The organism is Lactiplantibacillus plantarum, assembly GCF_014131735.1.
GTDB classification, from domain to species: Bacteria; Bacillota; Bacilli; order Lactobacillales; family Lactobacillaceae; genus Lactiplantibacillus; species Lactiplantibacillus plantarum.
Genome location: NZ_CP039121.1, coordinates 1,730,145 through 1,787,815, shown reverse-complemented (window position 1 = coordinate 1,787,815; position 57,671 = coordinate 1,730,145). Strand labels below are relative to the sequence as shown.

Annotated in this window: 53 protein-coding genes and 2 riboswitches (2 of these 55 cut by a window edge); of the genes, 48 read left to right on the top strand and 5 right to left on the bottom strand. The window is 45.9% G+C overall.

Annotated elements, in window-relative coordinates; genetic code table 11:
* On the top strand, positions 1-188 hold the 3' end of the coding sequence (locus E5260_RS08245; protein ID WP_003640627.1) for an ArgE/DapE family deacylase. 958 nt of this gene lie to the left of the window's left edge; only the last 188 of its 1,146 coding nucleotides appear in the window; its start codon lies beyond the left edge, outside the window; the stop codon is at positions 186-188.
* Positions 189-257: 69 nt separating this feature from the next.
* On the opposite strand, the gene E5260_RS08240 is transcribed toward E5260_RS08245, so the two are convergent.
* Positions 258-707: a MarR family winged helix-turn-helix transcriptional regulator gene (locus E5260_RS08240; protein WP_003640626.1), complete on the bottom strand. Its 450-nt coding sequence runs from the start codon at positions 705-707 to the stop codon at positions 258-260.
* Positions 708-872: 165 nt separating this feature from the next.
* Here E5260_RS08240 and E5260_RS08235 point away from each other — a divergent pair, with 165 nt between their 5' ends.
* From E5260_RS08235 to E5260_RS08215, 5 genes are all read left to right on the top strand, one after another.
* Positions 873-2,267 carry a DHA2 family efflux MFS transporter permease subunit gene (locus E5260_RS08235; RefSeq protein WP_003640625.1) on the top strand — a complete coding sequence of 465 codons (1,395 nt, stop codon included), beginning with the start codon at positions 873-875 and terminating at the stop codon, positions 2,265-2,267.
* A 56-nt stretch (positions 2,268-2,323) separates the two neighbouring features.
* Positions 2,324-2,389: riboswitch (Fluoride riboswitch) on the top strand.
* Between the two features lie 51 nt (positions 2,390-2,440).
* Entirely contained in the window at positions 2,441-3,730 is a 1,290-nt protein-coding gene (gene eno / locus E5260_RS08230) for a phosphopyruvate hydratase (protein WP_003640624.1), read from the top strand.
* Positions 3,731-3,797: 67 nt separating this feature from the next.
* A complete protein-coding gene (locus E5260_RS08225) occupies positions 3,798-6,074 on the top strand; it encodes an HAD-IC family P-type ATPase (protein ID WP_003640623.1) in 2,277 nt (758 codons plus the stop codon).
* Positions 6,075-6,184: 110 nt separating this feature from the next.
* Entirely contained in the window at positions 6,185-7,159 is a 975-nt protein-coding gene (locus E5260_RS08220) for a zinc-binding alcohol dehydrogenase family protein (protein ID WP_003640622.1), read from the top strand.
* Between the two features lie 336 nt (positions 7,160-7,495).
* Positions 7,496-8,596 carry an acyltransferase family protein gene (locus tag E5260_RS08215; RefSeq protein WP_024971783.1) on the top strand — a complete coding sequence of 367 codons (1,101 nt, stop codon included), beginning with the start codon at positions 7,496-7,498 and terminating at the stop codon, positions 8,594-8,596.
* A 325-nt stretch (positions 8,597-8,921) separates the two neighbouring features.
* Here E5260_RS08215 and E5260_RS08210 read toward each other — a convergent pair whose 3' ends face one another.
* Positions 8,922-10,067: a hypothetical protein gene (locus E5260_RS08210; RefSeq protein WP_003640619.1), complete on the bottom strand. Its 1,146-nt coding sequence runs from the start codon at positions 10,065-10,067 to the stop codon at positions 8,922-8,924.
* A 342-nt stretch (positions 10,068-10,409) separates the two neighbouring features.
* Between E5260_RS08210 and E5260_RS08205 the strand changes: the two genes are divergently transcribed.
* From E5260_RS08205 to ppsA, 3 genes are all read left to right on the top strand, one after another.
* Positions 10,410-10,943: a MarR family winged helix-turn-helix transcriptional regulator gene (locus E5260_RS08205; protein WP_003640618.1), complete on the top strand. Its 534-nt coding sequence runs from the start codon at positions 10,410-10,412 to the stop codon at positions 10,941-10,943.
* Positions 10,936-11,304, top strand: a complete 369-nt coding sequence (locus E5260_RS08200; RefSeq protein ID WP_003640617.1) for a rhodanese-like domain-containing protein — start codon at positions 10,936-10,938, stop codon at positions 11,302-11,304. Before E5260_RS08205 ends, E5260_RS08200 begins: the two co-directional genes overlap by 8 nt.
* A 429-nt stretch (positions 11,305-11,733) precedes the next feature.
* Complete coding sequence (ppsA, locus tag E5260_RS08195) at positions 11,734-14,130, top strand: phosphoenolpyruvate synthase (RefSeq protein WP_003640616.1); 2,397 nt, start codon at positions 11,734-11,736, stop codon at positions 14,128-14,130.
* Positions 14,131-14,284: 154 nt separating this feature from the next.
* On the opposite strand, the gene E5260_RS08190 is transcribed toward ppsA, so the two are convergent.
* Entirely contained in the window at positions 14,285-14,791 is a 507-nt protein-coding gene (locus E5260_RS08190; protein ID WP_003640615.1) for a MarR family winged helix-turn-helix transcriptional regulator, read from the bottom strand.
* Positions 14,792-14,965: 174 nt separating this feature from the next.
* Between E5260_RS08190 and E5260_RS08185 the strand changes: the two genes are divergently transcribed.
* Both E5260_RS08185 and E5260_RS08180 read left to right on the top strand, forming a co-directional pair.
* Positions 14,966-15,907: a daunorubicin resistance protein DrrA family ABC transporter ATP-binding protein gene (locus tag E5260_RS08185; RefSeq protein WP_003640614.1), complete on the top strand. Its 942-nt coding sequence runs from the start codon at positions 14,966-14,968 to the stop codon at positions 15,905-15,907.
* Between the two features lie 14 nt (positions 15,908-15,921).
* Complete coding sequence (locus E5260_RS08180; RefSeq protein ID WP_003640613.1) at positions 15,922-16,692, top strand: ABC transporter permease; 771 nt, start codon at positions 15,922-15,924, stop codon at positions 16,690-16,692.
* A gap of 105 nt (positions 16,693-16,797) precedes the next feature.
* Here the strand turns inward: E5260_RS08180 and E5260_RS08175 are convergent, their stop codons facing one another.
* Complete coding sequence (locus E5260_RS08175; RefSeq protein ID WP_003640612.1) at positions 16,798-18,003, bottom strand: O-antigen ligase family protein; 1,206 nt, start codon at positions 18,001-18,003, stop codon at positions 16,798-16,800.
* A 553-nt stretch (positions 18,004-18,556) separates the two neighbouring features.
* Between E5260_RS08175 and E5260_RS08170 the strand changes: the two genes are divergently transcribed.
* From E5260_RS08170 to E5260_RS08150, 5 genes are all read left to right on the top strand, one after another.
* Positions 18,557-19,264, top strand: a complete 708-nt coding sequence (locus E5260_RS08170) for a tRNA (adenine(22)-N(1))-methyltransferase (RefSeq protein ID WP_003644445.1) — start codon at positions 18,557-18,559, stop codon at positions 19,262-19,264.
* Positions 19,251-20,273 (top strand): Nif3-like dinuclear metal center hexameric protein, encoded by a 1,023-nt coding sequence (locus E5260_RS08165; protein ID WP_003640610.1) that lies wholly within the window; start codon positions 19,251-19,253, stop codon positions 20,271-20,273. The genes E5260_RS08170 and E5260_RS08165 overlap by 14 nt, the downstream gene beginning before the upstream one ends.
* 38 nt (positions 20,274-20,311) lie before the next feature.
* Positions 20,312-21,550 carry a peptidase T gene (gene pepT, locus E5260_RS08160; protein ID WP_003640609.1) on the top strand — a complete coding sequence of 413 codons (1,239 nt, stop codon included), beginning with the start codon at positions 20,312-20,314 and terminating at the stop codon, positions 21,548-21,550.
* A gap of 116 nt (positions 21,551-21,666) precedes the next feature.
* Complete coding sequence (clpB, locus tag E5260_RS08155) at positions 21,667-24,270, top strand: ATP-dependent chaperone ClpB (RefSeq protein ID WP_003644442.1); 2,604 nt, start codon at positions 21,667-21,669, stop codon at positions 24,268-24,270.
* Between the two features lie 355 nt (positions 24,271-24,625).
* Positions 24,626-24,766 carry a hypothetical protein gene (locus tag E5260_RS08150; protein WP_003640607.1) on the top strand — a complete coding sequence of 47 codons (141 nt, stop codon included), beginning with the start codon at positions 24,626-24,628 and terminating at the stop codon, positions 24,764-24,766.
* A 159-nt stretch (positions 24,767-24,925) separates the two neighbouring features.
* On the opposite strand, the gene E5260_RS08145 is transcribed toward E5260_RS08150, so the two are convergent.
* Positions 24,926-25,126, bottom strand: coding sequence for a YjzD family protein (locus tag E5260_RS08145; RefSeq protein ID WP_003640606.1), 201 nt, complete (start codon positions 25,124-25,126; stop codon positions 24,926-24,928).
* 360 nt (positions 25,127-25,486) lie between these two features.
* On the opposite strand from E5260_RS08145, the gene dnaE reads away from it, so the two are divergent.
* From dnaE to E5260_RS07990, 32 genes are all read left to right on the top strand, one after another.
* On the top strand, positions 25,487-28,837 hold the full coding sequence (gene dnaE, locus E5260_RS08140) for a DNA polymerase III subunit alpha (RefSeq protein ID WP_003640605.1): 3,351 nt from the start codon (positions 25,487-25,489) through the stop codon (positions 28,835-28,837).
* Positions 28,838-28,950: 113 nt separating this feature from the next.
* Positions 28,951-29,913 (top strand): 6-phosphofructokinase, encoded by a 963-nt coding sequence (gene pfkA, locus E5260_RS08135; RefSeq protein ID WP_003640604.1) that lies wholly within the window; start codon positions 28,951-28,953, stop codon positions 29,911-29,913.
* Between the two features lie 85 nt (positions 29,914-29,998).
* On the top strand, positions 29,999-31,759 hold the full coding sequence (gene pyk, locus E5260_RS08130; protein WP_003640603.1) for a pyruvate kinase: 1,761 nt from the start codon (positions 29,999-30,001) through the stop codon (positions 31,757-31,759).
* A 983-nt stretch (positions 31,760-32,742) separates the two neighbouring features.
* Positions 32,743-33,201: a DUF441 domain-containing protein gene (locus tag E5260_RS08125; protein WP_003640601.1), complete on the top strand. Its 459-nt coding sequence runs from the start codon at positions 32,743-32,745 to the stop codon at positions 33,199-33,201.
* A gap of 55 nt (positions 33,202-33,256) precedes the next feature.
* Complete coding sequence (locus E5260_RS08120; protein ID WP_003640600.1) at positions 33,257-34,144, top strand: CvfB family protein; 888 nt, start codon at positions 33,257-33,259, stop codon at positions 34,142-34,144.
* Between the two features lie 7 nt (positions 34,145-34,151).
* Positions 34,152-35,042, top strand: a complete 891-nt coding sequence (gene xerD / locus E5260_RS08115) for a site-specific tyrosine recombinase XerD (RefSeq protein WP_003644441.1) — start codon at positions 34,152-34,154, stop codon at positions 35,040-35,042.
* A gap of 38 nt (positions 35,043-35,080) precedes the next feature.
* On the top strand, positions 35,081-35,464 hold the full coding sequence (locus tag E5260_RS08110) for a hypothetical protein (protein ID WP_003644440.1): 384 nt from the start codon (positions 35,081-35,083) through the stop codon (positions 35,462-35,464).
* Positions 35,430-36,197: a segregation and condensation protein A gene (locus tag E5260_RS08105; RefSeq protein WP_003640597.1), complete on the top strand. Its 768-nt coding sequence runs from the start codon at positions 35,430-35,432 to the stop codon at positions 36,195-36,197. The genes E5260_RS08110 and E5260_RS08105 overlap by 35 nt, the downstream gene beginning before the upstream one ends.
* Entirely contained in the window at positions 36,184-36,783 is a 600-nt protein-coding gene (scpB, locus tag E5260_RS08100; RefSeq protein ID WP_003640596.1) for an SMC-Scp complex subunit ScpB, read from the top strand. Before E5260_RS08105 ends, scpB begins: the two co-directional genes overlap by 14 nt.
* Positions 36,783-37,499, top strand: a complete 717-nt coding sequence (locus E5260_RS08095; RefSeq protein ID WP_003640595.1) for a pseudouridine synthase — start codon at positions 36,783-36,785, stop codon at positions 37,497-37,499. Before scpB ends, E5260_RS08095 begins: the two co-directional genes overlap by 1 nt.
* A gap of 54 nt (positions 37,500-37,553) precedes the next feature.
* Positions 37,554-37,675, top strand: a riboswitch (FMN riboswitch).
* A 123-nt stretch (positions 37,676-37,798) separates the two neighbouring features.
* Positions 37,799-38,353, top strand: a complete 555-nt coding sequence (locus E5260_RS08090; RefSeq protein WP_003640594.1) for an ECF transporter S component — start codon at positions 37,799-37,801, stop codon at positions 38,351-38,353.
* A 335-nt stretch (positions 38,354-38,688) separates the two neighbouring features.
* On the top strand, positions 38,689-39,732 hold the full coding sequence (locus E5260_RS08085; RefSeq protein ID WP_003640593.1) for a YpbB family protein: 1,044 nt from the start codon (positions 38,689-38,691) through the stop codon (positions 39,730-39,732).
* Positions 39,719-41,158 carry a RecQ family ATP-dependent DNA helicase gene (locus tag E5260_RS08080; protein ID WP_003640592.1) on the top strand — a complete coding sequence of 480 codons (1,440 nt, stop codon included), beginning with the start codon at positions 39,719-39,721 and terminating at the stop codon, positions 41,156-41,158. The genes E5260_RS08085 and E5260_RS08080 overlap by 14 nt, the downstream gene beginning before the upstream one ends.
* A gap of 61 nt (positions 41,159-41,219) precedes the next feature.
* Positions 41,220-41,852, top strand: a complete 633-nt coding sequence (locus E5260_RS08075; RefSeq protein ID WP_003640591.1) for a LysM peptidoglycan-binding domain-containing protein — start codon at positions 41,220-41,222, stop codon at positions 41,850-41,852.
* Between the two features lie 34 nt (positions 41,853-41,886).
* Positions 41,887-42,573, top strand: coding sequence for a (d)CMP kinase (cmk, locus tag E5260_RS08070; protein ID WP_003640590.1), 687 nt, complete (start codon positions 41,887-41,889; stop codon positions 42,571-42,573).
* A gap of 89 nt (positions 42,574-42,662) precedes the next feature.
* Positions 42,663-43,952: a 30S ribosomal protein S1 gene (rpsA, locus tag E5260_RS08065; RefSeq protein WP_003640589.1), complete on the top strand. Its 1,290-nt coding sequence runs from the start codon at positions 42,663-42,665 to the stop codon at positions 43,950-43,952.
* A 134-nt stretch (positions 43,953-44,086) separates the two neighbouring features.
* A complete protein-coding gene (gene der / locus E5260_RS08060) occupies positions 44,087-45,397 on the top strand; it encodes a ribosome biogenesis GTPase Der (protein WP_003640588.1) in 1,311 nt (436 codons plus the stop codon).
* A 250-nt stretch (positions 45,398-45,647) separates the two neighbouring features.
* Positions 45,648-45,923, top strand: coding sequence for an HU family DNA-binding protein (locus E5260_RS08055; protein ID WP_003640587.1), 276 nt, complete (start codon positions 45,648-45,650; stop codon positions 45,921-45,923).
* 211 nt (positions 45,924-46,134) lie between these two features.
* A complete protein-coding gene (locus E5260_RS08050; protein WP_013355566.1) occupies positions 46,135-47,403 on the top strand; it encodes a tetratricopeptide repeat protein in 1,269 nt (422 codons plus the stop codon).
* Between the two features lie 111 nt (positions 47,404-47,514).
* Positions 47,515-48,312: a Cof-type HAD-IIB family hydrolase gene (locus E5260_RS08045; protein WP_003640585.1), complete on the top strand. Its 798-nt coding sequence runs from the start codon at positions 47,515-47,517 to the stop codon at positions 48,310-48,312.
* A 67-nt stretch (positions 48,313-48,379) separates the two neighbouring features.
* On the top strand, positions 48,380-48,514 hold the full coding sequence (locus E5260_RS15505; RefSeq protein ID WP_003640584.1) for a hypothetical protein: 135 nt from the start codon (positions 48,380-48,382) through the stop codon (positions 48,512-48,514).
* Positions 48,515-48,597: 83 nt separating this feature from the next.
* On the top strand, positions 48,598-49,383 hold the full coding sequence (gene dapB, locus E5260_RS08040; RefSeq protein WP_003640583.1) for a 4-hydroxy-tetrahydrodipicolinate reductase: 786 nt from the start codon (positions 48,598-48,600) through the stop codon (positions 49,381-49,383).
* Positions 49,380-50,603, top strand: coding sequence for a CCA tRNA nucleotidyltransferase (locus tag E5260_RS08035; protein ID WP_003640582.1), 1,224 nt, complete (start codon positions 49,380-49,382; stop codon positions 50,601-50,603). Before dapB ends, E5260_RS08035 begins: the two co-directional genes overlap by 4 nt.
* A 56-nt stretch (positions 50,604-50,659) precedes the next feature.
* Positions 50,660-51,112 (top strand): hypothetical protein, encoded by a 453-nt coding sequence (locus tag E5260_RS08030; RefSeq protein WP_003640581.1) that lies wholly within the window; start codon positions 50,660-50,662, stop codon positions 51,110-51,112.
* A 184-nt stretch (positions 51,113-51,296) separates the two neighbouring features.
* Complete coding sequence (locus tag E5260_RS08025; protein ID WP_025015629.1) at positions 51,297-53,207, top strand: ABC-F family ATP-binding cassette domain-containing protein; 1,911 nt, start codon at positions 51,297-51,299, stop codon at positions 53,205-53,207.
* 12 nt (positions 53,208-53,219) lie between these two features.
* The gene (locus E5260_RS08020; RefSeq protein WP_003640579.1) at positions 53,220-54,170 is read left to right on the top strand and encodes a thymidylate synthase; all 951 of its coding nucleotides are present in this window, start codon (positions 53,220-53,222) and stop codon (positions 54,168-54,170) included.
* 9 nt (positions 54,171-54,179) lie between these two features.
* Positions 54,180-54,671 carry a dihydrofolate reductase gene (locus E5260_RS08015; protein WP_003640578.1) on the top strand — a complete coding sequence of 164 codons (492 nt, stop codon included), beginning with the start codon at positions 54,180-54,182 and terminating at the stop codon, positions 54,669-54,671.
* A 106-nt stretch (positions 54,672-54,777) separates the two neighbouring features.
* Positions 54,778-55,629 (top strand): DegV family protein, encoded by an 852-nt coding sequence (locus tag E5260_RS08010; protein WP_003640577.1) that lies wholly within the window; start codon positions 54,778-54,780, stop codon positions 55,627-55,629.
* A gap of 149 nt (positions 55,630-55,778) precedes the next feature.
* Positions 55,779-56,723, top strand: coding sequence for an SGNH/GDSL hydrolase family protein (locus E5260_RS08005; protein ID WP_003644430.1), 945 nt, complete (start codon positions 55,779-55,781; stop codon positions 56,721-56,723).
* Between the two features lie 12 nt (positions 56,724-56,735).
* Complete coding sequence (locus E5260_RS08000) at positions 56,736-57,380, top strand: YpmS family protein (RefSeq protein ID WP_003640575.1); 645 nt, start codon at positions 56,736-56,738, stop codon at positions 57,378-57,380.
* A gap of 11 nt (positions 57,381-57,391) precedes the next feature.
* Complete coding sequence (locus E5260_RS07995; protein ID WP_003640574.1) at positions 57,392-57,613, top strand: YozE family protein; 222 nt, start codon at positions 57,392-57,394, stop codon at positions 57,611-57,613.
* 29 nt (positions 57,614-57,642) lie between these two features.
* Positions 57,643-57,671: the beginning of a S41 family peptidase gene (locus E5260_RS07990; protein ID WP_003640573.1), read on the top strand. It continues 1,450 nt past the right edge of the window; the window shows 29 of its 1,479 coding nt (coding positions 1-29); its start codon is at positions 57,643-57,645; the stop codon falls past the right edge of the window.

Here is a 57,671-nt window from a genome sequence, read left to right as displayed (position 1 = left end):
TTGCCTCAAGTCCGGGAATTACCGATGCTTCTAATTTGGCTAAGCGTCAACCAGCCGCTTTTCCCTTTGCGGTTTATGGACCGGGTAATATGACCCAACATCAGGTCAATGAAAGTTTACCAAAACAGATGTTTTATGACTTTATTGCAATTTATCAACAGCTGTTTACACGTTTTTTGGCCGAGTAATCGGTGTTGATCGATCGTAAAATCAAAGACCCGCTGGCAGTCAGTGACTGTCAGCGGGTCTTTGAACGGTTAGTACCAATTTTCAGGTGCATGGGTCGGTGTTGAAAAAGCAACGGCAATTTGTCGCAGGGCTTCGTAAGTTTCGGCGGTATTTACCCCTAAAATTGTCGCCATTCGTTGTTCACTGGTTTCAAAGAAACGTTCGATCTTGGTGGCTAATTGGCGGGCCTTGGGTGTTAGGAGTAGTCGTTTGTAGCGACCATCGTCCTTTGCTGGCACGCGAATGAGTAAATCAGCGGCTTCCATTTTGGAAACGAGGCTGGAACAGGTTGCTTTACGAATATTGAACTCTAATTCTAAGTCCCGTTGGAAGAGGTCGTGATGCTGTTCATTGTTGGCAATAAAGTTGATCGTACTGATTTGCATGCCAGTTAGTCCCAGTGATTTTGCATAATGGTCTGAGTCCCTGGCTAATGCATTGTTCGCTTTCTTAATCATGATTCCTAATGAATCTTGCATGGGAGGACTCCTTAATGATATTATGGTACGTATTCTAACTAAAGTGAATTATAAGAACTAATTGTTAAAAAGTCAATTAAAATAGGACTTAAAATTTTGAAATAGTGTGCTAAAATAGTTAATTAGTTCGTATTCGAACTATAGGTTAAGGAGCTGATTTTAAGTATGGAAAAACGTGTTGACCTCAAATTGATTCTTGCAATCGTGGCTGCCGGATTACTTTCATTTTGCGGAGTGATCGTGGAGACTGCGATGAATATCACTTTCCCTAAGTTGATGCGAGAATTTGCACTCAATACGGCGACGGTCCAGTGGATGACCACGGCTTACTTGTTAGTAGTTGCAATTATTGTACCAATTTCGGCGTTTCTGAAACGCCGTTTTCGCACTAAAACGCTGTTTGTGACAGCCAATTTATTGTTTATACTGGGATTGGTCGTTGACGCGACCGCGACCAGTTTTCCCGTTTTAGTCACTGGACGAATCATTCAAGGACTGGGAACTGGGATTGCTTTACCGTTGATGTTTAATATTATTATTGATTGGGCACCGGCACGGCAGAAAGGGACCTTGATGGGAATTGGCACGCTGATTACCGCAATCGCCCCAGCACTGGGGCCGACTTTTGGGGGCTTGATCGTTAGTTGGATGGATTGGCATTGGATTTTCGTGCTGCTGATCCCGGTACTCGTGATTTCACTTGTGTTAGGGCTATATGCGATTCGGCAAGCCCAGCCGACAGTTAAAGTTGGATTTGATGTGGTCGGTTGGCTGATGATCGTCCTCTTATTCGTTGGCTTTACAATTGGATTTAGCAAATTAGCCACGATTACCACGCAACCACTGATTTTTGTGGCTTGGCTAGTAGTCGGTCTGATTGGTCTTGTGGGGTTCGTTATCCGCACACGTCGAGCGGCACAACAGCTAATCAATCTGGCGATTTTTACCACAAAATCTTATGATTTGCACTTAATGGCGTACTTTTTGGTTCAAATCTGTGCCCTCGGGTTGGCCTTCATATTGCCCAACTACATCCAGTTAGTGAACGGCAAGAGTGCTTTGTTAGCTGGCTTGTTTGTACTACCTGGCGCGGCAATCGGGGCTGTTTTTGCCCCACTAGGTGGACGTATTCTAGACAGTCTGGGTGCAGCCAAACCAGTCCTAACGGGTTCAACAATTTTGGTTATTGCCATGGCACTGTTTACGGTGTTGGGGATGCACCTGTCAGGCGGTTTGATTTTAGCCATTTACATTTTATTAATGATTGGTATTGGCTTAACCATGGGTAATACGATGACGAGTGGCTTACAGCAGTTGTCAGCTGAGCATCAAGCTGATGGCAATGCCGTGTTCAATACCATGCAGCAGTTTGCAGGGGCCATTGGGACTTCAGTCGTGTCCGCCGTTATCACGTTAGTTCAAGTACAGACGACTGGAACTAGTGCGCATCGGACAGCGTTAGGGTCAACCATGGCGTTGGGGTTATTGCTGATTTTAGTGCTGATTGAATTGGGGACCATGATATTGGCAATGAAGACGCGTCAAGCTGGTCAACGATAAAAATGTTATAAAAAGATTGACATTGTTTTGAGAAGGTGTAATCTTTAGTTGTTCAAAAGTTAATCGGCGATGACGTTCGCCACATAATAATTGATAATCAATTTGATGACGTCTACTGTTTGTTTTTCAGACAGTAGGCGTCTTTTCTTTTTGGTTAAGAAGGAGAGATTGATATGGAAAAACAAGTTATTGAAACGGTAAAGGCTCGCGAAATTTTTGATTCACGGGGTAATCCAACAGTTGAGGCTGACGTTATTTTGTCAGATGGGACGCTAGGACGCGCGGAAGTACCATCGGGAGCTTCGACTGGAGAAAAAGAGGCAGTTGAATTACGCGATGGTGGTGATCGTTTAGCCGGCAAAGGTGTTCTTAAGGCTGTTAATAATGTTAATACGGTCATTAATCATGCTTTACATGGTGCTGACCCGTTTAACCAAGCCCATATTGATCAAATCATGATTGACCTAGATGGTACGCCTAACAAAGCGCGTCTGGGTGCGAATGCTATTTTGGGTGTTTCAATGGCAACGGCACGAGCGGCGGCAAACGCATTACAGCAGCCGCTTTATCGTTACTTAGGTGGCACTGATTTAGAGCTACCCCAAACATTTCATAACGTGATCAATGGTGGGGAGCATGCAGATAATGGCATTGATATTCAAGAATTCATGATTACACCGGTCGAACGAACCAGTTTTCGGGACGGTTTTGAAAAGATCGTGAATACTTATCATACTTTGAAAAAAGTTATCGAAGATGCCGGGTACACGACTGGTTTAGGTGATGAGGGTGGCTTTGCGCCTGATCTTAAAAACTCAGAAGAAGCCTTGCAAATATTACATGATGCGATTATTAAAGCTGGTTATACACCTGGTAAAGAAATTGCGATTGCTTTTGACGCGGCGGCCTCGTATTTTTATAATCGAACGACCCACAATTATGACTTTGAAGGCAAAACGTACACGCCGGCAGCTCTTGGCGATTATTATCTGCAGTTATTAGCGAAATTTCCAGAAATCGTTTCAATTGAGGACCCATACGGGGAAGAGGACTGGGATAACTTTGCAAGCTTTACAGCTGCTCATGGTGACCAGCTTCAGATTGTGGCTGACGATCCGGTTTGCACTAATCCGCAATTAATTCGGCAAGCAATTCAGCGGGGGATGGCTAACAATATTTTAATTAAATTAAATCAAATCGGGACCGTTACCGAAACTTTGGCCGCGATTCGGCTAGCTCGCAAAAATGGTTATGCCACGATGATGTCACACCGATCTGGCGAAACTGGTGATACTTTCGTCGCTGATTTCACAGTGGCCACCAATGCGGCTCAGCTAAAAGCTGGTGCGCCAGCCCGCTCTGAACGCGTTGAAAAATATAATCAATTATTGCGGATTGAGGAAGAATTAGGTGCTGACGGTGCTCGGTTGGCACACTTCCCAAATAACGTGATGTTTGACTAATTATTTGTGATAAACCTGATTCGACAGTTAGGTTGCCAGTGGTGCTTGTCAAATTCGAGGTGCAGACATGATTGAAGATTTAACGGAGCAACAAGCAGCCGCTAAACTAGCGGCAGATGGATTTAATGATGTCCCAGAACCAACGTTTAACTTTTTTAAGGCCGTAGTCAGTCGTCTATGGGAACCATCGGCATGGATTTTGGAGGGAGCCTTAGTTATTGAAGTTGTTTTGGGTAAAGAAATTCAGGCTGGCTTTATTGCGTTAATGCTGGTCTTTGCAGCCGTCAATGGTGCAATTCAATCGCGACGTGCGGCCTTGGTTTTACAGGAGCTGGCGCATCAATTGACGCCAACCAGTTCGGTACGTCGTGCTGGTCATTGGCAGTTGATTGATGCGAAGGCTTTAGTTGTGGGTGATCTGATTAGTTTACAGGTAGGGAGTGTAATCCCGGCTGATATTCGTGTGTTGACGAATCCAATTTATACGGATGAAAGCTCAATAACCGGTGAATCCGTTGCAGTTATCCATACGTCGGGTGAAACGGCCTTTGCAGGCACAATGGTGGTAGCCGGGGAAACTTTAGCACGCGTACTGGCGACTGGAAGTCATAGTCGGGCTGGAAAAACAGTCAGTTTGATTAATCAAAACAATGCGCCTGGTCATTTACAACGATTATTGGGTAAAATTATTGGTTATTTGGCATTGTTAGATAGTGCTCTAGCACTCATCATTGTTGGGATAGCGTTAATTCGCCATGCAGATATGATTCAGATGTTACCGTTTCTAGCGATGCTGTTCATTGCGACGATTCCGATTGCAATGCCGTCAAGTTTTGCAGTTGCAAATTCGGTAGAAGCCCGTGAACTTAGCCGGCAGCGGATTCTGGTCAGTGAATTAACGGGTATTCAGGAAGCTGCCAATTTGAATTTATTACTTGTTGACAAAACGGGAACGATAACGACAAATCAGCCGCAAGTCGTGCAGTTTAAAAATTTGTCGGCCAGATCAGATCAGCAATTGTTGCGGTTAGCAGCTAGCGCGACCGATTCGCGACATCCTAGCGTGGTGGATCAAGCAATTGTGAACTTTGCTCATCGCTATCAGTTGAAACGGCTGCCACAGCAGGAATTTAAGCCATTTGATGCAAGTGTTGGTTATGCCGAAGCGCTAGTTGGTGAAGCGCCAACAGTTGTGCGGGTACGTATTGGTGCACTTAGTCGTTTGTACGAGTTAACCGCACAGCAACCGGCTTTAGCAATCGACCAACTGGATTTGACCCGGGGCCGTTCAGTGGCGGTCATGATTAATAATGTTTTACAAGGTGTGTTGATTTTGCAAGATCAACCGCGCCCAGATAGTGCGGCGGCCTTAAAAAGGATTCAACACCGGGGCGTTAAAACGATTATGCTGACAGGCGATAATTTAAAAACAGCACAGGCTGTGGCTGATGCGGTTGGATTAAAGGGCCAAGTGGTTTCCTACCAGACCTTTAAAACGCACTCGCGACCGTTAGCGCAAGTTGCCGGGATTGCCGAAGTTGTTCCAGAGAATAAATTGGCAATTGTCAAAGCTATGCAGCGCGCGGGTTACGTGGTGGGGATGACGGGCGATGGTGTTAATGATGCGCCAGCATTAAAGCAGTCGGAGGTTGGGATTGCCGTTGACAATGCCACTGATTTAGCCAAACGAAGTGCTAAGTTCGTCCTGTTAACGGGTGGTTTGGCAAATATTCTGACGATTTTAGACAATGGTCATCGCGTCTACCAGCGGATGCTGACTTGGACAATTACCAAACTCACTCGGACGGTCGAACTGACCGTGCTTTTAACAATCGGCTATTTATGGCTAGATTACGTGCCATTGTCGCTGAATGCGATGGTATTAGTGGCTATTCTGAATGATTTAGTAACATTGGTCCTTGGCACTGATCGCACAACCATTCGCCATCGTCCCGAACAGTGGGATATGCCCCGCTTAAGCAAAATTGCGGGGTTCCTAGCGACTGGTTGGACAGCTGTGGGTGTTGGTTTGATAGTCTGGCTGCATGGTTTGGGGTTGTCTGCCGGTCAGTTGAGCACTAGTCTTTACGTCTATCTCATATTTAGTGCAATGTTAACAATCTTGATGACTCGTACTAGTGGTCCATTTTGGCGGGGACGGCCTAGTCGCGCAGTTGGGGTGACCATCGGCTTGAACTGTTTGTTGACCATCGGATTAGCTAGCAGTGATTGGGGAGTGCCGGCTATTAGTGGCTGGCTAACTTTAATAGTGATCGTATTAGTGTTAATGACTGGTATCGGTTTGACGGTGGCCGGCGACCTCTGGCGACGATTGACTAAATGATTACAATGCTGATATTAACGGTGATATTCCGCAGGGGATTAATTAATTGCGAAAAGCGTGAATCTCAGCTATCGTTAAATTGGCATTAAAAACGAACGGAGGTAGCAAAGTTGCAAGTATACGTCGTGAACCAACCAGGTGGACCAGAAGCGTTACAATTAACGACGCTTCCTAAACCGAACGTCAAACCGGGGTGGACCCGGGTAAAAGTTTTAGGTTTTGGTATCAACCACTCAGAAATCTTTACGCGGGAAGGCAAGTCACCGAGCGTGCAGTTCCCACGAGTGCTCGGAATCGAAGTAGTTGGTGTGGTCGATGAGACCAGTGCGCCAGCAACATTCACGTCTGGGCAACGTGTGGTTTCAATCATGGGTGAGATGGGTCGGGCATATGATGGTAGTTATGCCGAATACGTATTATTACCGAACGAGCAGGTTTATCCGATCAAAACGAATCTATCGATTGCCTCATTGGTGGCAACCCCTGAGACCTACTACACGGCCTATGGCATTTTTAAGTCTTTGCAGCTTAAAGCGACGGACCGGGTGCTAATTCGAGCAGCTACTAGTGGGGTTGGGATTGCTGATTTAAATCTGATCAAGGCTTATAATCCGAAGATCCATGTGGCCGGGACTACTCGGCGGCTAGTTAAGCGCCAACAATTAATTGATGCTGGCTTTGATGAGGTCATTGTCGCTCCGGATAGCGCTCGTTTACCAGCCGCAACGGCTCATTTTGATAAAATTGTCGACTTGATTGGTCCGCTCAGTGTCAAAGATTCGTTGTCGCATCTCAACGAAGGCGGCATTGTAAATATGACGGGCGAATTAGGTGGGCTGTGGACCGTTCCTGATTTTGACCCGATTAGTGATATTCCGAATGGGTGTTATTTAACGGGCTTTTCCTCTGGCGATGTTTCTCAGACATTGTTGCAAGATTTATTTGACTTCATCGCAGCATATCATGTGTCGGTCGCCCCTGCTCGGATTTTTAACTTTAATCAGGTACCGGCGGCCCATGCTTATTTGCAAGCGGCAGACAGTTTTGGAAAGGCCATTGTGTTGTTGGACCAAAACGCTGAGTAATCTGGTGGTTGGATACTGCTCAGCCTAGTACTTGCAAGTTGGACTTAGACCACCGGATTGAAATCTGTAAAGGAATCTATAATAAAGAAATCACGATCGTATCTGACCGTAAATCGGCTAATGCTGACTGGTCTGACGCGATTTTTTGCCTAAATGGTCGCTTAAGTGTATGGTTTGCTTGAAGGGTAAAGCAGTTGGAATCGTATCAAAAAATACAATCATTAGCTGGTAATGTTCGCGAAGTGTACTTGTAATCCCATGGGAATCTATTAGACTGGGTTTAAGGTTGACCATCGGTTGATCTGGTAAAAATTCGAAGAGGTGTTAGCAGTGACGATGATTTCTAGTCCGTCGATGGAGGTCACTGACGTTGGCGATTACCTCAAACTAGGGGCCTGTACTGCGGTGATGGCCCAACCGATTCTCACAGACGCATTGGCAAGTGGGCCGTCGATTGCCATGCAAACTGGGATTGGTGTTGTTTATAATCTGGTCAAGTATACGGCACCGGCCTTTATTTTTGGCATTCTCTATACGACGACGCGTTTGACGCTTAATCAGACCGCGTTGACCTATACCGACTATCTGCGCCAGCAATGGCATGCGCTGTTTATTCCAACGATTTGGTGGACCACGATCTACTTAATCTTGATGCCACAATTGCAGCAAGGTAGCCAGTATCATGACTGGCGGGGATTTTTCTGGCAGTTCGTTAATGGTAATGCAGCGCCTCATCTGTGGTATAACACCATGATGCTACAATTTATCATATTAATGCCGTTATTCTGGGCGCTTGGCCGTTGGTGTCAGTCTCGACCTCGACGCGGCTGGATCGTATTTGGCGGTACAACACTGGTCGCCGTTCTTTGGTTGTGGTTTTATAACCAACAAGTTTTCCATGGTCCTCACAGCCGTGGTTGGTATTTACTGGACCGGCTTTTTATCAGTTTCCAGATTTTCGGGTTCTATGGCATGTTAGCTTGGGTGTTTCGAGATACCTTTCAGCGCATGCTTAACAAGTGGTGGCCGGGATTACTTGGTCTATGGTTAGTTGGCCTGATCTGGACTAATTGGGAACTGTTCAGTTACGGCTTCCCGGTTAATTTGCGCAACGCCCCGTATTACAAACCATCAATGACGGGGTATGCGCTAGCAGTCATCGGCCTGTTGGCGGCATTGTGTGAGATTCAAGTTCGTCGTCAACGGCCTTTTAGCAAATTTGTACATTTCTTTGCTGGTATGGCCTATAAGGCATACTTAGCGAATGTTTTCTGGTCTGAATTGTTGTGGCGCGGTTTTGGTCGTACTTTGATGGTCAAGGCTCCCTGGCTGAGCATTGCGCTGTGTTATGGTTTGACCTGGTTATTGTCCTTTACAACGGCTTTGGGTCTGCATGCAGGATGGATGCGACTAAAACGTGAATACGAGCATGATTAGGGGCTAACCTCGTAATTAGTCGTATTCTTCATGATTAAAGCGGGACAATTGTCGTGTCAAACTGGGATGTAAGTTGACCAGACCACTTTCTGAATCGGCTTGAGGTGTCGTGAAATTGCGTTACTGTGTTAATCATAAAATTATTGATGCTGTGCAGATGTTCGATGACAAAATAAGCACGTTGTAAAAATCACCAGAGTGTGGTTTTACAACGTGCTTATTTTGATGTGGGAATTAGGTCAACAGGGCTTTTGCTGCGCGCTTTATGAAGTAGCGTTTTTGATAAGTGACTACCTGATAATTTTTCAAATGAAGCGCCTGGTTGTTAGTTGACCACGATTGTCTCTGTAATTTGACCAGCATTGGGGTCGGTTAGATAGTTAATACTATTGGTCATGCCAACTTGCGCGGGACCGGCCTTTACCGTAATCGTCGTGGCGACTTCACCAGCTTTTTTTTGATCCATTTGCTTAAATAAATCAACGTCTGTTTTCGGTAGGTCGTTAGCAGCGACAACGGCACTGGTTTTCGTATAGGTCGTAACAATCTGCTGATTGATACGGATGATTTTATTAGCGTTGATGATGAGATATAACATACCGGTACTATCACCACTGGCAACGGCGGTATGTGTTAATTGATAGCCAGCGTGGGCTGCATCGGTTTTGAAGGCCGCATAGGTCACGTTTTGATTCAGTGAGCCTAATGAATAGTGACTGAGGTCCTGGATAGCAGATCGTTCATAACTATCATAACGATGCTGATATAGGTAGCCATCTTTGATCAGCAACTTGCCTGTATCGCTAGCGCTAGTCGTAGTTTCGGCAGCGATCCAGGTACCATTCAAATTCGTTACGTTGACGTGTTTAGGCGCAGCCTTGGCACTGGTATCAGTGAAATCGCGGCCCAGTTCAATGGTCGTTGCCTGCTCAGTATCTGAATATTGAATGTTGACAGCGTAAAGGTGGTGCCCCTTAGCAGCAAAGGCGGTGTTGACTGGTAACGGATCGGTGTGATTGCCGGATTCCAAGTAAATTAAGTCAGTCAGTTTGTTAATCTGGATTGAGGCACCGAGCTTTTTCAAAACCGCGTTGATTTGACTAACTGACATGTGATGCAGCCGGTGTCGGTAACTTTTCATGATATGGCGTTGCTGATCATGGTGCCATTTGGCGTACGAAACTTGACGATGTTTGACGCCGGCGGACAAAAATTGGCCGTTACTAGTGGTCCAGCTTGATTGGGCAGTAGTTTTGTCAACCACGGAAATGTCTAAATTGCTGGCGACGCCGTGTTTTGTTTGGCTGGAACTAACGACTTGACCAAAAGTCCATGTTTTGGTTGGTGCTTGAATCACTTTTTGGGTCGTCGCTTTGACGGACCGATGATGCTTCACTGGAGCGAATGTTTGGGTCGTACAACCAGCAAGTGCAAGGCCAATTGTCATCACCAAAATAGCTAATTTGTGCATTAGGGTACTCCTCCAAATCAATAGGTATCGTGATCATCAGTATAGCATATGCGATTATGGTGAGTGTCAATTGTACTGGACCTGGTGTGCGCAGGGTTCATGAGTGTTGGGAGGTTTCACAACTGACTGCTTGTTTTCTGTTGAGTCGCGCACGCTAATCTATTGATTTCAATCTGCATCAGTTTAAACGAAAAATGTCGTGGTGCTTGATGGCTAGGGTTATTTGAATGGTGAGTGTTTCGAATAACGGCTAGTCCGATTTAAGGGTTGACGATGATGAAAAAGCGTGTATACTTCTAAAAGTAGTTAGCCGGCTAATTAACTTTAGAAAGAAGGATTTCAATGCCTGACTTTTCGTTTCGTGATCGACCAGATAAACAGCGAGTGCAATTGACACTGGGCAAAGCAAGTAGCTCGGCGGATGCTGAGCAGGTGTTGGCTTTTCTGGATTTTCAGTGGACATTTCGAACCATGCAAGCCACCTATGAACAATTACTCGATCAATATCAACTTTCAGAATCCAAGTTTATTATTTTAATGTTGCTGGAAAATGAAACTGATCACACGCTATTGCCGTCGGAGTTAGCCACAAAGCTAGGGTCTGCTCGGGCGACTGTGAGCAAGTTACTGGTCGGCTTGCAAAAGCGAGGCTGGGTGGAAAAGCAGCATCCACAAGATGATAAGCGGACGGTTGCCATTCATTTGACCGCCGCCGGTAGTAGTGTTTTGACGCAATTTTTACCGGCCAATTTTAAGGCGGTTACAACAATTTTTGCGTCGTTTACGGTTCAAGAGCAGCAGCAGTTTAAAGGCTTATTGGATAAAATCAAGCAAGGCACCCAACAATTAAAAAGTGAGGCAATTAATCATGAATGACAAGAAAATTGAATTGTTAACAACATATTTAAGCTTATACATCGATCATCACACCGTTTTAGCCGATATGCAAAATGCGACGGGCAAGTACGTCGTCTTAGATGTTCGGAATGCACCGGCCCAAGTGAAGAAAGATCAAATCAAGGGTGCAATCGCGATGCCTGCCAAGGATCTGGCAACCAGAATCGGTGAACTGGATCCGGCGAAGACCTATGTCGTGTATGATTGGACGGGGGGAACAACCCTTGGCAAGACGGCGTTACTCGTGCTACTATCCGCAGGTTTTGAAGCATACGAATTGGCAGGAGCACTGGAAGGCTGGAAAGGGATGCAACTACCAGTTGAAACGCTTGCGGATTAGTGAAATATCGATTTAGACTTAAGTCATAGTTGTAGTGCTAGACGCTTAAAGTAGCCAGCGGTGATGAAAGTAATCACCGCTGGCTACTTTGCGTTTTTTTGATAAACACTGGGTTGCGTCGTCCACAATGAGTTGATTTCGTATATTGTGAAATAAGTTCGTTAATTAGTTGGCCTTACAGTTTATCATTATAATCCGAGTTGATTTGAAAACATGTCCCCATTAAATGCCTTTTCTTTCAAGCCTGTGTTGAACTTTAACGGGCGTAACCAGTCAACATCACCAACTATATTTTGCCGATAAAATAATGAAAATGGGTTTTACTTTGTGTAAAAATGAACTACAATATAAATGGTTAATGTAAACGCTTACAGAACTTAAGTTTGATAATGATGATATTCAAGTGCAGGAACATAGGGAGGTAATCTTATGAGTAGTCGTGATACGGCAAACGTTTTATGGTTTGATGAATTACACCGCGAAGATGTGAACCTAGTGGGCGGTAAGTCGTCTTCACTGGGTGAAATGACGTCATCGATGGATGTTCCAGTCCCATATGGCTTTGCGACCACCGCCCGGGCGTATCAGTACTTCATGACCCAGACGGGATTGAATGATAAGGTCAATGATTTGTTAGCCAGCATTCAGGATTATGAAAATTCTGATGAATTGCATACTGCGTGCGAACAAATTCGTAACTTGATCGTGAATGCGACAATGCCCGCAGATCTGGCGGCTGATATTGAACAAGCCTATGCGGATCTCGCTAAGAAAATGGGGCAAACTGATCCGTTCGTGGCGATTCGCTCTTCAGCGACTGCGGAAGACTTACCAAACGCTTCATTTGCCGGCCAACAAGAATCTTACTTAAATATTAAAGGTGCTGCCGATGTCGTTAATCGGGTTCAACAATGTTACTCGTCACTGTTCACGGATCGCGCGACATATTATCGGCACAAACAGCATTTTCCACACGAAAAAGTGGCCCTCTCAGCGGCGATTCAAATGATGGTCTTTTCTAAGGCTTCCGGGATCATGTTCTCCGTCAATGTAGCGGATGGGGATGCTTCCAAGATCGTGATCGATGCCATTTATGGTTTGGGTGAATATATTGTGTTGGGCAAAGTTACGCCGGATCACTTTGTTATCGATAAACAATCAATGAAAATCGTTGAAAAGAATATTATCAAACAACCTGTCCAATTAATGCGGTTACCGGGTGGCGGGACTAAGGAAGAGTCCGTCCCCGATGAATTACAGGGTCAGCCAGTATTAACAGATGCGCAAGTCATTGAATTGGCCGGCTACGCTAAAGAAATCGAACGGCATTACGGTTGTTATATGGACATGGAATACGCTTTGGACACGAATACCAACCGGCTATGGATCGTTCAAGCGCGGCCAGAAACAGTTTGGTCACAGCGTAATAAGCACAAAGATGCAGCTGACGATGAAGATGTTGTGGATGAGGCGGATGCTAAAGTTATCGTCCGGGGGTTACCAGCTAGTCCGGGCTTAGCCAGTGGGGTCGTGCATGTCATTGATAATCCGAAAGACATTGATCAGTTCAAGCAAGGCGAAGTGTTAGTGACGTTAATGACATCACCAGATTGGGTACCGGCAATGAAGAAAGCTGCAGCGATCGTGACTAATAACGGCGGCATGACTTGTCACGCTGCGATCGTTTCTCGTGAGATGCAGATTCCATGTATTGTCGGCACTAAAAGTAAGAAAGTCGCGGCAACCGACGTCTTGAAGACCGGCGATGTCGTAACCGTCGATGCTAAGAACGGGGTTGTTTATCAAGGTAAAGTCGCTGGCATGTTGAAGCCAAAGAGTGGTGCTACGGCGGTTGCTGGTCAGGTGATTGCGGCCGAGAGCTTTGCTCCAACTGCTACGGGCGTGATGATGAATTTGGGTGATCCTGATTTGGCTGACAAATATTCAAGTTTACCAGCTGATGGAATCGGCTTAATGCGCGAAGAGTTCCTATGGACAACCTTTATTCATGAACATCCACTATACTTGATCGAGCAGGGTCACCCTGAAAAGGTGGTCAATATGCTGGCGGATGGTATCGCGAAGGTTGTTCGGGCAATGGCACCACGGCCAGTCGTCCTACGCTTCTCAGACTTTAAGTCGAGCGAATATCGTAATCTAAAGGGTGGCGACAAATACGAGCCGCATGAACCAGCTGATTTACTGGGTTGGCGGGGTGCATCTCGGTACTATGATTCCAAGTATATCGAGGCCTTCAAGTTGGAACTGGCTGCGGTCAAGAAAGTTCGGAACGAATTTGGGTTGAAGAATTTAAATGTCATGATTCCATTCGTACGAACCGTTGACGAAGCACAAAAAGTAACGACCATTATGCGCGATGAAGGCCTAGCTCGGAGTGCTGACTTCAAAGTCTATATGATGGCTGAAATCCCAACCAACATTATTTTGGCCGACCAATTCAATCAATTCGTTGATGGCTATTCGATCGGTTCGAATGACCTTGCAATGTTGATTCTGGGTTGTGATCGTAATAATGATACGGTGGCTCACCTCTTTGATGAGCGGAACTTGGCCGTTAAACGAGCGATTCGGCACCTGATTAAGACAGCCCATAAAGATGGCAAGACGGTTTCGATTTGTGGTCAAGCACCATCAGAGTACCCAGAGTTTACTAACTTCCTGATTCAAAGCGGCATCGACTATGTTTCAGTCAATCCGGATATGGTCAAGGAGACTAAACGAAATGTGGCGCACTTTGAACAACGCATTATGTTGGACAAAGCGACTGGCCGGGGCTTACAGGACCCAATTGATTATAAATGGTAAACTATGATTCCTGTTAAAAGTTAAATAATCACTAAAGGCGAACCAATTCGTAACTGAATTGGTCCGCCTTTAAGTTTGTTTAGAGCCAAATACTGATTCAGGGTTAATTCGGAGCAAGAGGTCATCTAAAAATGACGGGCAGGTGGCATATGATTTACTTTTTAAACTGTTTCAAGTACCGACTAGCAAATAATTTGTGAAACTTAACGCTCAAAGTCGGGTTGGCAGCGTCAATATCCGCATACATCGCGGTGGTAATTTTGGTTAACAAGGGTGCCAGTTGATCGAGCTCGTCGTCAGAAAGCGTATTGACAAATGGGGGGACCTCCTGGGCTGCGGATGCAATCTCTTTGCGACCAGCAGCCGTTAAGTTCACAAGGTTGACGCGGCGATCTTTGGTGGACTTGGATAAAGTGACCAGCTGACGATTGACAAGTTTATAGACGAACTCGCTCGTTGATTGCGGCGACATGCCAAGGCGACTTGCCAACTGTTTTTGTGAGAGGTGGTCCTCATCGGCTAGTGCTAGTAGAATCTTGCCCTGACCTTCAACAGTTATTCTTGGACGGGCCTGCTTGACAATGTCATCATAAATTTTGCTTAGTTGTTCGTACTCGGCCAATTTTCCGGCGACTAGTTCCGCCTTAATATTCGTTGTCACGATTGATCATTCCATTCGTTCTTTTCTTAAGTATACAACATTCTTTGGTATGCGGTACGTTAAGGTTAGTTGATTTTTAGATTGATGGTCAATAATTAGTCGTTGACAATTTAGTCAGGGGGCCTTAACATATATTTAGTCAGGGCACCTGATTAATTTGCGGGAGGTTTTAACTTGGATGAAGAAATGATGATTCAAATGACCCATGTTCAGAAGCGATTTGGAACGAAAGTCGCCGTTCAAGACTTGTCACTGCAAGTCCAACGGGGTGAAATTTTTGGCTTATTGGGTCCTAATGGTGCGGGTAAAACGACGGTCATCAGGATGATGACGACCCTATTGCGACAAGATGCTGGGAAAATCTTAGTCAATGGCTTTGATTCATTGTCGCAAGCCCGACGCGTTCGCCAGCAGTTTGGTTTGACCGGTCAAACCGCTAGTATCGATCAGGACCTGAGTGCGCGGGAAAACTTGCAGATTTTTGGGCGCTTGAATGGTTTAAGCCGTGCGGCGGCGAAGCATCGAGCGATGGAATTACTGACGGATTTTGATTTGAAGCATTCTGCGGATCACGTTTTGGCCACATTTTCTGGCGGGATGCGGCGACGATTAGATTTGGCGGTTAGCTTGATTGGTAAACCGGCCATTCTTTTTCTCGATGAACCGACCACGGGCTTGGATCCGCGGACAAGAGCGCAGATGTGGCAAGCGATTCGTCAACTGGTGGCCGATGGTTCGACTGTGGTGCTAACGACTCAGTACTTAGAGGAAGCTGACCAGTTAGCCGACCACATTGCGCTCATAGATCATGGCCAGTTAGTTGCCAGTGGGACACCCACCGCTTTGAAACAAACAGTAGGGGGTCAAGAGCTTGAATTGGAAGTCAGTGCGACGACGGCCGTCCCACCGGCTAAGGATATCTTACAAGTCATGCTCGGTCAAGATGTCCGTGTTGCGGAACGGACCCTAACAGTGCCGTTGGATACCGCTAACTTGACGCCGGTCACTGAAATTCTGATGCGGTTACAAGCTGCTCAAATCACGGTCACTAACTTTGCGATGCACGCGCCGTCGCTCGATGATGTGTTTTTTAAACTGACCGTGGGCACAAATTAGAGGAGGTCAAAGCGATGGAAATCAAACAACCAGCAGAGTTAAGTCATGTTTTGACAATGACGCATCGGAACTTATTAAAAATGTGGCATAATCCAGATAATGTTAGTGACGTGGTGATACAACCAATTATTTTTACCCTATTATTCGGTTACTTGTTTGGTGGGGCCATTGCGGGCAGTGTCCAGGCCTATTTACCAATGCTAGTTACCGGTATTTTGATTCAAAGTATTTTGAATGCAGCATCGGGATCCGGACAGCAATTACGTGAAGACATTAACGCGGGGGTGTTTGACCGCTTCAAGACGCTACCGATTTCACCGATCGTACCGTTAGCCGGTCAGTTAGTGGGGGATGTTTTCCGATTGCTTATTTCTGGCTTGATGGCACTGGTGACAGCTTTTATGATGGGCTGGCGACCCATTGTTAGTCCACTAGTATTGATCGGCGTTTTACTGCTGGCAGTATTTGTTGGATGGTCGCTTTCATGGGTCTTTGCTTTAGTTGGTTTAATGGTCAAAAATGCGGCCCTGATTGGCAGCCTGTCAATGATCATTATTTTAGTGCTGACCTTTTTATCTAACGCCTTTATTCCGACTAAGACGTTACCACATTTGTTGCAAACAATTGTCCGATTGAATCCGGTCAGTCTAACAATTACCGCGATGCGCACAATTTTGCGGACTGGCCATTGGGGGCCCGATGCATTTGGTGTACTGTTAAGTGGTTTCCTTATTATTGTGATTTTTATGCCGTTAACTGTGTTGGCATATCGCCGATTTGGTTAACGGTACGCTAAAAATAGTGTGTGTTGCGGCTTGATGACCGACAGCGCACACTATTTTTGAAATGGGGCATTACTGCCCGTTCGAAATTGATGGCGATGAAAAGTGTCAGATAAGTGGAGACTGATACTTGTGAGGGCTAATGATTGGCCGCAATTGTTGTTCGTGGTGCCAACAAGCGATAATGAGCAAAATAATAATCAATACTTGCATAGAAGATAAAACGAAGTCCGTCAATCCATAGGCTAGAATGATGGGCAAAGTCATCATAAAGTAACGCAAATTTGGCGTACGATACTGGTGCCAATATTTGGTTAAGTGCCAGCCACTGCTGAGGACTAAGTAAATAAAGCCGGCACCGCCTAGGATACCAAAAGAAGCTAGTAGCATGAGCAAAATATCGTGGGCGTGTGGGACGTAGGTTCCCGTCAATTGCAAATAGTGCCGGGCAAAGCCAAAATACGTCACGCCGAGGTACGGGGCTTGTTTGAAAACGGTGAAGCTGTTGTGCCAAATCGTCAAGCGACTTTGAAGCGCGGTGATGGTCGAAGCACTTCTGGGGAAAACGTGCCAGACAACTAAACTGCCAGCAATCAATATTGTTGTAACCAAAATGCGATGGTGACGGCAAAGCTGGTAAGTCGTCATGATCAGAATGGCTATCATGATCATGAGCCCTGTGCGCGATTTGGTTTGATAAATGCCCACACAAAGTAAGCCAACCAAAAACCAGTTTATGAGCGGCCAGCGCGTGAAGGGGTGAACGCTTCCATGACTTAACTGTGTCAATAGTAAGCCGAGGGCAATCAATAATAAACAGCAGGCATCATTTGGATTATAGGCGGACCCGAACAAGCGATTCTGATTAGCAGCATAGCCCCATAATAGGTCACCCAGCATGAACTTCAGCCACGTTGGTAATGTCAATACTTGGTTAAGCCAGTGGAAAGCAAAACCACTAATTGTAATATACAAGCCAAATTGGATGATAAATTTACGAAGCTCGTGCCAAGCAATCGACTGCGTGGACTCACGACACAACAACCAAAGATTGCCCAATACAAAAAGCATTAAGACAGACAGAATAACACTACGATAATCGTGGTGATTGAGATTGAGCGTCGTGATGCCCATTAATAGGACGATAAAACCTAGCAACGGGTCGTGCCGACTGAATTGTCGTGGATGTTTGAGTAACGCCAGCCATTGCCACCGGCTTAAATAAATCAGCCATCCGATACCTACCGGCGGCAGAATAGCTAATAATTTTAGGCCAGTCAAAAATGGCGACGTCGTTAAAAGACGTTTTCGCATGGTTAATCAAACTTTCTCTCATTAAATAATATGTCGCTTGCCAGTCGACATTAGCCATATTATGGCATGTCTGCCTGTCATCCAAACTTGCATTAATAGAATTTTAGTTAGTTTGAACAAAGCTTAGGGATTTTCAGGAAAATTTAACCAGCTGAATGCGTATTCACAGTGAAGCATGGTAAAATATGATTAGTAACGTACGGTGATACGGGTGCTATCCTGAATCACCATTGAAATGCGTTGGTTTTTAAGGTCAAAGATGATTGGCCAACAAAGGTCTAATCTAGTGTGCGACCTTTGTTCAGACTGCTAACTTCCAGGCCATTGGGTATTGCCATGATCTTAGTTGAACCTCGTTGGGTATTTCTGATAAAGAGCCGACCCGTAATTCAACGACCAGCACGTTTCGATTTTGGTGCATACTAAGGATAGCGAGTGACGTGCGTGGTTAGTTAAACTGAATAATTAAAACAATTGAACCGGGTGGATTTGACCACAACCACTGAAAGTTAGTCGTGTGGGTAAATCTTCCCGAATTAAAGGGGAACTGTATGTGGATGCAAAACAATTATCAAAACGATTAGCAACGGTTGGCGCTTTCGTTCAGCCGGGCGCCCGCGTGGCCGATATTGGGTCAGATCACGCTTATTTGCCAGCTAATCTCGCATTAAATCATCAAATTAGTTATGGTGTAGCTGGTGAAGTCGTCCGGGGGCCCTTTGAAAATGCGCGTCATGAGATTCAAAAACTGGGGTTAACGGATCGCTTAGTGGCCCGTCTAGCTGACGGTCTTGCTGCGATTGAACCAGCTGATCGTATTGATACGGTCACGATTGCCGGGATGGGGGGCCCTTTGATTCGCCATATTCTTGAACAGGGGCCGACCCAGCTCGCCGGTGTTCAACGGTTGGTACTCGAGCCTAATGTTGGTGAAGCGACCGTGCGGGAATGGCTGGCGGCCAATCAGTTTCAAATTGTAGCTGAACGAATTCTAGCTGAAGATGGCCATACTTATGAGATTCTTTGTGCTGATCGGGTTGATCATCAGGTGACGTATACGACGGCTGAACAGATGTTTGGCCCGTTTCTGCTAGCTGAGAAGTCGCCGGTGTTTATCGCTAAGTGGCAACGTGAGTTACAACGAGTAAATGCGGCGGTTGCGCAAATGCAACGGGCTAAAGTGATACCAGAGGAACAGTTAGCGCTGGCTCACGCTAAAATCAAATTGATTGAAGGAGTCTTGACGGATGCAAGCAAGTGAATTAATTGCGCGTTTTGAAAAATTTGCGCCACTCAAGTTGAAGTGGGAGCATGATCCCACCGGATTACAAATCGGCGATCCTCATCAGGACATCCACAAGGTGTTAGTTACCCTGGATGTGCGGCCGGAAGTTGTCCAAGAAGCCATCACGATCGGTGCTGACATGATTTTTGCTCATCATCCCGTCATGTTTCGACCGGCTAACAATCTTGATTATCAGGATCCTCAGAAAGCAATGTATGCAGAACTTGCAGCTCACCACATCTTGGTGTACGCGGCCCATACGAATCTGGACTGTGCTGAGGGCGGCATGAACGATTGGCTGGCGGCGGCCCTAGACTTGCAAAATGTGCAGGGGTTGGTTCCTGGGTATCGGGCACAGGCTGTTAAGTTGACTTTAACGGTACCGACCAATCAAGTTGAAACGGTACAGGAATACTTAACGAATACCGTGGGTGCCACGCTAGATCGTTACGGTGTCAACTCGGGTGAACAGTTCAGCGTCGACTTACTAGCCGATCAGATTCCAACTGCGGTAGCGGGCATTAATGACTTAGCCGCTGACACGTGGGATTACCAGGTCGTGCCACTGTTGTCTGGCGGTCATCAGTATTATATGGGCCGAGTCGGTGATTTGCCGACACCGTTATCAGCGCAGGCGTTTGCCGAACAGTGTAAGCAAGTATTTGGTGTCAGCGGCCTGCGACTAGTCAGTGCCGATCCCCGACAACGGATTACCCGTGTGGCCGTCCTGGGCGGCGATGGTGGTAAGTTCTATCCCCAAGCGTTGCGAGCAGGTGCACAAGCTTACGTGACCGGGGATGTCTATTATCACACCGGTCATGATATGCTGGCAGCCGGGTTGACGGTCATTGATCCAGGCCACCATATCGAGAGTATTTGTAAGTCACAACTCACTAAGCTGTTTGATCAGTGGCGTGTACAAGCTGGCTGGCCAATCGAGATTGTGGCGTCTCAGCTGAATACTGATCCGTTTACCTTCATCTAAGTTAATCATGAACTTTAATAAGGAAAGGAAGTTATCATATGTCAAAATATCCAAACTTAATTTCAGATTTTTTAACCTTTGTCAAAATTAATAGTCGTTCAGATGAGGAATCAACGACAATTCCTTCGTCACCACGTGAAACGGCCTTTTTAAAGCAATTAATGAGTAAGCTCACTGATTTAGGCTTGAGCGATGTTGAACAGGATGCGCAAAGTGCGTACGTTTTTGCGACGATTCCTGCGAATAGTGACAAAGCTGTTAAAACTCTTGGCTTTATTTCACATATTGATACGGCTGACTTTAACGCGGAAAATGTCAATCCACAAATTGTTGACAATTATGACGGTGAATCAGTTATTAAGCTCGGAAACGGGGACTATGTGCTGGATCCGGCGGTCTTCCCAAACTTAAAGAACTATGCTGGTCACACGCTGATCACAACTGATGGAACCACGCTGCTTGGAGCTGATGATAAGTCTGGCGTTGCTGAAATCATTAGTGCTGCGGAATATTTGTTGGCCCATCCTGAGATCAAACATGGCAAGATTCGGTTAGCTTTTGGTCCCGATGAAGAAATTGGGACTGGTGCTGATCACTTTAATGTGCCTGCCTTTGGCGCCGATTATGCCTACACCGTTGATGGTGGTCCGCTTGGTGAACTGGAGTATGAAACGTTCAACGCGGCCCAAGCGACGGTGACGATTACAGGTGTCAACGTTCATCCAGGGGAAGCTAAGGATAAGATGGTCAACGCCTTGCAGTTAGCCGTTGATTTTCAATCGGCGTTACCCGCACATGATGTCCCGGAACACACGGAAGGCCGTGAAGGGTTCTTCTTCTTGCTTAGTTTAGACGGGACCGTTGACAGCGCTAAGATGACTTACATTATTCGTGATCATGACCGCGATAAGTTCGAAGCACGTAAACGGTTATTTATGGCGGTTGCGGATCGGCTGAATTTGGCTGACGGTGTGGCCCGGATCAAGGTCGACATGAAGGACCAGTATTACAATATGCGCGAAATCATTGAAAAAGATATGCGGGTCGTTGAATTGGCCAAACAAGCCATGCTCAATCTCGGTATCACGCCAGCCATTTATCCGGTTCGTGGTGGGACGGATGGCTCCAAGATCTCATTTATGGGCTTGCCGACACCGAACTTGTTTGCTGGTGGTGAGAACATGCACGGTCGGTTTGAATACGTTTCAGAACAAGTGATGGCCCAAGCCGTGGACGTTGTCTTACAAATCGTTCAGGATAATTATGACCAGGACTAAATCCTTGACCTTGTTTGACCTTACGGGTTATACTCTAATAGTCAATAAAGGTCAAACAAAAATTGGCAGCTATGACGGCTGCCTTTTTGCTACCGTTTTTGAGGAGGTACGTAAATATGAATCCAGAACAATTTACAGAAAGTTTACAACAAGCCTTACAACAGGCACAACAAATCGCACAAACACGGCGCCATCAAGAAATTGGGGTGCCCCATCTATTTAAATTTTTAACGCAACCAGGCGAACTGGTTCGGCAGATCTTTAGTGAGGCCGGCGCTGATTTAGACCAATTACAAACAGAGCTCGACCGTGAGCTGGATGACATTGCCGTTGTTAGCGGTGGTAACGTTCAGTACGGTGGCAGTATGAGCAGTAGTCTAGCTACGCTGATGCAGGCTGCCGATGCTAAGCGCAAAGCGTTAGGTGATGATTACCTTGCGACCGACACTTTGGCTTTAGCGCTGATGGATCAAACTGGTGATCAGTTGACCAAATACTTGAATCAGCAAGGCATCATGGCAGGACAAGTCAAGAATGCCGTTGATCGTATTCGCGGGGGTCAACGGGTCACGTCACGTAATCAGGAAGATCAGTATCAAGCTTTGGAAAAGTACGGCGTCGACTTGGTTAAACAGGCGCGCCAGGGGAATCAAGATCCAGTAATTGGCCGGGACGAAGAGATTCTGGACGTTATTCGGATCTTGTCACGAAAGACGAAAAACAATCCTGTCTTGATTGGTGAACCGGGAGTTGGGAAAACGGCCATCGTGGAAGGTCTAGCACAACGAATTGTTCGTGGTGATGTGCCGGAGAACTTAAAAGATAAGACGTTGTTCTCACTAGATATGGGGTCTCTGATTGCCGGGGCGAAGTATCGTGGTGAATTTGAAGAACGACTCAAAGCCGTCCTCAAGGAAATCAAGAAGAGCGATGGGCAGATCATCATGTTCATCGATGAAATCCATAATATCGTTGGTGCTGGTAAGACAGAAGGCAGTATGGACGCCGGTAACTTGTTGAAACCAATGTTGGCGCGGGGAGAACTTCATTTGATCGGGGCCACGACGTTAGATGAATATCGTCAGTACATGGAAAAGGACAAGGCACTCGAGCGGCGGTTCCAAAAAGTATTGGTTGCTGAACCGAGTGTTGAAGATACAATCAGTATTTTACGTGGCTTAAAGGAACGCTTTGAAATCCATCATGGTGTTCGGATTCATGATAACGCCTTAGTGGCCGCTGCCAAGTTATCTGATCGTTATATTACGGATCGTTACTTGCCAGATAAGGCCTTAGATTTAGTAGATGAGGCTTCTGCTGAAATCCGGGTCGAAATGAACTCCAACCCAACGGAATTAGACCAAGTCAACCGACAATTAATGCGTTTAGAGGTCGAGGAAGCCGCCTTAAAGAATGAAACTGACGATGCCTCCGTTAAACGGCTAGCGGATGTGCAAAAAGAACTCGCCAGCGCAAAAGAAAAACAGCGGGCTTTATCCGAACGCTGGGACAGTGAAAAGAAGAGCCTCCAAGCGTTAAGCGACAAAAAGTCGGCGTTAGACAAAGCTAAGCACGACTTGGAAAATGCTGAAAATAATTATGATCTGGAACAAGCAGCTAAGTTGCAGCACGGGACGATTCCCAAGCTGGAACAAGAGTTGAAGGCCATGGAAGCCAATGATCATCATGAAGATTGGTTAGTTGAGGAATCCGTCACGCCAGATCAGATTGCAAACGTGGTTTCCCGGATGACAGGAATCCCAGTAGCCAAACTGGTTGCCGGTGAGCGGGAGAAATTATTACACTTGGCGGACCATTTGCATGAACGAGTGGTTGGTCAGGATGCGGCGGTCGATGCCGTTTCGGATGCCGTATTACGTTCGCGGGCCGGTTTGCAAGATCCTAATCGTCCCCTGGGTTCTTTTATGTTTTTAGGCCCAACTGGGGTTGGTAAGACGGAATTAGCGAAAGCATTGGCTGAGAATTTGTTTGACGCCGATGATCATATGGTTCGGATCGATATGAGTGAATATATGGAGAAAGAGTCCGTTTCGCGATTGGTCGGGGCGGCACCGGGCTACGTTGGTTACGAAGAAGGCGGTCAGTTGACCGAAGCTGTCCGGCGTAATCCGTACTCGATCGTGTTATTCGATGAAATTGAAAAGGCGCATCCAGATGTGTTTAACATCTTGTTACAAGTATTGGATGACGGTCGGTTGACGGATGGTCAAGGACGGACCGTCGACTTCAAAAATACCATCTTGATTATGACGTCGAACTTAGGATCAGAGTTGCTACTGGCGGGGGTTGATGACCAGGGTCACTTGTCGGCCGACACCCATCAACAGGTTATGCAGCTGGTTCAAAGTCGATTCAAACCGGAATTTTTGAACCGAATCGATGACATCATTATGTTCACGCCACTACAATTGGGCGCAATTGAGGAAATTGTGGTGAAATTGATTGATCGGTTGTCTGCCCGTCTCCAAGATCGTGAGATTACACTGAAAATTTCTGACGAAGCGAAGAAGTGGATCGCTAAGCAGGGGTATGAACCGGCATACGGTGCCCGGCCGCTCCGGCGCTTTATCACGAATCACGTCGAAACACCGCTGGCAAAAGAGATCATTGCGGGGCGCGTGGCACCAAAATCGACAGTCGCCATTAATTTGATGGACGATCACTTAGTCTTCGAAAACCAATCGACCCAGCCGGCATAAGCGTAATCACTGATTTGAACGCGTGATAATGCGTTTCAGTGACGATAATTGGGCCAATAAAAACTGGACCGTGAGCACCTTGCGATGCTCACGGTCCAGCTTCTTTTAGGCGGATTATTATTGTGACTTGGTTGAGCCTATGATTCTGGATGGCTTGATCGTGTAGGTGTGAGGCAGCTATCTTTGGTTTATGATGATGGTAGCCGCGCTTAGCTTCGGACGAGGGGGACCTTGCGCCCGTGCGTTTAACCTCATACTGAGAAAAGAGTTGTTACCGCCGACGCTGTCGTGTTAAGCTACTCCAAAATCGAGGAGTAAGCGAACATGGACGACGATCGTAAAAGGTTTGACCAGTATGCAAAAAATGAATCGAAAAATTAATGTACAACGTGGTTCTTTATCAGCGGCCGATTTGGCATTTTGGGCAGCAGCACAACGCGCAAAGCAGAAATATGCCAAAACGCTGCAAATGCTCAAAGCAAGTGATGGATCGTAAGCGTCATTAATCTGAATGTTAGGGTCGGGTATGTACCAGCATTCTAGTTGGCTGGCGCGTCAAGCACACAACAAAAAAAGACGAGTAACCGCAATCGGGATACTCGTCTTTTTTTGTTGTGCTGAGACTAAGCGAAGCAAAGCCTCTGGTTGTTTTTAATTACTTATTATCTGAACCTTTAGCGGGTTGGGAATGATTAGTAATATAAGTGATGCTGTTGACCACGATTAGCGCAAAAATTGCGGCAACGATGCCAATTTCACCAGGATTATAGGAGAGTTGTTCGAGGGCGCCACCGATATAGCCGATGACTTCACCGAAGAGGACACTCCAAAAGATAATCGTAAGTTGTCTCATCATTTTCCGACACCTCCCAATGAAAATTATTTTAACACACCGACAGGAAAAAGCAATTAGGTAATAACGGGATATTAAGGCTTTAATTAGGCTGATATAATTACGACGAGACGGCGGTGAAACCCTAGTAAACATAACCGTGCACGTTATCTGATGACTTAAAACTGCCGCTTAGAACAACTGTTTGGTATAATGAATAGTAACGAATATATCTGAGGACAAGATTGGTCATCAACTGGCATTGAATAGACTGGTAAATTCTTTGTTTACCCATCAATTGGGAGCGGGCTTGACGTAGCTGATCTGATGTTACGTTTTCGATGCGAGTTGAAAGCTGATATTTTATGAAAGGGGGCGGCGATAGTGGCACAATATGTTCCATTGCAAGTATTGAGTACTTTTAGTTTACTTCACAGCACTAGTACAGTTAGTGAGCTAGTCCAAACTGCCAAGCAACAGGGGTATTCCGCGTTGGCTTTAACAGACGTTGATATCATGTACGGTATTGTTGATTTTTATAATGCCTGTCGCCAGGCAGAAATTACCCCGATATTGGGAATAACATTGAACTTATTAGGGCGTGAACTAACGGCGCAAACGTTTAGTCTGGTCGTGCTTGCGAAAGATCAAGCTGGCTATCAAAACTTGATGCGGTTGTCGACGATGAAGCAGACGGCGACGGATGCAGGATTGTCGCTAACAGCCGTATTACCTTATTTGAACCATTTAATGGTCTTAACCCCGGCTAAAGACAGTGAACTAGCTGCGCTGTTGTTACAAAACACCGCTGAGCGAGCTGCTGATTGGATTACCACGCTGAGGCAGGTGGTCGATTCTGCTAGCCTTTACTTAGGGATTTCCTTGGATCAGGCCCCTGCGTTGCGAACAACAATGACGGCCTTTGCGCAACAGCATCAATTGCCGGTAGTTGCGTTAGATCCAGTCGACTATGTCCAAGCAAAGGATTACTTTGCCGTTTCAGTTTTGCGAGCAATCGATCGGGGCCAACAGATCGAACAGCCCGAATCGTTACAAGGTATCGAAGGCAGTCACTACTTACGGCCGGCCAACACCGTAACGGCTGACTATGAGCAACTGGGATTGACGACGGCGGTGGCGGCTACGGCCGAAATTGCGGCACAGTGTCAAGTTGAATTACAATTTCAACAGCCACAGTTGCCGCAATTTCCAACGCCCGCTGGACAACCAGCGAACGTTTATTTACGGCAGTTATGCACGGCTGGTCTAACGGAGCGATTGGCGGCAATAACGCCGTCGGTTGATCAGCAGGCTTACCAGGACCGTTTGGATCACGAACTGACCGTGATCGATCAGATGGGCTTTGATGATTACTTTTTGATCGTGTGGGATGTCATGAATTTTGCGCATGAGGCCCAGATTACAACTGGACCTGGGCGAGGTTCTGCAGCAGGCTCATTAGTTGCTTATGCACTCAATATTACGGATGTCGATCCCTTAAAATATGACTTGCTATTTGAACGTTTCTTGAACGCTAAACGGGCGAATATGCCAGATATTGACTTGGATATTCCAGATAATCGCCGTGAACAGGTACTTAATTATGTTCATGATAAGTATGGTCATGACCGCGTCGCACAAATCATTACGTTTGGGACCTTGGCAGCAAAGCAAGCACTGCGCGATGTTGGCCGTGTGTTTGGCCTCTCAACTTACGAGATGAGTGACTGGAGTGCCGCAATCCCAAACCAATTGCATATTACACTTGACCAGGCCTACCAGGGCTCACAACGGTTACAAAACCTCGTTGCTGATTCATCTAAAAATAAATTATTATTTGAAACAGCTCGCCGTTTGGAAGGGTTGCCACGACATTATTCAACACACGCGGCTGGGGTGGTATTAAGCCAAAAGCCATTAATTCAGATCGTACCACTACAAGCAGGTAGTGAAACTATGATGATGACCCAGTATACTAAGGACACTGTTGAAGCGGTTGGTTTGTTAAAGATGGATTTCTTAGGATTACGGAATTTGTCTTTGATGGCAAGTGCGCTACATTATGTGCAGCGTCAAACTGGCAAGCCACTGGCTATTACTAAAATCGATTTGAACGATCCAGCGACCCTGAAATTATTTCAGGCGGGCGACACGACCGGAGTCTTCCAATTTGAATCGGCGGGAATTCGAAACGTGTTACGGCGTCTGCACCCGGATAACTTTGAATTGGTCGCCGCGGTCAATGCACTTTACCGGCCGGGGCCCATGGAAAATATCGACCATTTTATTGCCCGCAAACAAGGCCAAGAACCGGTCAGTTATCCGGCGGAACAACTTGCGCCCATCTTAGGACCAACGTACGGTATTCTGGTCTATCAAGAACAAGTCATGCAAGTCGCCGCGGTCATGGGTGGTTTTACACTAGGTGAAGCCGACTTATTGCGGCGGGCGATGAGCAAGAAAAAACGTGCTGTGATTGATAAAATGCGGCAACAATTTATCGCTGGTGCACAACAGAATGGTTATTCCGAAGCAGTTGCGACACAGGTTTATCAATATATTGAACAATTTGCGAACTATGGTTTCAACCGCTCACACGCGATTGCCTACAGTAAGATGGCTTTTGAACTTGCTTACTTGAAAGTCCATTATTCCGGAGCGTTCTTTACCTCATTGATGAATTCTGTGTTGGGCAATGGAACGAAGCTGAAACAGTATCTAGCGGAAGCTCGTCAGCACCAAGTGGCGATTATTCCCCCGGATATTAATCGGAGCGGTCAATACTTTGATTGGAATGGTCAAGCCATTGTGTTTGGACTCAGCTCAATCAAAGGGTTGCGCCGTGACTTTATTGCGAGTGTGTTAGACGAGCGGCAGGCGAACGGACCGTTTAAAAGTCTTCAGCAGTTCATGCAACGGATTGACGCGAAGTGGCTCAAAGCCGATTTGATGGATGCACTGATCTATGCGGGGGCTTTTGACCACTTTGGTTTGAACCGTGCAGAGCTACTGACCAGTGTGCCTGAATTGATGTCAAGTGCCGAGTTAGCCGGTGGCAGTATGAGTTTATTTGAATCATTAGCCCCTAAGATCAAAAAACAGCCGGAGCTTTCGTTAGGTGAGCGATTGGCCAAAGAAGCGGAGTATCTTGGTGTGTACGTTTCAGGGCACCCTGTGGAAACGTATGATTGGCTCGCGCAACAACGACATACACAATTAGTCAGCACGCTCACGAGTGAACAACCGGCACAAATACTGGTCTATATTACTAAGGTCCGAACGATTCGGACCAAACGTGGTCAACCAATGGCATTCGCAACGGGAAGTGATTTGTCCGGCGAAATTGACTTGACGATTTTTCCCAATACCTATCAACGGATTCAGGCGGAATTGAAACCAGAAGCAATCGTGTTAATTACTGGTAAGGTCGAGCAACAGCGGGATTTGCAAGTGATCGTAAACACCTGGCAGTTGGCGGAACAATTACCCAAACCAACCGGCCAACTCTTTTTGCGGTTGCAACCTGAGCAAGCAACGGCGACTGTGCAAAAGGAAATTTTAAGGATCTTAAGTCAATATCGAGGTCCTAATCCAGTTCTAATTTACTCGGTAGCAGCACATCGAACGGTTGAACTAAATTCACAGTATTGGGTCGCAGAAAATCCAGATTTGGTTGGAGCGCTTACAACCTTATTAGGTCGCGATAATGTGGTGATGAAGAACGCTATCCCTTGATACGACGGCGTTTTTTAACGCATTTAATTTTAGAAAATAACAGACAATCCACGTGAAAAGTGTTAGAATCACTTATGGAGTTACGAACTCAATTTATTGCCTGAGGTGAAAAAATGAAACGCATTGGTATTTTAACCAGTGGCGGCGACGCTCCTGGTATGAATGCGGCCGTTCGTGCAGTTGCTGGTAAAGCAATGGCTGAAGGGTTGGAAGCATACGGCATCAATTACGGCTTTGCTGGATTAGTTGCCGGTGACATTCACAAAATAGAAGCAGCCGACTTAGATGGTGTGATTCAACGCGGCGGAACTTTACTATACTCCGCACGTTATCCAGAATTTGCCCATGAAGAAGGTCAATTAAAAGGGATCGAACAATTGAAGCGGTTTGGGATTGATGCTTTAGTTGTTATCGGTGGCGACGGTTCTTACCATGGCGCATTGCGCTTAACGGAACACGGCTACAACACGATTGGTCTTCCAGGGACGATCGATAATGATATTCCTTACACGGACTTCACAATTGGTTTTGACACTGCTGTCAACACCAACGTGCAAGCTCTTGACCGGATTTATGATACGGCTCATAGTCATGACCGGACTTTCGTTGTGGAAGTTATGGGTCGTGGCGCTGGTGACGTAGCCTTATGGTCCGGTGTTTCAATCGGCGCGACTGCTATCGTGGTCCCCGAAGTTGATTGGGACATGGAAGAAATCGCCAACAAGATTAAGCATAACCGGGCCAATGGTCATCGGAGCAACTTGATTGTGTTAGCCGAAGGTGTGATGGGTGCCCAGGAGTTTGTTGAGAAGTTATCCGAATATGGTGACTTTGATGCTCGTGGGAATACCATTGCTCATATGCAACGTGGTGGGAATCCAACTGCTAAAGACCGTGTCATGGCCAGCAAGATGGGTGCCTACGCTGTGGAACTCTTGCTTGCCGGCAAGGGTGGCTTAGCGGTTGGGATTCAAAACAACCAATTAGTCAACCACAACATCTTAGATTTATTTGAATCTAAGCATGACGTTGAAGTGTCATTAGATAAGTTGAATGAAGAAATTTCATTCAAGTAATCATGGCATGTTAGTTCTTATTTTAATTTGATAAAAATGACGTTAATGTCTTTTTATAAAAACTTTCAAGGGAGAGATTTTTCTTATGAAAAAAACCAAGATTGTTTCAACACTTGGTCCTGCCAGCACCGATACTGACACTATTGTTAAATTAATCGAAGCCGGCGCAAATATTTTCCGCTTTAACTTTTCACATGGTGATCATGAAGAACATTTAGATCGCTTAAACAAAGTTCACGAAGCAGAAAAGATTACGGGTAAGACCGTTGGTATCATGCTTGATACTAAGGGTGCTGAAATTCGGACGACCGTTCAAGCTAACGGAAAATCTGAATACAAGATCGGTGACAAGGTTCGTATCACCATGGATGATTCATTAGATACGACCCATGATAAGATTGCCGTTACTTACAAGAACCTCTATGATGATGTTCATGTAGGTGGCCATGTCCTCTTTGATGATGGTTTATTAGATATGAAGATCGACGAAAAGGACGAAGCTAACCGCGAATTGGTTACAACTGTTCAAAACGCCGGCGTTTTAGGCTCACGTAAGGGTGTTAACGCTCCTGGCGTTTCAATCAACTTACCTGGGATCACTGAAAAAGACTCAAGTGATATTCGCTTTGGTTTGGATCATGAAATCAACTACATCGCTGCTTCATTCGTTCGTAAGCCACAAGATGTCTTAGACATTCGTGAATTACTTGAAGAAAAGCACATGGAACACGTTCAAATCTTCCCTAAGATCGAATCACAAGAAGGTATCGACAACGCCGATGAAATTCTTAAGGTTTGTGATGGTTTGATGGTTGCTCGTGGTGACATGGGTGTTGAAATTCCTGCTGAAAATGTGCCATTGGTACAAAAGAGTTTAATCAAGAAGTGTAATGCTTTAGGTATGCCTGTTATCACGGCTACTCAAATGTTAGACTCAATGCAAGAAAACCCACGTCCTACTCGTGCCGAAGCTTCTGACGTTGCCAACGCTGTCTTTGATGGTACTGACGCAACGATGCTTTCTGGTGAAAGTGCTAACGGTCTTTACCCTGTTGAATCTGTTGCCATGATGGCTAAGATTGACGAAAAGGCTGAAAACACTTTGGCTGAAAACGGTACGTTACAATTAAACCGTTTCGACAAGACTAGTGTTACTGAAACAATCGGTATTGCGATTGCTCGGGCAGCTAAGAACTTGAACATTAAGACGATTGTTGCTGCGACTGAATCTGGCTACACTGCTAAGATGATTTCGAAGTACCGTCCAAATGCTGATATCTTAGCAATCACTTTTGACGAACGGACTCAACGTGGCTTAATGGTTAACTGGGGTGTTCAACCAATCGTGGCTGAAAAACCAGAAACCACTGATGACATGTTTGATTTAGCTGCTTCTAAGGCTGTTGAACTTGGCTTTGCCAAGGAAGGCGACTTAATCTTGATTACTGCCGGTGTGCCAGTTGGCGAACGCGGTACGACTAACATCATGAAGATCCAATTAATTGGTTCTAAGTTAGCTGATGGTCAAGGTGTCGGTGATGAAACGGTTATCGGTAAAGCCGTAATCGCAACGTCTGCTCAAGAAGCTATCGACAAGGCCGTTGAAGGTGGCGTCTTAGTTACTAAGACGACTGACAAAGACTACTTACCAGCAATCGAAAAGTCTAGTGCTTTAGTTGTTGAAAACGGTGGTTTAACTTCACACGCTGCTGTTGTTGGTATCTCAATGGGAATTCCTGTTATCGTTGGTGTTAAGGACGCTACTAGTGTTATTGCTGATGGTCAATTGATCACAGTTGATTCACGTCGTGGCCTTGTATACCGCGGTGCTTCAAACGCCCTTTAAGATCAAATCTAATTTGATATTGAAAAGTCGTCGCTTTGCGGCGGCTTTTTATATTACATAAAGTGCTTCACTCCCAGTTAAATTAGTATGAAACATGGTTAAAAGGTGCCAAATCGTCAACGTCAAATGATCCAGCTTAAGCCCGCTGGAAAAAGATCTACTTAGCGGAAATTTGCTTAGCTAGCTGCGTCCTGCACCGACTTCCAGGCATTTCGGCCAATTGCTGGAACGCGGTGGACACAGATTTAAGCCGAAAATCACGTCTTAAATACTGGTCTTCCACTAACCAAGCCAAAAACGCTTGCTAAGTGGAATTTCACCGCTGAGCATTGGCCGAAACGCCTTCCAGTCGGGATGGTATTCGAATGGCTGACATGAGTGGACCCAGCATTGAACGAATTAGATGTTGCTATTTTAAAACAGCGATTTTATCATACAACAGTTAGTTTGATAATATAATTGTGATTGTACGATTATTTCTAATTCCACCGTATTAGTACTGAGGTGTCCAAAACAATTGAGACAGCATTAACGCATGTTCAAAATTCTAAGTAGTAAACCCGTTCAGCGACAAGTTGCACCAAGTTAGGTGGTCGTTCATCAGCCATTCGACTGGCTTACCGACTGGAGGGGTTGGGTGACAATGCTCAGTAGCCAAATTATTCTTGGCTGGAAGTGGGTTGCTTCCGGCCTAGAATAAGACTCGTATTTGAGATTGCACAGTGGGTTGCTGCGTGAGCTCAAATCGACGTCGGCTACGTTCCGGCAATTGTCACCCAGCCCCGTAAGTCGGAATAGGACGAACCTTGCTGACGAGCTGGAATCCAAACGATTTGGCACCTTTTAACCCTGTTCCCGCCTAAATTAAAGAACAGGAATCGGTTATTGATCAGGGGGGGGATAGTGAAATTGGTGAGTAACGACCAACACCCCTCGTAATTCGGGCCATTTTCAGTTACAATTGATAACACGTGAGGTGTCGTATGGAAAGTTGGTTATTTTTATTAGCGATTTTAGTGGTGGCATGGTTAGGAAAAAATCAGTCCTTACAAATTGCGACCGTGGTTGTGTTGCTTATCAAATTGATTCCTAATACGAGTAAATTGCTGACGACGATTGGTCAGAAGGGAATCAATTGGGGTGTGACGGTGATTACCGTCGCAATTTTAATTCCGATTGCGACTGGTCAGATTGGATTTCGGGACCTTTGGCATGCGTTTAAGTCGCCAGTTGGCTGGATTGCGGTTGCATGTGGAGTGTTGGTTTCAGTGCTCTCATTTCACGGTGTCGGGCTTTTGTCAGCGACACCAGAGATTACCGTGGCATTAGTATTCGGGACCATTATGGGTGTTGTTTTGCTCAAGGGAATCGCGGCCGGGCCAATTATTGCGGCTGGTATAACGTATTGCATTATTCAAGTCTTACATTTGAGCTTACAGTAATTTAAAAGAACCATCCGTTGATATTTATAGACGGATATATTAGAGGAGTTATCACATGGATAGTATTATTGGAACAGTGGTTACGGCGAAGGTAACCGATGAAAACGATGAAGCATACTTCGTACAGATTGATGGACAGACGTTGTGGGTCGATAAAACTGAACCAGAGAAGCCATTGCACATTGGCGGGCTTTACGAAGGTTTTGTTTATGAGAATGAAGATCATCATCTGCAGATGACGCGGTTTGTCCCGGAAATTTCGTTTGATCACTTTGTATGGGGAACGGTTGTCCGGACGCGGCATGATCTGGGTGTCTTTGTCGATGTTGGGTTACCGAATAAGGACTTGGTGGTGTCATTAGACGAATTACCGACCATCAGTCGACTATGGCCTAAAAAAGATGATCGTTTATACGTTAAGTTAGCCCGTGACAATAAACAACGGCTATGGGCGACTCTGGCAGAATTGACGGATTTTGAAGCAATTGCCAAGCCATATGATCGGGCCCAAGTTAAGAATACGGATACCATGGCGACCGTTTTTCGTTTGAAGATGGCCGGTACGTCGGTTATTACAGATGACAATCATCTGGGCTTTGTTCATCCGTCAGAACGTGAACAGGAACCACGCATGGGGCAACACGTCAAGGCGCGGGTCATTGGTTTCTTGCGCGATGGTGAATTGAATTTGTCCTTGAAGCCGCGGGGATACGAAGAGATTGGCGATGATGCCCAAATGTTATTAGCAGCATTGCAACATCAAGCTGACCACGCGCTACCATTTTGGGATAAGAGTGATCCCGATGATATTCGGAATTACTTTGGTATCAGCAAATCACAATTTAAGCGCGCTGTGGGTAATCTCTTGAAGCAACGCTTGATCAGTCAACAACCAGGCGAGATCAAGTTACTGGAAAATGCGGATGAGCAAGCCGACGATTGATCAAAAAATGCAGGACCAGCTTGCTGATTACCTGCATTTTTTGCGTGTTGAACGGGGGTTAGTTGAAAATACGATTAAGAGTTATTCTCAGGACCTGACTACGTTTAGCGAATACTTGATGAGTCAGCAAATCACGGACTATCGGGTGGTTGATCGGTACGTCCTATTGAATTATTTACAGTATCTAGATGAGGCTGGTAAATCGCGAAATACAATCATTCACAGTGTTTCTAGTTTACGTAAGTTTTTTCAATATTTAGCACAGATGCACGCTATCGATACTGATCCGATGCTAAAAATCGACACGCCTAAGCGGGCGCAGCATTTACCGCAAGTATTGTCACCACGCGAGGTCGAACGGTTGCTAGCGGTGCCTAAGTTGAATACCCCGTTAGGATTACGAGACCGAACTCTGTTAGAAGTGATGTATGCGACCGGTCTGCGAGTCAGCGAGACAATTAATTTAACGATGGATGATCTGCACTTAGACTTGGGATTGATTCAAACAATCGGTAAGGGTGATAAAGAGCGGATCATTCCTATCGGTGATGTTGCCATTGATTTTATTACCCGTTATTTAAAAACGGCTCGGCCCAAACTCGTCTCTGCCAAACGCCGGAATAGCTATTTGTTTATTAATAATCACGGTGGTAAATTAAGTCGGCAAGGGGTTTGGAAAAATCTGAAGGCAGAAGTCAAGGCGGCTGGCATCGAAAAAAACGTGACGCCGCATACGTTGCGCCACTCGTTTGCGACTCACATCTTAGAAAATGGTGCGGACTTGCGTGTCGTTCAGGAGCTTTTAGGGCATGCCGATATTTCGACGACTCAAATTTATACGCATATTTCGAAAAAACGCCTAGCTGAGGTTTATAATAAATATCATCCGCGGGCATAGATGCGGTGCGGAATCAAGCAGTCAAGGGAGGCAATACCGTGCTCGTTAAATATCGGAAGGATTATGAAAAGGTAGCAATGGGGCTACTGTCATTTATTCCAGATTTTAAGGACCTAATTCATCTACAAACTGAGATGCAGTGGTATCAGTCAACGGAAGACCATCAACTATTACTATGGCGGCAAGGTGACGGCGATTTCTGTGGTATTATCGGCATTGAAGTCGGCAGTGACTTTATTCTACTGCATCACGATTCATTATCACCCGAGGAACGGACGGCGGCCAACCAGTATCAAATGTTGGATGAGTTGGCCGCGTTGTATCCCAAACAACGGGTCATGGGAACTTTAGAAATGGCGCCAATCATTGGCGCGTGGGAGCGTAATCGTGACAAACAACCAACAACAACCAATCACCATTAAGATTTCGGAGTTTGAGGGGCCACTCGACTTGCTGTTGCACCTCATTCGCCAAAACAAGATGGATATTTATGACATTCCAATTGCGGCAATTACGCAGCAATATTTGGATTACTTACACTCTATGCGAGCGCTAAAATTAGATATTGCTGGTGATTATTTGGTTATGGCTGCGACTTTGATGACGATCAAGAGCCGTTTCTTATTGCCACAGCCTGAACCAGATGAGATGGACGAAGATAATGAGGACGATGATCCTCGTGACTCACTTGTAGCTGAACTGTTGGCTTACAAGGTTTATCAGGAAGCCGCTGGTGAATTGCGAGAAAAAGAACAGGCGCGCCATCAACATTTTACGCGTGAAGCGATGTTAGTACCAGCTGATCTGAGTGCGCCCAAGCTGACTGCGGGGATTACATTAGATGATCTGCAAGCGGCTTTTCGGCAATTAGTGGCTAAACGGCGGCGGGTACGGCCACTAACGAAAACGGTTGTGGCTGAAACCATCAACATTGATGAGCGGATGACACAAATTACGACGCAATTGCAACATCAACCACAAGGACTGGATTTTGCCGACCTATTTACGGTTAGTGCCAGCGATGAAATGTTAGTGACAACCTTTATGGCTGTGTTAGAATTAACCAAGCAGGATCAAGTGGCGCTGCAGCAAGCTGAGCCACTGAGTCCGATTCATTTATATTTACGACAGGATGAACAGCATGACGAACATTGAACAAATTGAAGGACTATTATTTGTGGCTGGCGATGAGGGCATCACGGTCGCCGAAATCGAGCACGCCACGGGGTTTGCTAAGCCGGCGATTACAACGATGCTCACACAACTGGCCACGAAGTATCAAGCCGACCCAGACAGTGCCTTAATGATCTTATCAACGGCGAATACTTACCGGTTAGCAACTAAGGCCGCGGTGGCGCCGGTGTTAAAGCGCTACTTTGAAGCACCACTCACCACGAGTTTGTCGCAAGCATCGTTGGAAGTGTTAGCAATCATTGCGTATCGGCAACCCTTGACGCGGATTGAAATTGATGAGATTCGTGGCGTACACAGTGGGTCAACGATTCAAAAGCTGGTTTTGCGACAACTAGTTACCGAGACGGGGCGTTTAAGTGAGCCAGGACGACCAATTTTATACGGAACGACGGAACTGTTCTTAGATTATTTTGGACTAAAGTCTTTGGATGACTTACCAGCGATTGACTTAGCTGCTTTAAGTGACGCTGAGCATCCGGCACCAGAGACAGACCTCTTTTTAAATGCATTTCAGGATAAATTACAAGCAGAACGTGAGGATGAATAATGGCAGAACGATTACAAAAGGTAATGGCGGAAGCGGGCATCGCTTCGCGGCGTAAATCAGAAGTGTTGATCACGTCTGGTCACGTTAAGGTGAATGGGAAGACGGTCACCACGCTCGGTGTAAAGGTTGAGCCTAGTGACCATGTCGAGGTTGATGGCGTGCCATTGAATGCAGAAAAACTCGTGTATTATTTATTTTATAAGCCGCGGGGGGTCGTTACAACTGTTCATGATGAGAAGGGCCGTAAAACGGTATTAGACTTCTTTGAAGACGTACCGGAACGAATCTATCCGGTGGGACGTTTGGATTACGATACTTCAGGTTTGTTGATCATGACAAATGATGGGGCTCTCGCTAATCGGCTAACTCATCCGAAGTACGAAGTCAAAAAAACTTATTTGGCCAAAGTTGAAGGGGTACCAACCAATGCTGATCTCAAGCAATTGCGCTTGGGTGTTGAAATCGATGGCCGTAAGACAGCTCCAGCGAAGTCGAACTTGTTAGATAGTGATCACAAGAAGAATAATGCGCTGGTCCAACTAACGATTCACGAGGGTCATAACCACCAAGTGAAAAAGATGTTGGCTGCAGTGGGTCACCCAGTGACTAAGTTGAAACGTGAACGTTATGGGGTTCTCGATTTGCAAAGCTTACAACCGGGCGAATACCGTAAATTGAAGCCGATTGAAATTAGTAAGTTAAAAGGTGAACGATAGCGCTTGCATTTTTGAACGAAAGCCGTTAAAATGAATTTGTAAAAATAAATATTGGTTCATCTTCAGGGCAGGGTGTGATTCCCGACCGGCGGTAATAACCCGCGACCTATGCGTGTGCATAGTGATTTGGTGCAATTCCAAAGTCGACAGTAAAGTCTGGTATAAAGAAGATCGAGCTTATTTGCCAAGCGTTGCAAGTAAGTCCGCCCCCAGATGACAGTTAGTGTGATCGGGCGGACTTTTTTAGTTGAACAAATGGTAATGCGGTTCATTGAAGATGACCCATAGGAGGGTGCGTTATGCAACATACAACGTTACACCGACTAGTGGGCATAGCCTTACTCGGTGCCATTGCGTATATTTTAATGTTACTGGAGTTTCCGATTTTACCGGTAGCGCCATGGATGAAGATTGATTTTTCAGATATCCCAATTCTGATTGGGCTCTTTCTCTTTGGTGTCGGGGGCGCGTTTGTCATCACTATCATCAAACTGCTCCTACATTCGGCCATGATGGGCTTTGCCATCTATGACTTAATCGGTTCTTTTGCTAGTTTTTTAGGTACGGCAGTATTGATTTTAGCATTTGCATTAGTACTTCGTTACTATCGGGGCAATCCCAAGTGGCGAATGCCTGTGGCGATTGAATCGTTGGCTAACTTAACGTTTGTTCTGCCATTCTATTTGCAAGTAATGGGTATGAAGCTCAGCATGTCGCTGAATACAGTGGTGTTAGTGGCAGTCATTCCATTTAACTTGATCAAGGGATTGCTAGTGGGCAACGTCTTCTGGCTGGTCTATCAGCGATTAGCTAAGTGGTTAGGCAACCATAATCAGCTTATGAGCCGAATTTAATCTAAGTCGTTAAAATAATGTGGGTGGTCACTAATTGCGTAACTGCAGGGTGACTGCCTTTTTATATTGGTGCCACCGTGATATTCTTAAAGACGCACACTGCCGGTTGGCGGATGGTTATCCATGAGCTTTAATGTGGCAGTAAGTTGATGAATTTGAAGCTTCAATTAAGGCTTAGAAAGATTAAAAAGCTGTTGGCCGCTATGCTTTGTCGCGGGTCACTGTCAGCGACACTGACGCACGTAAATTTGGGCTGATCACGACTTAATTTAAAAACTGGCACATTTAGTGCGCAATTAACAATTACAATAGCAAGACTTAAGGGAGGCCTTAGCGTGTTTACAGACTACGTTTTATTGTTATTCAGTACGACGCCGCGACGAGCAAAGGGCCTATTCAATGTCTTGCGCGGTCGCCGTACGGTCTCCACGCTTTTTGCGGGGTTAACTGCCGGCTACTTGGATTTGCTCGACAGTTGCCACGAGGTTCCCTTGGAAGATTTCATGGCAGCAACTGCGGCTTTGACTGAAAACGGTCAATTGACGAGTACGGCCACGGGATGCTGGCAATTAACGCAGGCGGGGGAACATCGGCAAGCCAAACTCCGACAAACTTTATACATGCCCCAAAATTTTGAAGTATTTCAAACCACTGATGTCCGCCGATTTAGAATCGTCAGTCAGCTAGCCCTACAAGTCGTTTCCGAACTCGTACATCATAATCGCCATTATTATCCGGTGACGACTGATCCGGGGATTCAAGCCCAGGTCAAACAATGGCTACGTCAGCAGTCGAAGGTGGAACTTGGCGAGCAAATTCATGCGGCCTTGACTGCCTTCTTGACGAGTTTGGCAGACCCAGAGTTGCCAACGGTGTTTGTTCAAGGTATAACGGGGTATCAAGAACCGGGACTGACTAATGAGCAATTAGCGGCACAATTAGGTCGACAACCCTGGGAGGCTAGCTTGATGCACACAGACGTGATATGCCAATGGATTGCTTGGATTCAGCGACACCCGCGTGATCCATTTTCCCAGTTGTTGTCAGTGCTCACTCAAGCGAGTGCCATCAGTCAAAGCGCTGAGCAAACTTACCAAGCTTTCTTGAAGACCCAGCAACTTGCAGCAATTGCGCAGACGCGGCACTTAAAGATGAGTACGGTACGGGAGCACTTGTTGGAGGTGGCGATTTGGTCGCCTGATTTTCCGTTTGAAATGGTGTTGAATCATGAATTAACTCAGCAGTTGGCCACCATCTTTGCAGCCCAGTCCGACATTGCAAACTGGTCATTCCAAGAGGCCCAAACTGCGCTACCCACGCTAGATTTTTTTGAATTTCGGCTATTTCAGATTATGAGGTGTCAGCATGTCAGAAGATGAATTATATGAGCTGTTGAAAACGAAATATGGCTTCGATGAATTTCGCCCCGGGCAGCTAGCCGTCATTCAGAAATTATTAGCAGGTCAAGATGTCTTGGCAGTGTTACCAACTGGGACCGGCAAATCATTGATCTATCAACTCGTTGGAACCGCACTGCCCGGGCTAGTTGTGGTGGTTTCACCGCTGATTTCCTTGATGCAAGATCAGGTGGCACGCTTAAACTATCAAGGCGAAAAGCAAGTTGCTGCTTTGACCTCCCAACTAGATTATGGTGCTCGCCAGTATCTGTTGAATCATTTAGGGCAGCTTAAATTCTTGTTCATTTCGCCGGAAATGTTGGGTCAAGACATTATTCAAACAGCGCTGATGCAAGTGCAACTGGCGTTATTAGTTATCGACGAGGCCCACTGCATTTCAACTTGGGGACCAGATTTTCGCCCTGACTACCGTCGCCTTGGTCAAATTCGACAACGGTTACAGGCACCGACAACGCTAATGCTCACGGCAACGGCTACACAACGCGTTCGACAAGATATTTTGACACAATTAACCGTTCCAGATGCCCAGCAAATCTTATATTCGGTTAATCGTCCTAATATTTACTTAGCAGTCGAACAGGTCAATGATGAAGCTAGTAAACGCGCGACCTTGCAACATTTAGTGACAAGTGCGCGCGGACCAGTCATCGTTTACTTTACTTCCAAGCGGCAAACTGATTTGATAGCGGAATGGCTACGAACGACAACCACGTTACGGGTCGCGGCTTATCATGCCGGCTTAGCGACTGATGACCGTTTCAAGATCCAGCAGCAGTTCATGGCAGGACAATTGGATGTGATCTGTGCTACATCTGCTTTTGGAATGGGTATCAACAAAGCTGATATTCGCTTAGTGATCCACTATCATTTACCGACGACTTTGGCCGACTATGTTCAAGAAATTGGGCGCGCAGGTCGTGATGGTCAGCAGGCGATGGCGATTATGTTGTACGCACCAGGTGACGAAAACCTGGTGCGGAATTTGAACGAATTGACGGCTGCGACTCCCAATGAAATTCAGCAAGATTATAGCCGCTATCAAGCGCAGCAGCCACCGACTGATGATCGTAGTAAGGTTTTGCAGTCATACTGGCTACAAGGAACTCCCCCAACGACCGTGGCAACGATTTTTGCTGATCGCCAAGTAGCTAAGGAACGAGAATTGCGGGCGCTCATGAGTTACGTCCAAACGACAATTTGTCATCGGACCGTGATGTTAACTTACTTTGGTGAGCCAGCTGTTACCCATACAGATCAGTGTTGTCAGTTGGCTGGTGAACCACTACCGCTGGCTGCGTTAGGGTTGATGGCGACGCATGATGAGTCAACAGCCACGATAATGTCGTGGGATCAGCACTTAGCTCAATTGTTTTTACCAAATTCTTAAAGAAATCAATTCCGGGTTATGTTACAATATTGGTTGAAAGTTTTTTGAGGAGGAACACCCTATGAGTCAAAAAAATGATAATGACAAATCCCAAGCGGATAAGCCGTGGGACAAAACTTTTGAAGACGATCGGGATGACTCGGGCAATTTATCGCGAACTCAAAAACGAAAACAAGACAGTAGCAACTCTACGCTAACGACCGTGTTAGTCGTACTAATATTGTTGCTTGCTTTGGCACCAATTGGTTATTTCTTGGTGAAAAAGAATTCGCTTAATAATCCGCAACAGACTGAACAAGTTGCTAGTTCGAGCTCGAAGAAGTCATCGGCCAGTGTTGCTGCCAGTAAGTCATCGACTGCTGCTAGCAAGAAGAAGGCGGCCGCATCGTCGAAAAAGGCGGCTGCTAAAAGTAGTAGCTTAGCCTTGGCTAGCTCTAAAGCTGCCAGTTCCAAGGCTGCTAGTTCTACTGCTGCCAGCTCGGAAGAAAGTGCGAGTACTGACGACAGCAGCGCTAGCAGTAGTAGTAGCTCCTCAGAATCATCTTCAGGGACTAAGTACGTCACGGTAGAAGCCGGTCAAGGGGTCTATCGGGTCGCTACGAATGCTGGAATCTCAGTGGATAAGCTATTGGAATTAAATGGGTTATCATCTGATGCAACGATTTCGGCTGGTCAACGGTTACGTGTCCGTTAATACACGATTTTTTCAGATTGTGAGGGGTTAGTTAATGGCTAAGCAAGCATTACAGGTGGCCATCGATGGTCCGGCTTCAGCTGGCAAGAGTACCGTAGCCAAACTCGTTGCAAAACGGTTTGGCTATATTTATGTGGATACTGGTGCCATGTATCGGGCAGTCACGTACTGGGCAATGCAACAGCACGTTGATTTAGCAGACGAAGCGGCTGTGATTACGGCAATGAAGTCGCTCAAGATCAGTTTTAAACCCGGCGAGCCGGATCAACTGGTTTTTGCTAATCAGGAAGATATTACGGCGGCGATACGCCAACCAGACGTGACGAATAACGTCTCGACGATTGCGGCGTTACCACAGGTGCGTACGATTTTAACTGAACAACAGCGAGAGATGGCCAATGCAGGTGGGATCGTGATGGACGGTCGTGATATTGGGACAACGGTATTGCCCAATGCTGAAGTTAAGATCTTTTTAGTTGCTTCAGCGGCTGAACGGGCTAAGCGTCGATACGCCGAAAATGTAAAAAAAGGGATCGATACGCCCTTGGCTCAGCTACAGGCTGAGATTGAATTACGTGACCACAAAGATTCAACGCGTAAAGTGTCACCATTAACACAAGCAACGGACGCCACACTTGTTGATACGACGCCAATGTCAATCGATGAAGTTGTTGCTGCCATTGCCAAAATTATTACAAAAAAACAAAGTTCAACAATCTAATTGCATTAACTTAATGCTTTTAGCTAGCTTTTCATTGCATTTTCAGCTATGATATAGGTTAGAGTTATTGTTGACAGGAGGAAATTTGCATGAGTGAAAACGAAAACAGCCAAGAGAAAAATGAACTTTTAGACGCTTTAAACAGCGTTGAAGAAGTAAACGTCGGTGACGTTGTTAAGGGTGAAGTCTTAGCAATCGACGACGACAAACAAGTAATTGTTGGTATCCAAGGTACCGGTGTTGAAGGGGTCGTTCCTTTGAAGGAACTCTCAACACAACGGGTTGACGATGTCAACGAAGCCGCTAAAGTCGGTGATGTATTAGACTTGGTTGTCATTTCTCGAATTGGCAGCGACAAGGAAAACGGCAGTTATTTACTGTCACATCGTCGGTTAGAAGCTCGCAAAGTTTGGGACGATGTTGAAAAAGAATACGAAGCAGGTCATACGATTAAAGCTCCGGTAACGCAAGTTGTTAAGGGCGGGTTAGTCGTTGACGCTGGTGTTCGTGGCTTCATCCCTGCCTCAATGATTGATGATCATTATGTTGAAGATTTAAATGCCTATAAAGGCCAAGAACTTGAACTTAAGATTATTGAAATTGAACCTAGCGAAAATCGCTTGATCTTATCACACCGTGCCGTTGTTGAAAAGCAACGCGAAGCACAACGTGAAGAAGCTTTGAAGACCTTACAAGCTGGTGATGTCGTTGAAGGTAAAGTTGCTCGTTTGACGAACTTCGGTGCCTTTGTTGACCTCGGCGGGATTGATGGTTTGGTTCACGTTTCAGAAATCTCATACGAACGGGTTGAAAAGCCTGCTGATGTATTGAAGGTTGGTCAAGAAGTCACGGTTAAGATTTTATCCGTTGATGCTGACCGCGAACGGGTTTCATTATCAATCAAAGCAACCTTACCAGAACCTTGGGATGGTATTGAAGAAAAAGCACCACAAGGGGCTGTACTTGATGGTAAAGTTAAGCGTTTGACGAGTTTTGGTGCCTTTGTGGAAGTCTTCCCTGGTGTTGAAGGGTTAGTTCACATTTCACAAATCTCACACCAACACATTGCAACACCAAACGATGTCTTAAAAGTTGGTCAAGAAATCAAAGTCAAAGTCTTAGACGTTCGTCCAGACGAAAAGCGGTTAGCTTTATCAATTAAAGCTTTGGAAGAAAAGCCACAAACTGCTGACGATGACAACGAAAGTCAACCAGAACGTCGGAGTAACAATAACCGTCGTCGTAACAACAACCGGGACAACCGGACTGCTAGCGAACGTTCAACGGCTAATGCTCCTGAAGAATCAACTGGTTTCACTTTAGGTGATTTGATCGGTGACGAATTGAAGAATGCTGAAAGCAACAATGATGAAAACTAATCATTGATTGATTAAAAATACCCTTCAAGCTTGCCTTGAAGGATATTTTTTTAGGAACAGATTAGTTGGTGTTACCAATTAATTTGAGACTTGTAGCAGGAACCTGACGCTACGAGGGTAAAGGAGGAATTAATATGGCAAAACCAGTCGTCGCCATTGTTGGGCGACCAAACGTTGGTAAATCAACGATTTTTAATCGGATTGCGGGTGATCGGATCTCGATTGTTGAAGATACACCGGGTGTGACTCGTGACCGGATTTACGCCAACAGTGAATGGCTTGGTCAAGAATTCAGTTTGATCGATACGGGTGGGATCGATATCGAAGATGCCCCATTCATTAAACAGATTACACAGCAAGCCGAAATTGCAATCGATGAAGCTGATGTCATTATTTATTTAGTTAGCATCAAAGAAGGCGTCACGGACGCTGATGAACACGTTGCCCAAATCTTGTACCGGTCGAACAAACCGGTCGTGCTGGGTGTTAATAAAGTCGATAATCCTGAACTTCGGAGTGAAGTCTATGACTTTTATTCCCTTGGCTTTGGCGATCCGTACCCTATCTCAGGTGCGCATGGACTCGGACTTGGGGACTTGCTCGATGCTGTTATCAAAAACTTTCCTGAAAAAAGTGGGGAGGACGAACCGGGGACGATTCGTTTCAGTTTGATTGGCCGCCCGAACGTGGGTAAGTCATCAATTGTCAACGCCTTGCTGGGTGAAGACCGGGTCATCGTTTCTGACGTGGCCGGGACAACCCGGGATGCCATTGATACCAAGTTTACTGATCAGGATGGTGACCGGTTTGTGATGGTCGATACGGCCGGTATCCGTAAAAAAGGAAAAGTTTACGAAAATACCGAACGTTATAGCGTTATGCGTGCGCTCAAGGCAATCGATAATAGTGACGTGGCACTCTTTGTCATCAATGGTGAAGAAGGCATTCGTGAGCAGGATAAGCGGGTTGCTGGTTATGCGCATGAAGCGGGTAAGGGTATTATCATCGTGGTCAATAAGTGGGATCTGGTTAAGAAAGACAACCACACCATGCAAGAATTCGAAGCGTATATTCGTGATCAGTTCGTTTACTTGAGCTATGCGCCGATTATTTTTGTCTCTGCTAAGACTAATCAACGTTTGGAGCAACTACCCGCGTTGATTAAGAAAGTCAATACGAACCATATGCGGCGGATTCAGTCGTCCGTTTTAAATGACGTTATTATGGATGCGATTGCGATGAATCCGACACCGAGTGACAATGGTAAGCGGCTACGGGTTTACTATGCCACTCAGGTGGCGATTCAACCCCCAACTTTTGTGGTCTTTGTGAATGACCCTGATATGATGCACTTTTCATATGAACGGTTCCTTGAAAATCAAATTCGGAATGCCTTTGATTTTAGTGGTACGCCGATCCACATGATCGAACGGCGACGTAAGTAGGCTAAAGCGCGTAAAATCAGCATTTTAGCACATTATTTGATTGATGTAAACGATTATCATCTTTTTGCGCTATTTTCGCTGAAAAGGCTAAAAAAGCTTGCTATTACAGCATTCCTATGCTATCTTTGATGAAGAAATGATGCTTGTTATCGTTTCTCTCATTTTTGGACCACTCAAAAATGATCATCTGGATCAACGATGTTAAAAAGCACGGCGATCCTTCACTCTGTAACGGGGAGGTGAATCAAACATGGCAAACAAAGCTGAATTAGTTAACAACGTTGCTGCGGCAACTAACTTAACGAAGAAAGACGCAACTGCTGCAGTTGACGCAGTCTTTGCATCAATCCAAGACACTCTTGCAAAGGGTGAAAAAGTTCAACTGATCGGATTTGGTAACTTTGAAGTACGTGAACGTGCAGCTCGTAAGGGCCGTAACCCACAAACTGGTGACGAAATCCAAATTCCTGCAAGCAAAGTACCTGCATTTAAGCCAGGGAAAGCTTTAAAGGACGCAGTTAAATAATGCATATCAGTTAATGAAATGCAAACATGAAAGCCAGTATAGCGACCGTTATACTGGCTTTTTTGCTGTCGTCTGCGGTATGATAGACTGTCAGGTCAAGCGATTAACAGCTGGTATCCCATGTGACGATATCAGGCTGACTATTGAAATAAATGATGAAACCATGGCGACTAAATGAAGTCGTTTCTTAGTGGTTTAAAGGATGGGTGTAATGAGTTATTCAGAAAAAATGCTCGCAGCACTATCAAACGGGCAAATTGACACGGCCAAAAAGCACTTTGCATGGGCCTTACGTAAGGACGATGACCAGACGCTGTATAGTCTGGCTGAAGAATTGTACGGTTTGGGCTTTTTAAAGCAAGCGGAACGGACTTATAAGAAGTTACTGGCTAAGTATCCCGATGAGGACGACTTACGGACAAGTCTGGCTGATATTGCCATCGATGAGGACGATACGGACCTGGCACTCGACTATTTACAACAAGTTAAGCCAGACTCACCGGCATACGTTCAAGCGTTGTTAGTTGAGGCCGATCTATACCAGACCCAAGAGTTATTTGAAGTCAGTGAGCAAAAACTCAAGGAAGCCTATCAGCTGGCACCGGACGAACCAGTTGTCGAATTTGCGCTCGCAGAATTTTACTTCTTGATTCGTAACTACGGTCAGGCGACTCGCTTCTACTTGGACTTGATCAAGCAGGGACAACTAGAGATCTCTAAAGTTAACTTAGTTGAACGACTAGGGGTGGCTTATGCTGAGTCCGGGCGCTTTGAGCAGGCGGTGGGTTATTTAGAACAAATCAAGCCTGCCAAGCTCACGCCGGACAGCCAGTTTGAATTAGGCTTCACTTATTTGCAATTAAACGAACCCCAGAAGGCTGTTGATATCTTCGACAAACTGCGGGAACAAGACAATCAGTATGCGTCCCTGTATCCATACTTGGCCCAGGCCCAAGAGCAACTTCATCAACTGGACAAGGCGTTATTGACCTTACAAGAAGGTTTAGCGGTCGACCAATACAATGAGCAGCTGTACTTGCAAACTGCCCGCTTAGCCTTGAAATTAGACGATCAGGAATTAGCTGAAAAGTATTTACGGGAAGGCTTGAGTATTGACCCTGATAATTTGACTACGGTACTGGAACTGTCTAATTTGTTAGTTCAGCGGGACCGTTATCAAGACAATATCGACTTGTTGGATCAATATTTGCAAAGTAATGAGTTTGATCCACAGTTCTACTGGAACTTGGCAATCTCTAATGACCGGCTCGATCATTTTCAGGCGGCTAAGGATAATTACGAAGCGGCTTATCCGTTCTTTGAACATAACAAGGATTTCCTTAAGCCAGCAATTTATTTCTTCCGCGAAGCAGGAATGGCCGACAGTGCCGTGGTAGCGTTGCGGAATTATCTAACGATTGAACCAGATGATGGTGAAATGGTTGCGATGCTAGAAGACTACGAGGATCAGGGCTACTAGGCCTTTAGTTCTTCGCCGTTTGCTGAGAGGTTTCATTTCTAAAGTTATTGAAACCACTTTCAATTTTGGTAAAATGAACGTATACCAAATTTAAGTGAGGCGTTTACTATCGTGAAAGTAGCTATTATTGCCACCGATTTAGATGGCACGTTTTTGAGAGACGACCATCAGTTTGATCACCATCGGTTTCAGGCCCAGTTGGATCAAATGAATGCTCAGGGCCAGCACTTTGTTGTGGCGAGCGGCAATCAGCTGCAACATTGTATTGATGTTTTTGACGGGATCAACGGTGAATTGACCTATGTGGCTGAAAATGGCGGGTTAGTCATTGATAATCACGGCAACGTGTTGGCTGAAAGCTTGATTGAGCCGGCGCTTTATCAGGAACTGTTAGTTTACGTGGCGACTGAACCAGCACTGGCTGGTGCTGAGATCTCGGTCTCCGGCAAGCAAGGGGCATATATTCGGCCCCAAGATGACAGTCCAATCATGCGGTACTATTTGAGCCGGCTGCAAGTGGTGCCATCGCTATCAGCAATTGATGACCATATCTATAAAGCGACTTTTAGTTGGCAAGCCACGGATGCTGATGCGCACGCCGCTTTGATCAATCAGCAATTTGCTGGCCGGTTACGTGCGACTGTCAGCGGTGGTAATGGGCTTGACGTCATTCCACCACATGTTAACAAGGCAACCGGGCTTGCTTATCTCCAGCAGCATTGGCACGTTGCCCCTAGTCAAACGGCCGCGTTCGGTGATAACGGTAATGATCTTGAAATGCTACGGGAGGCTGATTACAGTTTTGCGATGCAAAATGCGATTACACCCGTCAAAGAGATGGCTACGTATCTTACGTCACATGACAATAATCATGATGGGGTGTTAGCGACGATTGACACGTTAATTTAGCGTCACCAGGTATTGTTGGCGGCCGAAATATATAAGCAAATAGTGTTCGACCGAGCGGGACTACGCTTTGAGTCAGACACTATTTTTTATTCATATCAGTGTTATAGGACGGACGTGGCTCGTCCCACAAAGTAGCAAGTTAATTAGCGGGACCGTTTTAGCCATTGGTCATGAACAAAATGGGGCTAGTTTAACAGTTTAAACAGGTTCAGCGAGGATTCTCCTGCCTAATTTGGCAATTGTCTGCTAAAATATAATTAGCTTAATCTTGAGGAGGAATTTATTGTGGTAAAAGTAATTGTTGCCGGCTATAAGGGTCGGATGGGTAGTACGGCTGCTCAGATGGTCATTGATAATCCTGATTTTGAATTAGTTGGGGTCTATGACGCGCGCAGTGGAGAACAAAATCTAGGTGAGGACGACCGCTTTAAGGGTCAAGACGTGCCAGCTTTTCATGATTTAGACCAAATTAAGACGGATGCCACGGTCTGGATCGACTTTACGATTCCAACCGCCGTTTATGAAAATGCAAAGTTTGCACTTAACCATGGTATTTCGCCTGTTATTGGGACTACTGGGATGACCGATGAACAAGTTGCCGAGTTGCAAAAATTAGCAAAGGACAAGCAAGTGGGCGGCCTCATTGCGCCTAACTTTGGGATCAGTGCCGTCTTACTCATGCAATTTGCCCAACAAGCAGCGAAGTACTTCCCAGATGTTGAAATTATCGAGATGCATCATGACGATAAGATTGACTCGCCAAGTGGTACTGCTATCAGTACTGCTAAGAAGATTGCTGAAGTTCGGCAACCAAAGGAACAAGGTAATCCTGACGCAACTGAAACTCTACCTGGCGCACGGGGTGCCGAATATGAAGGGATGCGGATTCACGCGGTTCGGTTACCTGGACTAGTGGCGCACGAAGAGGTCATGTTTGGCGGCCCTGGTGAAGGGTTAACGATTCGCCAAGATTCCTTTGATCGGATCTCATTTATGACTGGTGTCAAAGTGGCGGTTGAAAAAGTTAACCAGTATCACGAACTCTTTGTTGGTTTGGAGCACTTACTATGATTTTGACGCAGTTGCCAGCTGAGTTTCAAGCAGCTAAGCCGATTATTGAGACGATCGAAGCGGCCGGCTATGAGGCGTACTTTGTTGGTGGGTGTGTTCGCGATACGATTTTGGGCAAGCCCCTACATGACGTCGATATTGCGACCAGCGCGTTTCCGGCTGAAGTCAAACAATTATTTAAACGGACGGTTGATACGGGAATCGAGCACGGAACGGTGATGATCTTAGATCACGGCAATGGTTATGAAACGACGACGTTTCGGACTGAATCTGGTTACCAAGATTTTCGCCGCCCTGATCAGGTTACGTTCGTCCGATCATTGAAAGAGGACCTGAAGCGCCGGGATTTCACAATCAACGCCTTAGCCATGACTGCTAACGGTGAAGTGATTGATCTGTTTGACGGGTTAGCAGATATGGAACAAGGAATCTTACGCGCCGTTGGAGTGGCTGAAGAACGGTTTCACGAAGATGCGTTGCGGATGATGCGTGCCGTTCGGTTTGCAAGTCAGTTAGGCTTTACCATTGAATCGCAGACCGAACAAGCGATTGCCGATAATGCGGCGTTGTTGGCGAAAATTGCCGTGGAACGGACGCGTGTCGAGTGGGAGAAGCTGCTGATGGGTCAGCACCCAGTTGCTGGTTTGACCGGCTTGCTGACCACTGACTTGTATCGTTATATGCCCGCAATGGCTGATCAAGAAGCGATGCTGCGGCAGTTAATGGCACTTCCAGCTTGGCATTTGCCGAGTATTGAAAGTACTTGGACCTTGCTTAGCTGGACCATGCAACGGACTGACGAAGCGGCTGTTCGCCAGTTGTTAAAGACGTGGAAGACGAGCAATGAGCTGATTAATCACGTGACGGCCGCTATTAAAGCGCTGATGGCGTTAAAACACAACGGTCAGTTAACTGCGCAGGAGAACTTTTATACGGGCTTAGAGGCGCTGAAAACGGCTAATCAGGTGGCTACGATTTTAGGCTTTGGCCAGGGCCAAGCACAATTGGTGCAATCTTATGCTAGCTTACCAATCCATGACAAGCATGAATTGGCCATTAACGGTGGCGATTTATTGAAAGCTAAATTGGTGACGCCTGGGCCAATGATGGGTCAAATTCTAGCGGCTTGCTTACAGGCCGTGGTGATGAAACAGGTCCCAAATCAGCAGGATGCTTTGCTTGATTTTGCAAGGATGGTAGCGGATTCAAAAAACCATTGATATTTTCTATGAATCTGTTACGATTAAAGTGAAACTAATTCAATGAGGTGATTTGAATGGAACGAGCATTAGAAGCATTGAAATTTCATTTTCGGAATGGTGACACTTGGACAGTTCATCATCAAGATATCTCTGACCTGTGGATCGGCCGGGTAACGACGAGTTACGGTCGAATTAAGGGTGGCCATATGACCATCATTCATCCTTGTAAATCATTTAAGGCTGAATTTAAACCTGACGCTGATGCGATCGATCCGGACACGACCCAACTATCATCCGTGACAAGTGGGATGTTTGAACGGGTGACACATTATCAAGACATTGAAAAAATTGATATCCTGTTTGGCGACGAACGTGGTAGTGAACAAATTTACTTGCCATTCAAGCCACGGGATGCGGATGGTATCGACAACATTTATCAGACGAGCTCATTAGCCAGCGATGGAAAATTACACTTAGTCGTTGATGATGAACGGACCGTCTTTGATGTTTATGGTGATCATAACTAATAAGGTGTTGCCAAACAACTCTTGGGGCCGAGTGAGCCTCAGGAGTTTTTTGTGACTCACGACCCAATCGAATCGATGATCGTTAGGAAATATTAACGTTGATTTGCGCGTTTGTCAGTTGTGTTTTAAGCCGATTCTAGCTAAGATAGAACTTAATGATGTAAAAAAAGGGTGGATCGTAACAATGCAAACTTTAAGAGCAGAAAATCTGACCCGAACTTATGGTGAGAAGACGTTATTTCACGATATTTCATTTATTGTGAATGAACATGACCGGATTGGTGTCATTGGCGTTAACGGGTCCGGGAAAACGAATTTATTAGACGTATTAGCCGGGATTACGGCACCGGAAGCCGGTCAACTGGTGATGCCCAAAAATTATACGATTGGTTATTTAAAGCAAAAGCCGGAACTTGACCAGAATCTGACAGTCATTGATGCCGTTTTGGCCGGTAGTCAGCAAGTCTTTCGAACGATTCGCCACTACGAGCAAACGTTGGCCGCTTATGCTGATCATCCCGAAGACCAAGCGACCCAAAAAGCTTACGTGGCCGCTGAGGATCGAATGAACCAAGAAGATGCTTGGACGGCTGAAAGTGATGTCAAAACGATTTTGACACAACTGCACATTACCGACCTGACGCAGACCGTCAGTCAGATGTCGGGGGGCCAACAGAAGCGGGTGGGCCTGGCGCAAGTGTTGATTCAATCACCGGATCTTTTATTACTAGACGAACCGACCAACCATCTTGATTTTGACTCAATTGAGTGGTTAGAAAGCTATTTAGCTAGTTATAAGGGTGCTTTGATTGTCGTGACCCATGACCGGTATTTCTTGGATCAAGTCGCCAACCAGATGTTTGAATTGTCATTTGGCGAGCTGCATAAGTATACGGGAAATTACCAAGATTTCGTGCAAGCGAAAGCCGAACGGGTCGCCCGTGACGTGTTAGCTGAACATAAGCAACAGCAGCTGTACAAAAAGGAACTGGCTTGGATGCGTGCGGGAGCACCCGCGCGTAGCACGAAGCAACAGGGGCGCATCAATCGGTTCAATGATTTGAAGGATAATTTGAATACGCTCCAAGTTGATGACGATGTTGATATTTCGCTCGGTCAGCAGCGTTTGGGTAAGAAAGTGATCGAGTTAAAGGACGCGAGCTTGCAGTTTGATCGGCAAACCATCCTGGATCACTTTTCGATGTTGATCCAAGCCAATGACCGCATCGGTATCACTGGAATCAACGGTGCCGGGAAATCTAGTTTATTGAATGTGATTGCGGGTCGACTGCCACTTGATAGTGGGACCGTGACGATCGGTGAGACCGTCAAGATGGCCTATTATACTCAACAGACCGAACCGATTCCGGGCGACAAGCGCATCATTAATTACTTGCAAGATGTCGGTGAGACGGTCTTGAATAAGCAGGGCGAGCATGTTTCAGTGACTGAGTTACTAGAAGAGTTTCTGTTCCCACGTTCGATGCACGGCACGCTGATTCGCAAGTTATCTGGGGGCGAACAGCGCCGGCTATACTTACTGAAGTTGTTGATGCAACAGCCGAACGTCCTCTTATTGGACGAACCGACTAATGATTTGGATATTGGTACGTTAACGGTGTTGGAGAACTACCTCGATGATTTTGCCGGGACCGTCATCACTGTTTCCCATGACCGCTATTTTTTGGACAAGGTCGGCACGAAACTACTGATTTTTGATGGTCAGGGGCATATTGAACGCTATTCTGGCCGTTTCTCCAGTTATTTGAAGGATCAAAAAGACGCGGCCAAGCCCGCAGCCAAGGCCACTGCGACAAAAACTACGGCTAAGCCGGTCACGGATGACTCGACCGCACCATTGGCCAAGAAAGCCAAAGTCAAGCTGACTTACGCGGAACAGCTCGAATACGACAAGATCGAAGGGGTTATCGAGCAATTGGATAGCCATAAGAGTGAGATCGAAGCGGCGATGGCTGCCAATGCCAGTGATTATGGCAAGTTGGCTGATTTGCAAAAAGAATTGACTAAGACGGAACAAACGATTGATGAGAAGATGGATCGCTGGGACTACCTCAGCCAGTATGCAGAAGCCTGAAAGGATGATCGCATGTTAGAAGATAGTTATTTACAACTCGCGCGCACCATTTTAGAACACGGCACGTATAAGGATGACCGTACCGGCACGGGAACATACAGTGTGTTTGGTTACCAGATGCGCTTTGACCTGAGTCAAGGCTTCCCGTTATTGACGACCAAAAAAGTTCCCTTTGGACTGATCAAGAGCGAATTACTATGGTTTTTGCATGGTGATACGAATATTCAGTATTTATTGCAACATCACAACCATATCTGGGACGAATGGGCGTTCAAAAATTGGGTTACGAGTGCCGATTATGACGGCCCTGATATGACGAATTTTGAACACCGCCGGCTAGATGATCCTGACTTTGCGCCGATTTATCAAGCTCAGATGCAGACCTTTGATGACCAGATCTTGACAGACGACGCGTTTGCGGCCAAGTATGGTAATTTGGGTGACGTTTACGGTGCGCAATGGCGTCACTGGCAAACGCGTCAGGGAAAGACGATCGATCAAATTGCCAATGTGATTGAAATGATCAAGACGCATCCGGATTCGCGGCGGTTAATCGTTTCCGCTTGGAATCCAGAAGATGTGCCGAACATGGCGTTACCACCGTGTCATACTCTGTTTCAATTCTATGTCGCGGATGGTAAGCTCTCTTGCCAACTCTACCAACGTTCAGGCGATGTCTTCCTAGGTGTGCCATTCAATATTGCGAGTTATGCGTTACTAACACATCTGATTGCTAAGGAGACGGGCCTAGCAGTGGGCGAGTTCGTGCATACGTTGGGTGACGCGCACATTTATACTAACCATGTGGAACAAGTTAAAACGCAGTTGACCCGGCAACCTCGGCCGGCACCCCAGCTGACTTTAAGTGGGGCTCATGACAGTATTTTTGATTACCAAATGAGTGACATTAAGCTCAGTGGCTATGATCCCGCACCGGCAATCAAAGCGCCGGTCGCGATTTAGGAGGCCGCAATGATTGCATTGATATGGGCAGAAGATCAAAATGGCCTGATTGGCAACCAGGGCCAGCTTCCCTGGCATTTACCAGCAGATATGCAGCGGTTCAAAGCGCTGACGACCGGACACCATGTCGTGATGGGGCGCAAGACTTTTGCGGGCTTTAAACGCCCGCTCCCACGGCGGACCAATTGGGTGCTCTCACGTCAGTCTGATTTAAAGTTGCCACCGGAAGTCCATCAACTAGCAGATGTGGCGGCGATCCAAACACTCGCGGCCGCCCATCCGGATGAACCGATTTTTGTCATTGGTGGTGCGGTGGTGTTTGAAGCCGTGTTACCGGTGGCCGATTATTTATATCGGACGCGTATCAACGCAAGGTTTGATGGTGATACTTGGATGCCGGCCGTAGATTACACGCAGTGGCAGCTGGTGAGCCAACAAATTGGGACGGTGGATGAGAAAAATCAATATCCGTACGAATTTGATGATTTCCGCCGTCGTTAATTCAGTGGCAACCGTGAAACTCAGGCAGATTTCTGCTATACTGAAAGCATTAATTTTATTGTAACGATCGTTTAAACGTTACAAGTATAAGAAAGCGTGGCAAAGTATGACGAAAATCAAGATTGTGACCGATTCTTCGGCAAATTTGACGGATGCCGAGGTAAAAAAATACGATATTACCGTGATTCCGTTGACTGTCATGATCGATGGCACCATTTACGTGGAAGATGAAACGATTACGCGTGAAGAATTTATTGACAAGATGGCAACGGCTAAATCTTTACCAAAGACGAGCCAACCGGCACTCGGAACGTTCATTGAAACGTTTGATAAGTTAGGTGCGGATGGCGCGAGTGTGATTTGTATCAATATGCTCGAAGCCATTTCAGGAACAGTGCACACGGCGGAACAAGCGGCTTCGATTACGAAGACCGATGTCACCGTGATCGACGCTCGGACGACCGACCGTGCGATGGCCTTTCAAGTTTTGACTGCTGCTAAGTTAGCCCAGAGTGGTGCTGACAAACAGGCGGTCATCGATCAGATTCATGCGACTCAGGCCCATACCAAGCTATTCATGGGCGTAATGACCCTGAATAACCTCGTTGCTGGTGGTCGAATCAGTCGTCTGACGGGGGCAATCAGTACGCTACTGAATGTTAAGATTGCCTTGGAAGTTGATGACGGCACCCTAGATGTGAAGATGAAGGGGCGCGGTGTTAAGGCGATTAATAAGTTTTTTGATAAGGTTCTCGACGATATTATTGCAACGCCGAACGTCGCCGAAGTTGCAATCTCTCACGTTGGCGCCACGGAGCGCGTGGAAGAATATCGGGCGCGCCTACAAGCGGCTTTACCAAGTCTCAAGATCAGTGTTCAACCAACGGTGCCAATTATTGCGACCCATGGTGGCCCGGGTGCGTTTGCCGTGGAATATCATACGCAAGCGCCAGCGTAAAGTGAGCGGTGTCCCACAGGCGACTTGTCTACGAGCACTAATGGCAAATGGTGATCGTCCCAACAGGGGATGGTGACCATTTTATTGTTCAAAGATGAGTTAGCTCTGATTAAATGGACTGCTCAACGGTGAAGAAAGGTTGGATGCCAATGTCCAAAGTTAAAGAAACCATTAAAATCATTTTAGTGATGGCGGTGTTAGCGGTCGGGGTGTTTTTCGGGGTCAATTATCTGCTGCATCCGCAAAATGAATCGGCGACGACTACCCCAACAACGACTAAAAAGACCACTGCCAAGAAGACGCCCCACAAGGCGAAAATCAACTTGGTCGCGGTCGGTGACTCCTTAACCGAAGGGGTCGGCGATGAGTCCGAGGGTGGCTACGTTGGTCAGATCAAAAAAACGTTGACGACTAAGCAAAAGCTGAAGGTGACGACCACGAATGCTGGTAAGTCCGGTGATCGGAGTGACCAGATTTTAGCACGCATTAATAAGTCGAAAGTGTTACAACAGAAAATTGCCAAGGCGGATGTGATTACCGTGACGGTTGGCGGTAACGACCTCTTGCAAACGCTCGAAGGGTCCCTAACTTCTAACAATACGGCCAAAAATAACGCGACGGTTGCTAAAGCGCAAACTTTATATGCGAATAAACTAACTAAATTATTTAATAAATTACAAAGTTTGAATGGCACTGCGTCAGTTTTTGTCTTTAGCATCTATAATCCAATTTATGTGAACTTTCCAAATGTGACGTCGATCACGCACTACATTAGCCAGTGGAATGATCAGACACAGACGACGGTTAGTCAATACAAGCATACGTATTTTATGGATATCAATTGGACCATGTCACACGGCCAGTACAAGACGGCAGCCCAGATTCGCAAGTTGAAGAAAGCAGCGAGTGCCACGACCTTAACTAGCTTAACCAGCTCAAAGGCCATTACTGGCGCTTTAGAGGCGGAAAACAAGACGAATGATTTGATTTCGACTGCTGATAATTTCCATCCCAATAAGCGGGGGTATCGTGTGTTTACAACCAAACTGTATCAGACCATGATGGCCCATGATGCGTGGTTAATCAAAAAATAGGGAGGTAATGAGATGCGGGAAGCACAACGAAACAAGCAGGCATCAGCACCTAAAAATCCGAAGACAAACGGTCCAATCAATGTTTGGAAATGGGTCGCCGTTGTCTTGATTGCGTTGATTGTCGGCACCGGTGCTTACGTCGGCACCCAGGTCTTACGATCGCCTAGCGAAAGCACTAGTTTGACGGCTGCAAGCAATACGGATGCGGCTAGTGTGCCGATTACAATGAATCGAAAACAATTAAACGCCCTTGCGAGTTATTATTTGAATGATCTACAAAAGGGCCAAGACATGAAATATCGCTTCGTGGTCCGGTCTACCGGCGCTTATTTGCTCGGAACGACGCAGGTACTGGGTCAGAACGTGTCGTTTGTGATCACGATGCAACCAAGTGTCATCGATAACGGCAATATTTCGTTGAAAGCAACCAATTTATCGGTCGGGACGATGTCCTTGCCAATCAGCTTTGTGATTAATTATATTAATAATAATTACAAGACACCTAAGTGGGTCAAGTTGAATGCCAAGAAGAAGACAATCGACCTCTACTTGAATAAATTAGTTGGTAAACATGATGTTCGTTATAGTGTAGATAAGCTTGATTTGAAGAATAATCAGTTCAAGTTCGAAATGCATATTCCAAAAACTAGTGACTAAGGAGTGAATTCATGCATAAAACATTTTATACATTCTTGATGACGCAACGGAACCCAGACAGTACCGATGCCATTGCCGAATTTGCCAATAATGCGTTTTTGGATCAATCGTTTCCAAAGCAGAGTAAAGATTTTCACGAACTCTCACAATATTTGGAATTGAACGCTGGTTATTTGCCAACGATGACGGTCTTTGATGACGCGTGGCAAGCCTATTTGGCAAGTGAAGCTTAAATTAATTTGTAGGAAAGAGGACGTTCGGTATGCCAGAGGAACCCAAACAAACTAATCC

Coding starts and splice junctions, on each gene's coding strand:
- E5260_RS07995 (WP_003640574.1), top strand. CDS start 57,392: ATGCATAAAACATTTTATACATTCTTGATGACGCAACGGAACCCAGAC.
- scpB (WP_003640596.1), top strand. CDS start 36,184: ATGACGAACATTGAACAAATTGAAGGACTATTATTTGTGGCTGGCGAT.
- E5260_RS08205 (WP_003640618.1), top strand. CDS start 10,410: ATGCCTGACTTTTCGTTTCGTGATCGACCAGATAAACAGCGAGTGCAA.
- E5260_RS08005 (WP_003644430.1), top strand. CDS start 55,779: ATGTCCAAAGTTAAAGAAACCATTAAAATCATTTTAGTGATGGCGGTG.
- der (WP_003640588.1), top strand. CDS start 44,087: ATGGCAAAACCAGTCGTCGCCATTGTTGGGCGACCAAACGTTGGTAAA.
- E5260_RS08000 (WP_003640575.1), top strand. CDS start 56,736: ATGCGGGAAGCACAACGAAACAAGCAGGCATCAGCACCTAAAAATCCG.
- E5260_RS08175 (WP_003640612.1), bottom strand. CDS start 18,003: ATGCGAAAACGTCTTTTAACGACGTCGCCATTTTTGACTGGCCTAAAA.
- E5260_RS08080 (WP_003640592.1), top strand. CDS start 39,719: ATGTCAGAAGATGAATTATATGAGCTGTTGAAAACGAAATATGGCTTC.
- E5260_RS08015 (WP_003640578.1), top strand. CDS start 54,180: ATGATTGCATTGATATGGGCAGAAGATCAAAATGGCCTGATTGGCAAC.
- E5260_RS08055 (WP_003640587.1), top strand. CDS start 45,648: ATGGCAAACAAAGCTGAATTAGTTAACAACGTTGCTGCGGCAACTAAC.
- E5260_RS08240 (WP_003640626.1), bottom strand. CDS start 707: ATGCAAGATTCATTAGGAATCATGATTAAGAAAGCGAACAATGCATTA.
- E5260_RS08030 (WP_003640581.1), top strand. CDS start 50,660: ATGGAACGAGCATTAGAAGCATTGAAATTTCATTTTCGGAATGGTGAC.
- E5260_RS08200 (WP_003640617.1), top strand. CDS start 10,936: ATGAATGACAAGAAAATTGAATTGTTAACAACATATTTAAGCTTATAC.
- E5260_RS08180 (WP_003640613.1), top strand. CDS start 15,922: ATGGAAATCAAACAACCAGCAGAGTTAAGTCATGTTTTGACAATGACG.
- E5260_RS08225 (WP_003640623.1), top strand. CDS start 3,798: ATGATTGAAGATTTAACGGAGCAACAAGCAGCCGCTAAACTAGCGGCA.
- xerD (WP_003644441.1), top strand. CDS start 34,152: ATGCAGGACCAGCTTGCTGATTACCTGCATTTTTTGCGTGTTGAACGG.
- pepT (WP_003640609.1), top strand. CDS start 20,312: ATGTCAAAATATCCAAACTTAATTTCAGATTTTTTAACCTTTGTCAAA.
- E5260_RS08210 (WP_003640619.1), bottom strand. CDS start 10,067: ATGCACAAATTAGCTATTTTGGTGATGACAATTGGCCTTGCACTTGCT.
- E5260_RS08075 (WP_003640591.1), top strand. CDS start 41,220: ATGAGTCAAAAAAATGATAATGACAAATCCCAAGCGGATAAGCCGTGG.
- E5260_RS08215 (WP_024971783.1), top strand. CDS start 7,496: ATGATTTCTAGTCCGTCGATGGAGGTCACTGACGTTGGCGATTACCTC.
- E5260_RS08095 (WP_003640595.1), top strand. CDS start 36,783: ATGGCAGAACGATTACAAAAGGTAATGGCGGAAGCGGGCATCGCTTCG.
- pyk (WP_003640603.1), top strand. CDS start 29,999: ATGAAAAAAACCAAGATTGTTTCAACACTTGGTCCTGCCAGCACCGAT.
- E5260_RS08020 (WP_003640579.1), top strand. CDS start 53,220: ATGTTAGAAGATAGTTATTTACAACTCGCGCGCACCATTTTAGAACAC.
- E5260_RS08010 (WP_003640577.1), top strand. CDS start 54,778: ATGACGAAAATCAAGATTGTGACCGATTCTTCGGCAAATTTGACGGAT.
- E5260_RS08165 (WP_003640610.1), top strand. CDS start 19,251: ATGCAAGCAAGTGAATTAATTGCGCGTTTTGAAAAATTTGCGCCACTC.
- E5260_RS08050 (WP_013355566.1), top strand. CDS start 46,135: ATGAGTTATTCAGAAAAAATGCTCGCAGCACTATCAAACGGGCAAATT.
- eno (WP_003640624.1), top strand. CDS start 2,441: ATGGAAAAACAAGTTATTGAAACGGTAAAGGCTCGCGAAATTTTTGAT.
- E5260_RS08090 (WP_003640594.1), top strand. CDS start 37,799: ATGCAACATACAACGTTACACCGACTAGTGGGCATAGCCTTACTCGGT.
- clpB (WP_003644442.1), top strand. CDS start 21,667: ATGAATCCAGAACAATTTACAGAAAGTTTACAACAAGCCTTACAACAG.
- E5260_RS08145 (WP_003640606.1), bottom strand. CDS start 25,126: ATGATGAGACAACTTACGATTATCTTTTGGAGTGTCCTCTTCGGTGAA.
- E5260_RS08120 (WP_003640600.1), top strand. CDS start 33,257: ATGGATAGTATTATTGGAACAGTGGTTACGGCGAAGGTAACCGATGAA.
- cmk (WP_003640590.1), top strand. CDS start 41,887: ATGGCTAAGCAAGCATTACAGGTGGCCATCGATGGTCCGGCTTCAGCT.
- E5260_RS08235 (WP_003640625.1), top strand. CDS start 873: ATGGAAAAACGTGTTGACCTCAAATTGATTCTTGCAATCGTGGCTGCC.
- pfkA (WP_003640604.1), top strand. CDS start 28,951: ATGAAACGCATTGGTATTTTAACCAGTGGCGGCGACGCTCCTGGTATG.
- E5260_RS08125 (WP_003640601.1), top strand. CDS start 32,743: ATGGAAAGTTGGTTATTTTTATTAGCGATTTTAGTGGTGGCATGGTTA.
- E5260_RS08035 (WP_003640582.1), top strand. CDS start 49,380: ATGATTTTGACGCAGTTGCCAGCTGAGTTTCAAGCAGCTAAGCCGATT.
- E5260_RS08025 (WP_025015629.1), top strand. CDS start 51,297: ATGCAAACTTTAAGAGCAGAAAATCTGACCCGAACTTATGGTGAGAAG.
- ppsA (WP_003640616.1), top strand. CDS start 11,734: ATGAGTAGTCGTGATACGGCAAACGTTTTATGGTTTGATGAATTACAC.
- E5260_RS08150 (WP_003640607.1), top strand. CDS start 24,626: ATGCAAAAAATGAATCGAAAAATTAATGTACAACGTGGTTCTTTATCA.
- rpsA (WP_003640589.1), top strand. CDS start 42,663: ATGAGTGAAAACGAAAACAGCCAAGAGAAAAATGAACTTTTAGACGCT.